The following is a 54071-nucleotide window of genomic DNA, read 5'->3' on the forward strand; positions in this document are numbered from 1 at the left end:
CGCAGCGGCGACCTGGCGTCAACCGTGATGGTGCCCAACTCTCTGGGGCCTGCCGAACTGCTGCTGCACTACGGCACCGAAGAACAGCGAAACCACTATCTGCCACGCTTGGCCCGGGGCGAAGAAATCCCCTGCTTTGCCCTCACCGGCCCAATGGCCGGGTCCGACGCGGGCGCCATGCCAGATACCGGCGTAATCTGCCGAGGGCAGTGGCAAGGTGAAACCGTGATCGGCCTGCGCCTGAACTGGGAGAAGCGCTACATCACCCTGGGGCCCGTCGCCACCCTGCTGGGGCTCGCATTCAAGGCCTACGACCCGGACCACCTGCTGGGTGACCGCGTAGAGCTGGGTATCAGCCTGGCATTGATCCCTACCGATACACCGGGCGTGGAAATCGGCAAACGCCACCTGCCCCTCGGTGCCGCATTCATGAATGGCCCCAATAGCGGCAAGGATGTCTTCGTACCGCTGGACTTTCTCATCGGCGGCAAGGATATGCTCGGCAAGGGCTGGATGATGCTGATGAACTGCTTGTCGGTCGGCCGTTCGATCTCCCTGCCGGCCGTCGGCACTGGCGCGGCCAAGTACACCAGCCTGGTGACAGGGCAATATGCCCGCATCCGCGAACAGTTCAACGTACCGCTGGCCGCGTTCGAGGGCATCCAGGAGTCTCTGGCGCGCATCGGTGGCAACGCCTGGCTGATGGACAGCGCCCGCTTGCTGACCACCAAAGCCGTGGATCTGGGTGAAAAACCCTCGGTGCTGTCGGCCATCCTCAAGTACCACCTCACCGAACGCGGCCGCGAATGCATCCGCCACGCCATGGACGTGCATGGCGGCAAGGGCATCATCATGGGGCCCAACAACTACCTGGGGCGAAACTGGCAGGGCGCACCGATTTTCATCACCGTCGAGGGCGCCAACATACTCTCGCGCAACTTGATGATCTTCGGCCAGGGCGCCATTCGTTGCCATCCGTTCGTACTCCAGGAAATGGCCCTTGCCGGGCGTGAGGACCACGACCAGGCACTCGACGAATTCGATGACCTGTTGCTGAAGCACATTCTGTTCGCGGTCGGCAATGCCGCCAGCACACTGGTGCTTGGCCTGGGGCTGGGGGCACTGGAAAAGGCCCCCGGCGACAGGTTGAGCCAAGGCTACTTCCGCGCTCTGAATCGCCAGGCTGCCGCCTTTGCCCTGCTGGCCGACCTGTCGATGATGTTGCTGGGCGGGGCGTTGAAGCGCCGTGAACGATTGAGTGCCCGCCTGGGCGACGTATTGAGCTACCTCTACCTGTCATCTGCCGCACTCAAGCGCTACCACGACCTGGGCTCGCCAGAGTACATGCAGCCGTTGCTGCGTTGGGCCATGGAGGAAAGCCTGGGCCAGGCGGAAAGTGCCTTGGATCGTTTGCTCGACAACTTCCCCAACCGCTTCGTCGGCTGCGCCTTGCGTGTGCTGGTATTCCCGTTTGGGCGCCGCCACACCGGGCCGAGCGACGAACTGGATGCCGAAGTGGCCGAGTTGTTGGGGCGCCGCAAGGGCGACCCAGCCCTGGAGCAGCTACTGGCCGGCTGCTTCCGGCCTGAGGCCGACGGTGATGCGGTGGCGGCGCTGCAACGTGCTTGCGATGCGCTGGACGAAGCTGCGCCCTTGCACAAGCGGTTATCCCAGGCGCTCAAGGACGGTGTCGTGCAGCCAGCGCCAGGGCAATGCCCTGTCGAAGCCGCCGTACAAGCGGGCGTGCTTCAAGAGCAAGAAGGCCAGCAACTGCAGGACGCCGAGCAGGCGCGCCGGGCGGTGATCGCAGTGGATGCCTTCGACAAGCAATACTTGCAGCCCATACCGGGGCAAGTACGCTAAGCAGCATTCGAACAGGGCCGCCACACGGCCCTGCCAGCCTTCCACCTGGCCATAACCCACGTATACTTCGCGCCCGTTCCAACCATTTCGAGGACCTCACCATGGCCACCCCCAACCTGGACTATCACCTGCAACTGCTTCACCATCTGCGCACCATTCTGGTTGCCTTGGGTGAAGCCGACCAGGTACCAGAGGAAAGCCACGCCCTGTTCCTCGAACGCTTCGACGAACTGCTCACCTTGCTCCCCCAGGACCCGCTGGAAAGCCAATACCTGGGGCAGGACCTGATCTGCCAGGTCATTCAGCGCTATCCGCAAATTGCCCATCTGGTACCCCGTGACTTGCTGTGGTTCTTCGGTGGTGACTGCCTGCACTTCATGCCTGACGAAGAGCTGGCGCTTTATCAGAGCCTGGAAGAGCGTCGCTACGAAGCCGAGCAGCGCGGTGAGCCCTTTGACTGGCATCAGCAAAAGCAGCTTTCAAGCCAGGCAGGTCAGCCCACGAATGACTGACACCTGCGGTGATTCACAGGCAAACGAATGATCCACGGCAGATGCTGATTTAACTTACATACCCACCGCCCCCTCCCTCCTAAGCTCCCCGTCCCGGCTGGTTTCACAAGACCAGCCGGTATCACAGATCCGGCCTGATGCATGTCTTGATGTCGGGCCTTCACTAGAAAACGGGGATAACAGTCATGAAAAAGCTTCTGACAACCGCAGCCCTGGCCATGAGCCTGAGCAGCACGGCATTCGCCAGCGACTTCATTGAGTTTAACGGCACTATCACCAGCGGTACATGCGCGATCGAAATCGTCGACCCGGCAACCGGGAGCAAAATGGATCGCATCTCAATGGGTAACGTCGCCAGCGGGCGCTTCACGGCAATTGGCAGCGAAGGCAACCTTCGCCCTTTCGCCATGCGCGTCACTCCCGGCACTGGGTGTGATACCTCCACCAACCAGGGCTATGTAACCTTCAACGGCGCTTTCGGCAGTGCAGGCACTGGCGGCGAGCTTCACGCGCTGGAAGCTAGTGGGGCAACCAACCTGGGCCTGGCCATCAAGGACAAGACCAACACGCTGATTGCCAATGGTAGCGAATCCAAGCCTTACGACCTGGATGACACCAATCCCACCGACATGCTGTTCTATGCGGCCTACCGCGCCACCGCCATCCCTGTCACGGCAGGCGCTGCAAACACGGTCGTCAGCTTCGTCTTCGACCTCAAGTAACACCGTTCCAGGCCGCGCCATGCGCGCCTGGATCCACCCGCTACATATGGGCCTTCACATGAAATCCATCCACCGCTCCCTCGGCTTGCGAAAAGCCATGCTCGGCATTTGTCTGGCCGCTTGCCTACCTGCCGCCGAGGCAGCCCTGACCATCAGCAATACACGCGTGGTTCATTCAAGCGATGCGCGCAACTCTTCGATTGTGGTCGCCAACCCCAGCACCAAGGTTTTCGCCGTACAAACCTGGGTCAATACCCATGAGGACGACACCAACACGCCCGTCCCCCTGATAGCCAACCCGCTACGAGATAGCACTCAAGGACCGTTGGGTGGAGCGCGTGACCCTGCCGAGCCATGACCGTGGTAGCTGGCGGTTCAAATATGAGAGCACCCCCTCGACACAGAACATGACCTGCCTGACAAGGGTCGAGACGCCCCAGGGCAGCATCGAGACGATCACTTACGACGATGCCGGTCACCAGCTCCTCTCCGGCGCCCCCGTGCTCCGCATCCCACGAGTCAAGACCCACACGGTCGACCCCGGGACCAACCAGCCGGCCTTGACCACCACCTACAGCTACCCCAACGACCGCAACTTCCTGGGCTTTGGCAGCGGGCTGAATTGGGAAAAGGACAAGGACAACCTGTACCGGGCAGGCAGCGACTACTTCTATGAAGTCCACCTCAGCGAGGCCAGCGAAGACAAAGAGTTGCGCAGGTCCAGCTACCGCTATAACCGTCATCACCTGCTGACTCTGCAAACCACCGCGCAGTACGGCGATGTCATCGAGGATGTGACGGAAGATGCGCGCAAGCAGGACTGGCACATCCAGGAAATCGAGACGGTTTACCACGAAACCCCGGACGTGAGTTTCGACGATCAGCTGAACAACTTCCAGCTGCCCCACACCGTGACCGAGCGCTGGCGGCTGGCAAGCGACAGCACCGTCCTGCGCGAAGAAATTACCATCACCGAGTACGATACCGAGCATGGCAACCTGATTTATGAAAAACAGCCCACCCTGTATGGCGGCGCACTGACCAGCGACAACTACCGCGCCAACGCCTTGGGGCTGGGCAAGGACTTTGGCGCGGCCGGCGCATTGTCGTTCGATGTCACCCATGCCCGCAGCGACCTGGGCACAGCACTTGGCCAGGTCAGCGGCAACAGTTACGCCGCCCGTTATGGCAAGGCATTCCCTACCCGTACACACCTGCGCTTTGCCGGTTATCGCTACTCCACCGAGGGCTTTCGCGACTTTGACGAAGCCGTGGCGCAACGGAACAACGACCACCACTGGCTAGGCAGCCGCCGCAGCCGCCTGGAAGCATCGGTCTACCAGCAACTGGGCCGCAGCAGCTCGCTCAGCTTCAACCTGAGCCAGGATGACTACTGGCAAACCCAGCGCCAGCGCCGTCAATACCAGTTTTACTTCAACACGCATTACAAAGGCATCAACTACAGCCTCTTCGCCTCGCAGTCACTCAACAAGACCCACGAGAACGACCGCATTCTCGGCCTCAGTCTGTCGTTCCCTCTGGACTTCGGCCTGGGCAGCAGCGTCACCCTGGACACCCAGCATCAGGCGGGGCGTTTCAGCCAGCGCGCCAGCCTCAGTGGCGGAGCATTGGACAACCGCCTCAATTATCAGGCGGCTCTGGCCAATGATGGCCAGCAGAACAAGAGTGCCGAGCTATCGGCCGGCTACCTGACCCCGCACGCCAACTTCGGTGCCGGCTATTTTGAAGGCAACGAGTACCGCAGCCTGTCGGTCAACGCCAGCGGCTCTGCCCTGGTGCACGGCGATGGCCTGGTGTTCAGCCCCAATTTCGGCGAGACCAACGCGCTGATCCATGTACCCGACACCCCCGGCGCGGGCATGGAAAACGCAACCGCAGCACGCACCAACGCCAAGGGTTATGCCCTGGCACCGCACCTGCAGCCCTATCGGATCAACCGCCTGACACTCACCACCGACCAGCTCGAACCGGATGTGGAAATCGACAACGGCACGGCCCAGGCCGTACCGAGACGAGGCGCAATCGTGCAGCGCACGTTTGCCGCACGTCGCGTTGCGCGCCTGGTGCTGACCCTGCTGAACACCGAGGGCAAACCATTGCCCTTCGGTACCCAGGTCAAGGATACCCAGGGCAAGACACTGGCGGTGGTGGGACAAGGCGGCCAAGCGCTGGTGGCTACCGAAGCAACCAGTCAGGTGCTGAGCGTGCGATGGGGCGAGCAACCGGCCGAGCAATGTCAGCTGTCGATCAAGCCTGCCAGCATGCGTCAGCAGCAGGGCTTCTACCTGCAAACCCTGACCTGCCCCGCCACTGAAGCCTGATGACTCTTGCCCAACAACGGAACCTATTCATGCGACCTCAACGATACCTGCCAAGCTTGTTTGCCTTGGGGCTTGCCCTTGGCACACAGCTCATCAGCCTACCGCAGGCCCACGCCATTTCAGGTTGCACCTGGCAAGGGGCGAGCGGCCCGGTCAGCCACAGCGTCAACCTGGGCGAATTCTGGGTGCCCAGGGATGCCGAGCCCGGCACCGTCATCGGCTCCGTCCAACGCCTGGTTTCCCAAGACCCCTTGAATCGGGAAATCCGCTGCGACAACGACGGCACCGGCGTACTGACGTTCCTCATGCCTGCCACCGTACCGGTGCATGGCAAACCGCTACCGCCCGTCAACGGCTGGGACGTCACCGGTAAAGTCCTGGAAACCGGCATTACGGGGGTCGGCCTGTACATCCGCCTCAACCACCCCTATACGGGTGCCAACAACGGCTTTCGACCCGTCGACGATGTGGCCATACCCTATGAAGGCCGCAATACGGTAAACATCTCGCCAACACCGCTGTTGATAAACGCCTTGAGCGCCAATTACTACCTGATCAAGACTGGCCCCATACCGGCAGGCCGTACCCACTTCAACACACGAGTTGCAACAGGCACCGTCACCGACCTCGGTCCGGCACTTCAGCTGAGCGTGGGAGCAGGCGTAAACCAGGCGCAATGCACGCTCAAAGCCGATGCGGTGAGCGACACCCCCGTTCGCTTGGGCAGCCACGATGCCGCCACCTTCTCCACGCCCGGTGATGCTTCGCCGCCGGTCAACTTCCACATCACGTTGAGCGACTGCGATGATGACCCGGCCGGCAGCGTGGCACGCGCGCACATTCGCCTCGAAGGCGCACTGGGTTCAAGTGTGATCGACCCCAGACTCGGGTTATTCAGCCTCAATGACAGCGCTCCGGCACAAGGCATTGCCATCCAGCTACTGCGCAGTGACAGCTCACCCATGACGCTTGAGCAAGACGAGCCGGTAACCTGGCTGACGCTCGGCGACACACGCCTGGATTTCAAGGCACGTTACTACCAGATTGACCCAAAGGTTTCGGCAGGGCCTGCCAGCGGGGCACTGAAATTCACCATCAGCTATCGCTGATGCCCTATGCCAAGGGCGCAGGACGCGCCCACTGGGGCTTGGGAAGCCAAACATGTAACGCAAAAAGGGACCCGAAGGTCCCTTTTTGCGTTACATGTTTGGAGCGGGAAACGAGACTCGAACTCGCGACCCCGACCTTGGCAAGGTCGTGCTCTACCAACTGAGCTATTCCCGCATTGTGAAGCTTTACCGCTATCGGCGTGAAGCGCCTTGAGACCTTCACCACCACTGCACCGCATAGACGCCACAGCATTGAACTGGAGCGGGAAACGAGACTCGAACTCGCGACCCCGACCTTGGCAAGGTCGTGCTCTACCAACTGAGCTATTCCCGCAAATGGCGTCCCCTAGGGGACTCGAACCCCTGTTACCGCCGTGAAAGGGCGGTGTCCTAGGCCACTAGACGAAGGGGACACACGACACTTTTCAGTGCACCAGGTTTGAACCTCACGATTCAGCCTGGATTTTCTTTTCCTGCCCCGCCATTAGGCGCTGCCGGAGAAACTGGAGCGGGAAACGAGACTCGAACTCGCGACCCCGACCTTGGCAAGGTCGTGCTCTACCAACTGAGCTATTCCCGCAAATGGCGTCCCCTAGGGGACTCGAACCCCTGTTACCGCCGTGAAAGGGCGGTGTCCTAGGCCACTAGACGAAGGGGACACACGACACTTTTCAGTGCACCAGGTTTGAACCTCACGATTCAGCCTGGATTTTCTTTTCCTGCCCCGCCATTAGGCGCTGCCGGAGAAACTGGAGCGGGAAACGAGACTCGAACTCGCGACCCCGACCTTGGCAAGGTCGTGCTCTACCAACTGAGCTATTCCCGCAAATTGGCGTCCCCTAGGGGACTCGAACCCCTGTTACCGCCGTGAAAGGGCGGTGTCCTAGGCCACTAGACGAAGGGGACACGCTGCTGGCATTACTGCCTGCTTTCACTCCCTGCCGCGTTTCGCTGTGTGCTTTACGCTGCAAGTGGCGCGCATTCTATGGATGGTTCGGACAGGCGTCAACCCCTTTGTAGAAATTTATTTAAATCAATGACTTCCGGGTGAGTTGGGGTGCAGATGCGGGAGGGGTTGCCGATATAGGGAGAGGCAATCCTGTGCCGGCCCTTTCGCGGCTAAAGCCGCTCCCACAGGGACCGTGCGCAGCTTGAAGGCAGTGCCGTACCTGTGGGAGCGGCTTTAGCCGCGAAAAGGCCGGTACAGGCATATAGCCGCTATTCGCCCCCCGGCAAACTCACTACACTCAAAGCTGTAATTCTTCTTCAATGAGGCATTAACGGTGACACCACTTCTGATCACCCTGCTCATCGTGGCGGGTATCGCGTTGCTGATCGTGATCGGCTACCTAAACAATGTGGTCGAGAACGGCAAGCTCGAGCGCGCCCGGATGAAGGTCGAGCTGGCCGACCGCCTGCGCCGCTGTGGCGAAATCACCGAGACCTTCCCCGGCCAGTTCATGACCCCGGCGCTGAAGCTGCTGCTGACCCGCCTGGAGCTCAACCTCAACCAGCGTCAACTGGCGATGGACAAGCACAATGCCGAAATCAAGGCGCGCATCGCCGAACTGGAGAGGCTGATTGCCCAGGGCGGGCAAATTCCGGTGAACAACCCGCCCAACCCGATCCAGACCGAGATCAAGGCCAAAGATGTCCGCTTCCTGCTGGAGGCGTTGCACAACCAGGTGACCCGCGCCGCCCAGGAGGGCTTCCTGCCCACGCCCGAGGCCAAGCAATGGATCAAGGAAATCCGCCATATCCTGGTGCTGCTGCATATCGAGTTCTTCAACAACCTCGGCCAGCAGGCCCTGCAGCAGAACCAGCCAGGCCAGGCGCGCCTGGCCTTCGAGCGCGGCGTGCAGTACCTGCGCAAGCAGCCGGAACCGAAGGTGTATGAAGAGCAGCTGACGTACCTGGAGAAGCTGCTGGCCCGGGCCAACGCCCAGGTGCTGGACCGCATGGCCCCGGCGGAGGACGAGCAGAATGAACTGACCCAGGGGCTCAAGACCGATGAGGAAGAGACCTGGAAGAAGAAGGTGATGTACGACTGATGCTTTAACCTGTACTGGCCTCTTCGCGGCTAAAGCCGCTCCCACAGGGACCGCATCGCCCTCAGGCTTGATGCCATCCTTGTGGGAGCGGCTTTAGCCGCGAAGAGGCCGATACAGGCAACGACCATCAGCAGTCGGTCAGTTCCAGAAAAATCGCCGCCAACCGCTCCAACCCCACCTGATCCGCCTCACTGAAGCGCCCAAGCTTCGGGCTGTCCAGGTCCAGCACACCAATCAACCTGCCCTCCTTCACCAGCGGGATCACCAGCTCGCTGTTGGACGCGCTGTCGCAGGCAATGTGCCCCGGGAACGCATGCACGTCCTCTACCCGCTGGGTCTGCCGGGTGGCCGCTGCCGCCCCGCACACGCCCTTGCTGAACGGGATGCGCACGCACGCCACCTGGCCCTGGAACGGGCCCAGCACCAGTTCTTCGTTGCGGTTGAGGTAGAACCCCGCCCAGTTCAGGTCGTCCACCTGGTTATAGAGGAACGCCGAAAACTGCGCGGCATTGGCGATGAAGTCACGCTCGTCGGCAAACAGCGCCTGCACTTGCGCCGCCAGCAAGTTGTAGCCGTCGAGGCCGGCGCCACTGGCATTGAGGTCGATCATTTACTTTTGCTCCAGCAATTGCAGCCCGACCCAGTAGCGGGCGAACTGATAGGCACAACGGCCATTACGGTTACCGCGGCCGGTGGCCCAGCGCACGGCGAGGATGTCGAGTTCTTCGCTGCGCTGCCAGGCCAGGCCGGCAGTTTGCGCGAGCTGGCCGATCCAGTGCTCGACCACGTTCAGGAAGTGTTCCTGGGTGAAGGGGTAGAACGACAGCCACAGGCCAAAACGGTCGGACAGGGCAATCTTGTCTTCCACCGCTTCGCTGGGGTGCAGCTCGCCGTCCACGCGCTTCCAGTTCTCGTTGTCGCTCTGCTTCTCCGGCACCAGGTGGCGGCGGTTGGAGGTAGCGTACAGCAGCACGTTGTCGGGGGCCTGCTCTAGCGAGCCGTCGAGCACGCTCTTGAGCACCCGGTAGTCGCCCTCCCCGGCTTCGAACGACAGGTCGTCGCAGAACAGGATGAAGCGCTGCGGCAGCTTCTGCAGCTGCTCGACTACACGCGGCAGGTCGGCCAGGTGGTCGCGTTCGATTTCGATCAGGCGCAGGCCGGCACCGGCGTGCTCGGCCAGCAAGGCACGTACCAGCGACGACTTGCCGGTGCCGCGCGAGCCCCACAGCAGTGCATGGTTGGCCGGCATGCCGTTGATGAACTGATGGGTGTTGCGGCCCAGCTGGTCACGCTGCAGGTCGACGCCGATCAGGTCGCTGAGGCGGATGTCCAGGCTGACTTCCAGCGGCAGCAGGTAGCCGCTGCGGCCATCGCGCTGCCAGCGCGCGGCCAGGGTGGCGGCCCAGTCGATGTTCGGGCGCTGGGCCGGCAGCAGGGGTTCGAGGCGGGCCAGTACCGATTCGGCGCGGTCCAGGAAAGCAATCAAGCGAGCGTCCATCAGGGCTCCTGCAAATTCAGATTCGGGGCTGCTGTGCCGGCCTCTTCGCGGCTAAAGCCGCTCCCACAGGTTTATCACCGCCCTTGAGACCTGTGATGTACCTGTGGGAGCGGCTTTAGCCGCGAAGAGGCCGGCACAGCCAGTAGAGCAATCAAGGCTGAATGTGTGACAGACCCACCAGCAGCCGGGGCTATTCGGCTATGCTTGCGCAGCGCAAGGGACGTGAAACCGGCTCGGGACACATGGATATCAAGTTCACCAATCGCCTGTCATACAAGCAAGCCCGGTTGACAGTCCTGGTCGGCTTCATCCTGGGAACATTGCTCAGTCTCATCCAGATCGGCATCGATTATGCCAGCGAAGACGCGTCCATCAACCGTGAAGTGCGCGCCTTGCTGCAAATCAGCCACAACCCGGCTTCGCGCATCGCCTACAACATCGACTCGGAACTGGCCCTGGAGCTGACCCGCGGCCTGCTGCAATCGCCGGCGATCATCCGTGCGCGGCTGATCGACAACAACGAAACAGTGCTGGCCGACGTCGAACGGCCGCGCCTGCAGGACCGCTACCGGCCGCTCAGCGACTTCCTGTTCGGCGACCAGCGCCAGTTCAAGGAACGCCTGTACCTGACCCACATGCCCGAGGAATACCTCGGCACCCTGTACCTGGAGGTGGACACCTACGCCTTCGGCAGCCGCTTTCTCGACCGCGCCGGCATCACCCTGCTCAACGGTTTCGCCCGCAGCCTGGTGCTGACCGGCATCCTCCTGGCGCTGTTCTACATGATGCTGACCAAGCCGCTGGTGACGGTGATCGGCGCGCTCAGCGGCAGCGACCCGCGCAAGCCCCGGCAAACCCGCGTGGCCTGCCCGCACGGCCACGAACACGACGAGATCGGCGTACTGGTGAAGGTCGCCAACCAGCAATTCGTCAGCATGGCCACCGAGATCGAGCAGCGGCGCACCGCAGAAAACCGCCTGACCCAGTACCTCAACGAGCTGGAAGATATCGTCTCGGCACGCACCAACGAGCTGAAGGCCAGCAACAGCAGCCTGAGCCTGTCCAACCAGGAGCTGGAAGAAGCCCGCCGCCGGGCGCTGGACATGGCCCAGGCGCGCGCCGCCTTCCTCGCCAACATGAGCCACGAAATCCGTACCCCGCTCAACGGCATGCTCGGCATGATCGCCCTTGCCCTCGACAGCCCGCTGCCCAGCGAGCAACGCCAGCAGCTGGCGATAGCCCATGACTCGGGCAAGGTGCTGGTGGAGTTGCTCAACGATATTCTCGACCTGTCCAAGTTCGATGCCGGCCAGCTGGAGCTGGAGCGCATTCCGTTCGACATGGGCTCGATGGTCGAGGACACCGCCAACCTGCTGTCGCAGAACACCGCGCAAAGCGTGGAGCTGACCTGCCTGATCGCCCGCGACTTCCCCAGCAGCGTGCTTGGCGACCCCACGCGGGTACGGCAGATCGTCAGCAACCTGCTGTCCAACGCCCTCAAGTTCACCCGCTTCGGCCGCGTGGATGTGCGCCTGGCGACCATCGTCGGCGGTGTGCGCCTGGAAGTGCGCGACACCGGCATCGGCATCCCCGAAGAAGCCCAGGCGCGGATCTTCCAGCCGTTCACCCAGGCCGGCGCCGGCATCACCCGCCAGTACGGCGGCACCGGCCTGGGCCTGGCGCTGACACGCAACCTGTGCAAGGCCATGCAGGGCCACCTGCATATCAAGTCCGACCCGGGCTTCGGCAGCCGCTTCACCGCCGAGCTGCCGCTGGCGGTGCACACCGAAGCCATCCCGCCGGCACCGTTGCACGGGCGCGTGGCGGCGCTGAGCGCGGCCGGCAGCGGGCTCGATGAACTGCTGCAGGACCTGTTGCCCGCCTGGGGCCTTGCCTATCAGCACCATGACAGCAGCGCGGGGCTGGACGCCACGGCCATCGACCTGCTGATCACCGACAGCCTGGACCAGCTGTTCGAACTACGCCCGGCACTGAAGACACCGATCCTGCTGGTGACCGCCTACGGCAACTTTCTGCCCAGCGAACAGTCGGTCACCCTCGCCCCCCTGCACCAGCTGGCCCGGCCGCTGGCGCGCAACGCCCTGTACCAGACCTTGCGCCGCACCTTGCAGGGCCACGAGCCCGAACACCCGCTGGACACCCCGGCCATCACCCTGGAACAAGGCCGCGCGCGCATCCTGCTGGTGGAGGACAACCCGGTGAACCAGCTGGTGGCCAAGGGCATGCTGGCCAAGCTCGGCTGCCAGGTACAACTGGCCACCCAGGGCGCCGAGGCCCTGGAGCTATTGGAACAGGACGAGTTCGACCTGGTACTGATGGACTGCAACATGCCGGTGATGGATGGCTACGAGGCCAGCCGGCGCATCCGCCAGAGCGGCCGCTGGCCCGACCTGCCGATCGTTGCCCTTACCGCCAACGCCATGCCCGAAGAGCGCGAGCGATGCCGGGCAGCGGGCATGAACGACTACCTGGCCAAGCCGTTCCGCCGTGAAGAGCTGCTGGCGCTGGTCGACCACTGGGTGCCGGTCAACGGTTGAGCAGGCGCTCGATGTCCGCTTCCAGGGCCTGCGGCTTGGTGGTGGGGGCGTAGCGCGTTACCTGGCCAGAGGCCGGGTCGACCAGAAACTTGGTAAAGTTCCACTTGATCTTCTGGCTGCCCAGAATGCCCGGGGCGCGCTGCTTGAGTTCGACGAACAGCGGGTGGCTGCCTGGGCCGTTGACCTCGACCTTGCGGAACAGCGGGAAGCTCACGCCGAAATTGCGCTCGCAGAACTGGGCAATTTCCCGTGCATCGCCCGGCTCCTGCTTGCCGAACTGGTTGCAGGGGAAGCCCAGCACCACCAGGCCGCGTGCGCGGTAGGCCTGCCACAGTTGCTCCAGGCCCTTGTACTGCGGGGTAAAGCCGCACTGGCTGGCGGTATTGACCACCAGCAACGCCTTGCCGGGGAAGTCGCCGAGTTTCTTGTGCTCGCCGCCCAGGGTCACGCAGGGGATGTCCAGTATCGATCCAGCCATGGTCGGGCTCCGGTCAGTCGCGCGGGCGCAGGTCGATGCACACCGAGTTGATGCAGTAGCGCAGGCCGGTCGGTGGCGGGCCATCGGGGAACACGTGGCCCAGGTGCGCATCGCAGCGGGCACAGGTGACTTCGGTGCGGATCATGCCATGGGAGGTGTCGCGGATCTCGATCATCGCGCTCTCCTCGATGGGGGCGTAGAAGCTCGGCCAGCCGCAGCCGGAATCGAACTTGGTCTGCGCATCGAACAGTGGCAACCCGCAGCAGATGCAGTGGTAGATGCCGTCGCGGCGCTCGCTGTTGTACTTGCCACTGAACGGCCGCTCGGTACCCTTGAGGCGGCAGACCTGGTACTGCTCGGGGTCGAGCATCGACCGCCATTCGTCCAGGGTTTTTTCGATCTTTTTCATGCAGAAACCTCGGCAGGCTGAATTTCACCCCGCACCGTCTTTTCCGGGGCGCGGGTGGCACGTATATTAGTTGGCTTCGTGTGCCAGGCGTTCAGTCTGGCACCCGCTTCCTGCCCTTTCAAACCTTTCGGCGGGGCGTAGCGCGTTTTCTCAATCGGGATCCCATCATGCAGTTCAGCAAATCGAACAAGCTCGCCAATGTCTGCTACGACATTCGCGGCCCAGTGCTCAAGCACGCCAAGCGCCTGGAAGAGGAAGGCCACCGCATCCTCAAGCTGAACATCGGCAACCCGGCGCCCTTTGGCTTCGAGGCGCCTGACGAAATCCTCCAGGATGTGATCCGCAACCTGCCCACCGCGCAGGGCTACAGCGACTCCAAGGGCCTGTTCAGCGCGCGCAAGGCGGTTATGCAGTACTGCCAGCAGAAGCAGATCGAAGGCGTCGGCATCGAGGACATCTACCTGGGTAACGGTGTGTCCGAGCTGATCGTGATGTCGATGCAGGCGCTGCTCAACAACGGCGACGAAGTGCTGATCCCGGCCCCCGACTACCCGCTATGGACCGCCGCCGTGAGCCTGGCCGGCGGCAAGCCGGTGCACTACCTGTGCGACGAGCAGGCCGACTGGTTCCCCGACCTTGAGGACATCAAGGCCAAGATCACCCCGAACACCAAGGCCCTGGTGATCATCAACCCGAACAACCCGACCGGCGCGGTGTACTCCAAAGAGCTGCTGCTGGGCATGCTGGAACTGGCCCGCCAGCACAACCTGGTGGTGTTCTCCGACGAGATCTACGACAAGATTCTGTACGACGAAGCCGTGCACATCAGCACCGCCTCGCTGGCCCCCGACCTGCTGTGCCTGACCTTCAACGGCCTGTCCAAGTCGTACCGGGTGGCGGGCTTCCGTTCTGGCTGGCTGATCATCTCCGGGCCCAAGCACCACGCGCAAAGCTACATCGAAGGCATCGACATGCTGGCCAACATGCGCCTGTGCGCCAACGTGCCGGCCCAGCATGCCATCCAGACCGCGCTGGGCGGCTACCAGAGCATCAACGACCTGGTGCTGCCGCCGGGCCGCCTGCTGGAGCAGCGCAACCGCACCTACGAACTGCTGAACGACATCCCGGGCGTGAGCTGCGTCAAGCCGATGGGTGCGCTGTATGCATTCCCGAAGATCGACCCGAAGGTTTGCCCGATTCACAACGACGAGAAGTTCGTGCTCGACCTGCTGCTGTCGGAGAAGCTGCTGATCGTTCAGGGCACGGCGTTCAACTGGCCGTGGCCGGACCATTTCCGCGTGGTCACCTTGCCGCGGGTGGATGACCTGGAGGCGGCGATTGGCCGGATCGGCAACTTCCTGCGGACTTATTCGCAGTAAGTACCGGCCTCATCGCCGGCAAGCCAGCTCCCACAGGATCTCCACAGGCTGAAGATTGTGGGGTCCCCTGTAGGAGCTGGCTTGCCGGCGATGGGCTGCAACGCAGCCCCAACATTCCCACAGGATGTTTCTTACATCCTGCAACGCTCTATCCCACAGCCCCCGCGCCATCCTCTGCCATACTCCGCCGTACACAGTTTGAAATAGTCGCCCGATTGAATCGGCACGGCAGGCCCCTTATATACCCCGCAGTAAGCGACAACTCATCCGTCAGGAGAACGTAACAACCATGATGCGCATTCTGTTGTTTGTAGCCACCAACCTCGCGGTGGTGCTGGTTGCAAGCATTACCCTGAGCCTGTTCGGTTTCAACGGGTTCATGGCCGCCAACGGGGTCGACCTGAACCTCAGCAGCCTGCTGGTGTTCTGCGCCGTGTTCGGCTTTGCCGGCTCCCTCGTCTCGCTGTTCATCTCCAAGTGGATGGCGAAGATGACCACCGGCACCCAGATCATCAGCCAGCCGCGCACCCGCCACGAACAGTGGCTGCTGCAAACGGTCGAAGAGCTGTCCCGTGAAGCGGGCATCAAGATGCCCGAGGTGGGTATCTTCCCGGCGTACGAGGCCAACGCCTTCGCCACCGGCTGGAACCGCAACGACGCGCTGGTCGCCGTATCCCAGGGCCTGCTGGAGCGTTTCTCGCCCGATGAAGTGCGGGCAGTGCTGGCCCACGAGATCGGCCACGTGGCCAACGGCGACATGGTCACCCTGGCGCTGGTGCAAGGCGTGGTGAACACCTTCGTGATGTTCTTCGCACGCATCATCGGCAACTTCGTCGACAAGGTGATCTTCAAGAACGAAGAAGGCCAGGGCATTGCCTACTACGTGGCGACCATCGTTGCCGAGCTGATCCTGGGCATTCTGGCCAGCATGATCGTGATGTGGTTCTCGCGCCGCCGCGAATACCGCGCCGACGAAGCCGGTGCACAGCTGGCCGGTACCGCGGCGATGATCGGCGCCCTGCAGCGCCTGCGCGTGGAGCAAGGCCTACCGGTGCACATGCCCGACACCATGAAGGCCTTCGGCATCAATGGTGGCCTGAAGCACGGCCTGGCCGGGCTGCTGATGAGCCACCCGCCGCTGGAAGACCGTATCGAGGCCCTGCGCCGTCGCGGTTGATCCAACCGGTAAAACAAAAGGGCGACTTCGGTCGCCCTTTTTTGTACACCTGTGCCGGCCTCTTCGCGGGTAAACCCGCTCCCACAGGTTCACCACACACCTTGAGGATTGTGCAGTACCTGTGGGAGCGGGTTCACCCGCGAAAGGGCCGCTGCAGGCTACACACCTGTCATCGGCTAACCCGGTACACCCGCTCCAACAAACTCGATACCCCGGCCTGCAAGAACTTCGGGCTTTCCTTAATCACCTCCACAGCCTCCAGCTCATCCACCTGCCACCCGGTAAACCCCTGCCGCAGCTCTTCATCCCCGACCGAAAACGGCGGCCCGCCCAACAAAGCCTGATCATAATCCAGAGTCACCACCACCCCCTGGCAACCCGCCGGCAGCAAGCCCGACAACAACTGCATGTAAGCCACACGCATTTGCGGCGGCAAGGCAATCAGCGCCGCCCGGTCATACAGCCCCGCGCAGTCGCCGATATCCTCTGCCTGCAACGCAAAGAAATCCCCACACCAGAGCTCAACGTCACCACTGCGCCAAACCTCGAAAGCCCCGCGCTGTTGCACCTCGGCTTCAAGCCCATGCTCGCGGAAGAATGCCTCCACCGCCCGCCGCGACAGCTCTACGCCCAACACGCGATACCCCTGCCCGGCCAGCCAGGCGAGGTCCAGGCTCTTGCCGCACAACGGCACCAGCACGCGGCTACCCGGCGCCAGGCCAAGCGTTGGCCAATACTTCTGCAGATAGGGGTTCACCTGCGCCTGGTGAAAGCCGATCTGGTTGTCGGCCCACCGCTGCTGCCAGAACGCTGGCTCCATGATCACTCCCGATTTTTAGATGGTTTGTCGGTAAAAGTTGGTTTGGATTTCGATCTGTAGTTGATCGAAGATGAGTGCATCTTAACCGTCAGGACCCCGCCATGCTGCCCAGCCTGTTCATTTCCCATGGTTCCCCCATGCTTGCCCTGCAACCCGGCGCCAGCGGGCCGGCGCTGGCCGGGCTGGCTAACGCCCTGCCCCGGCCGAAAGCGATCGTGGTGGTGTCGGCGCACTGGGAAAGCCGCGAACTGCTGGTTACCGGCAGCGCACGACCAGAGACCTGGCATGACTTCTACGGTTTCCCACCGGCGCTGTATGCGGTGCAGTACCCGGCGCCGGGTGACCCCACCCTTGCCGGCCAGGTCAGTGAATTGCTCAAGGCTGCCGGGCTGCCTGCCCGGCTGGACGCGCAGCGGCCGTTCGACCACGGCGCCTGGGTACCGCTGTCGCTGATGTACCCGGATGCGAATATTCCGGTGGTGCAGGTTTCACTGCCCAGCCACATGGGGCCGGCGCTGCAAGTCAAGGTAGGCCAGGCGCTGGCGGGTTTGCGCGACCAGGGCGTGCTGCTGATCGGCTCGGGCAGCATTACCCACAACCTGGGCGAACTGGACTGGCATGCCGGGCCGGATGTGATCGAGCCTTGGGCACTGGCGTTCAGGGATTGGGTGGTGGAAAAGCTGCGGGCCGATGATCAGGAAGCGTTGCTGGGTTATCGGCAGCAGGCGCCGTTTGCGGTGCGTAACCATCCCAGTGATGAGCATTTCCTGCCGCTGTTCTTTGCCCTGGGGGCTGGGGGCAAGTTCGGGGTGGTGCACCAAGGGTTTACCTTGGGGGCGTTGGGGATGGACATTTATCGGTTCGACTGAAGGGCCTCTTCGCGGGTGAACCCGCTCCCACAGGGTCTCGACAGATTTCAAGGCTTGTGCTGTACCTGTGGGAGCGGGTTTACCCGCGAAAGGGCCGGCACAGGCAAAAAAAATCCCCGACCTGAGCCGGGGATTTTTTCATTGCGCCAGGATCAATCCTCGCGGTAGCGACGCAGCTTCAGCTGCTTGCCGGCCACGCGGGTGTCCTTGAGCTTGGACAGCAGCTTCTCCAGGCCATCTTCCGGCAGCTCGACCAGGCTGAAGCTGTCGCGCACCTGGATGCGGCCGATGGCGTCACGAGCCAGGCCACCCTCGTTGAGGATGGCGCCCAGCAGGTTCTTGGCAGCGATGCCGTCACGGGCACCCAGGGCAGTACGGCAACGCACACGGCCTTCGGCCAGCGGCATCGGCGCACGGCGCTCGCGGTCACCACGCTCCGGCCGCTCGCCACGCTCACCACGTTCGGTACGCTCACCACGCGGGGCGAAGCTCGGCACCAGCGGCTGCTCACGCTCTACCGCAGCCAGGTCCAGCGCCTGGCCATTGGTGGCCTTGCGCAGCAGGGCAGCAGCCAGGGCACGCGCGCTGCAACCCAGGTCGGCGGTCAGGCGGTCGAACAGCTCGCCGTGGGTGGCTTCCGCTTCGGCAACCAGCGGCGCCAGGCTCGAGGTCAGCTTCTTGATGCGGGCGTCCAGCACGGCCTGGGCATTCGGCAGGCGGGCTTCGGCAACTTTCTGCCCGGTTACGCGCTCGATCACCTGCAGCATGCGGCGCTCACGCGGGGTGACCAGCAGCAGTGCACGGCCATCGCGACCGGCACGGCCGGTACGGCCGATACGGTGTACGTAGGACTCCGGGTCGTACGGCATGTCGACGTTGAACACGTGAGTGATACGCGGAACGTCCAGGCCACGGGCAGCGACGTCGGTAGCGACAACGATGTCCAGGCGGCCATCCTTGAGCGAGTCGATCACGCGCTCACGCTGGTTCTGGGCGATGTCGCCGTTCAGCGCGGCAGCCTTGTAGCCCTTGGCTTCCAGCGCGGAGGCCAGGTCCAGGGTGGCTTGCTTGGTACGCACGAAGGCGATCAGCGCGTCGAACTCTTCCACTTCCAGCAGACGCAGCACAGCCGGGATCTTCTGGTCGGCGTGGACCATCAGGTGGGCCTGCTCGATCGCGGTAACGGTCTGGGTCTTGCTCTGGATCTTGACGTGCTTGGGCTCGCGCAGGTGGCGTTCGGCGATCGAGCGGATCGACGACGGCAGGGTGGCGGAGAACAGCACGGTCTGGCGGCTGGCCGGGATGGCATCGAAGATCACTTCGAGGTCGTCCATGAAGCCCAGCTTGAGCATCTCGTCGGCTTCGTCCAGTACCAGGTACTGCACGGTCGACAGGACTTTTTCGTCACGACGCAGGTGGTCGCACAGACGGCCCGGGGTGGCCACGACGATTTGCGCGCCGTTGCGGATCGCACGCAGCTGTGGGCCCATCGGGGCACCACCGTAGACGGCGACCACGTTCACGCCCGGCATCTGCTTGGCGTAGGTTTCGAAAGCGGTAGCAACTTGCAGCGCCAACTCACGGGTTGGCGCCAGGATCAGGGCTTGCGGTTCGCGCTTGCTCACATCGATCTTGTTGAGGATCGGCAGGGCGAAGGCAGCGGTCTTGCCGGTGCCAGTCTGCGCCTGGCCGATCATGTCGTGACCGGCGAGGATGATCGGGATCGATTGTTGCTGAATGGCGGACGGCTCTTCGTAGCCGGTCGCCAGAACGGCAGCAACAATATTCGGATTGAGATCGAGAGCGGCGAAGCCGCCGGTTTCCTGGGTCATGGGTCTGCCTCTAGGTGCATCCGCAAAGACCCATGCTCCAAAGCTGCACAAGCCATGAAAGACCGACAGGTCACCCAGGCAGCTTTGGCGGCGGGGATTTGCGAAAACGATTGAAAAAGAAAACGTGGGAAAGTCCGCCTAGCGGACGTGCAGCCGAAGCTGGACTCGGAGGGTTTGCACCACCTGATTTTGCGGTCCGCTAAAAGACCGGCGCGTACTATACCCGAAATCGTGCGCAGACGTGAGGAATATTTTCAGGGTGCCTGGCCAGTGTCGGGCCATCAATCACCTGGAGCTGAATCGATAATTCTTTATTGCCTGTATCGGCCTCATCGCCGGCAAGCCAGCTCCCACAGGGACAGCGCATGGCTTGAGGCCAACGCGGTCGGTGTGGGAGCTGGCTTGCCGGCGATAGGGCCAGCAGCCTCGCCACAGATTCATCAGGTAGCCGGCCGAATCTCGCGGATCAGCCCCTCGAGGCTGTACCCCAGGCGCGGCGCCAGCGCCTCGGCCCGGGCTTTCAGCCCATCCAGGTCAAGCGTCTGCTCCAGGTCCGCCGGCACCAGCAGGATCACATTGCCCTCCTTCACCGGCAGCTCCCAGTAATGCCGGTGGTACAACCCGCGCAGCAACGCCGCGCCCAGCGGCTTGCCATCGTCGGTGGCCCACTGGTTGATCACCAGCCAACCAGCCGGGTTCAGCTGCTGCTGGCAGTTCTCCAGGAAGTTCCACGCCAGGTGGCCCACCCCCGGCCCATGGTCGGTGTACAGGTCGACGAACAGCAGGTCGGCCTTCTCCGCCGTGGGCAACAGCTCCAGGGCATCGCCGATGCGTACATACAGCCGCGGGTCGTCGTCCAGGCCCAGGTACTCCATGGCCAGGCGCGGTACGTCCGGGCGCAGTTCGATGGCCTCGATGTCGTCCAGCGGCAGGAACTTCATGCAGGCCTGGGTCAGCGTGCCGGCACCCAGGCCGAGAAACAGCGCGCTCTCCGGCTGCTCGTGGCACAGCGCCCCCACCAGCATGGCGCGGGTATAGTCGTACTCCAGCCAGCTGGGGTCGGCCGTGAACACGCAGCTCTGCTCGATCGCATCGCCGAATTCCAGAAAGCGGTAGTCGTCGACTTCATACACGCTGATGACGCCAAAGGCGTCCTCCACCCGTGCCAGTAGCCGCTCTTCCCGTTCCGCCGCCATGCTCACCACCCACCGCGCAAAAACGCGCATTGTCCGTCAACACCCTCGATGCAACAAGCGCAGCGCCAACTGTTACCATGGCCCATAGCCTACAACCGACAAGACCGAGCCCGAGATGAACCAACCGTGGAGCCCCGACAGCTGGCGCGCCCTGCCGATCCAGCAGCAACCGACCTACCCCGATGCCGCGCACCTGCTGAAGGTCGAACAGACCCTGGCCAGCTACCCGCCGCTGGTGTTCGCGGGCGAGGCGCGCGAGCTGCGCCGGCAGTTCGCCGAGGTCACCGAAGGCCGCGCCTTCCTGCTGCAGGGTGGCGACTGCGCCGAGAGCTTCGCCGAGTTCTCGGCGGCGAAAATCCGCGACACCTTCAAGGTGCTGCTGCAGATGGCCATTGTCATGACCTTCGCCGCCGGCTGCCCGGTGGTCAAGGTCGGGCGCATGGCCGGGCAGTTCGCCAAGCCGCGCTCATCGGGCGATGAAACCATCGGCGACATCACCCTGCCCGCCTACCGTGGCGACATCGTCAACGGCATCGGCTTCGACGCGAAAAGCCGCATCCCCGACCCGGAGCGCCTGCTGCAGGCCTACCACCAGGCCACTGCCAGCCTCAACCTGCTGCGCGCCTTCGCCCAGGGCGGGTTTGCCGACCTGCACCAGGTGCACAAGTGGAACCTGGACTTCATCGCCAACTCGGCGCTGGCCGACAAGTACCACCAGCTGGCCAACCGCATCGACGAAACCCTGGCATTCATGCGCGCCTGCGGCCTGGACAGCGCGCCGCAGCTGCGCGAAACCAGCTTCTTCACCGCCCACGAAGCACTGCTGCTGAACTATGAAGAAGCCTTCGTGCGCCAGGACAGCCTGACCGGCGACTACTACGACTGCTCGGCGCACATGCTGTGGATCGGCGACCGCACCCGCCAGCTGGACGGAGCCCATGTGGAGTTCCTGCGCGGCGTGCACAATCCGATCGGGGTCAAGGTTGGCCCGAGCATGAACCCCGAAGAGCTGATCCGCCTGATCGACACGCTGAACCCGGCCAACGACCCCGGCCGCCTGAACCTGATCGTGCGCATGGGCGCCGGCAAGGTCGGCGACCACCTGCCGGGGCTGATCCGCACGGTCGAGCGCGAAGGGCGCAAGGTGCTGTGGAGCTCCGACCCGATGCATGGCAATACCATCAAGGCCAGCAGCGGCTACAAGACCCGCGACTTTGCGCAGATCCTGGATGAGGTGAAACAGTTCTTCCAGGTGCACCAGGCCGAGGGCAGCCATGCCGGCGGCATCCACATCGAGATGACCGGGCAGAACGTCACCGAATGCATCGGCGGTGCCCGGCCGATCACCGAGGATGCGCTGTCCGACCGCTATCACACCCACTGCGACCCGCGGATGAATGCCGACCAGTCCCTGGAGCTGGCGTTCCTGATTGCCGAAACCCTCAAGCAGGTGCGGCGCTGAGCAACGCCTGGCGCAACTGGCTGCCCTCGATACGCGGGCAGTTCAGTTGCACCTTCTCCAGCCCCAGCCAGCTGGCCAGGCGCAGCAGGTTGCCGGCCAGGGCCTGGTAACCCTCTTCGTCCAGGCCGGCTGCCTCGACATGCACGGCGTGCACTGCCAGTTGCCCCTGGGCGCGCTCGGCGCGCAGGTCCACGCGCGCGCCGATGCGTTCGCGGTACAGGAACGGCAGCACGTAGTAGCCGTACACCCGCTTGTGCGCCGGGGTGTAGATTTCCAGGCGGTAGCGGAAGTCGAACAAGCGCTCGGTACGGTTGCGTTCCCAGACCAGTGAATCGAACGGCGACAACAGCGCGCTGGCCTGGATGCGCCGGGGGATACGCGGCGCGCCGGCGCAGTAGGCAAGCTGCTTCCAACCCTGCACCTCGACCGCTTGCAGGCGGCCATCAGCCACCAGTTCGGCCAGTGCCGCCTTGCCCTGCCCCGGGTCCAGGCGGAAGTAGTCGCGCAGGTCGCGCTCGGTGGCTACGCCCAGGGCGGTGGCGGCGTGCAGCATCAAGCCCTGATGCGCCTCGGTCTCGCTGGGCAGTGGCTGGTCGAGGATCGACCTCGGCAGGACCTTTTCCGGTACATCGTAGAGCCGCTCGAAGCCGCGCCGGCAAGCGACCGTCACCTTCCCAGCGGCGAACAGCCATTCCAGCGCGTGCTTTTCCTCGCTCCAGTCCCACCAGGGGCCAGCCCGCTCCTCGCGGGTGGACAGGCTGCCCGCGCCAAGGGCGCCCTGTTCGCGGACCGCTGCCAGTACCCGGGCGATCACATCCTGGCGTTCACGGCCAAACTGCGCGAGCTGGCGGTAGATGCCACGGCCATCGGCGGCATGGGCCATGCGCCAGCGCAGCAGTGGGTACAGGCTCAGCGGCAGCAACGAGGCTTCATGGCCCCAGTACTCGAACAACAGGCGCTGGCGGCCACTGCCCCAGGCGAGCTGGTCGAGGGTGGCAGGCGAGTAGTTGCCCAGCCGGGAGAACAGCGGCAGGTAGTGGGAGCGGACCAGGGCGTTGACCGAATCGATCTGCAACACGCCCAGGCGTTGCAGCATGCGCTTGAGTGCTGGCAGGGTCGGCGCCGATTCCGGCTGTTTGCCGAAACCTTGGGCAGAAAGGGCCAGGCGGCGGGCCTGGTTGATGGACAGCTTGAGGGGCAAGCCTGAACTCCTTGTAGTGTCTGTTCCGGCCTCTTCGCGGGCAAGCCCGCTCCCACATTGTGCAGTACCTGTGGGAGCGGGCTTGCCCGCGAAGAGGCCGGTAAACCCACCGACAAACTTAGCCTATTTCCGCAGCGGGTCATCCCAGAAATGCCGCTCGGCCTCCTGCTGGATATCCGCCCGGCTCAGCCCCAAGTCGTGCAGGGTCGCATCACTCAAGCTGGCCAGTTCCTGGCGCTGGCGGTACAGCTGCAGCCAACGCGCCGGGCGCTGCAGGGCGGCATGCCACAGGTGGTTCAGGGAAAAGACAGGTTGCTGGATGCTGCTGACATGACCTTTCATCGTGAAGCCCTCCGTGTTGATGGCTCCAGTCTCCTGCCAGGCATAAGATCAATCCAACGAATGTTTCTGATGCCATGCATCTCGGAGATTGATGCAATGTCCCAGTACCAGAGCCTCGATGCGGACGTACTGCGCACCTTCGTGGCCATCGCCGAGCAGGGCGGCTTCACCCGCGCCGGCGAGGTGGTCAACCGCACCCAGTCGGCGGTGAGCATGCAGATGAAACGCCTGGAAGAAGACATTCTGCAGCGCCAGCTGTTCGAGCGCGACGGCCGCCAGGTGCGGTTGACTGCCGAAGGCCAGGTGCTGCTCGGCTATGCGCGGCGCATCCTCAAGTTGCATGGGGAAGTGTTCAACACCCTGCGCATGCCGCACATGGTCGGGGTCGTACGCATCGGTACGCCGGACGACTATGCCATGCGTTTCCTGCCGACCATCCTGTCGAGCTTTGCCCAAGCCTACCCGCTGGTGCAGGTGGAGGTGCATTGCGACTCCTCCAAACAACTGATGCTGCGCCAGGACCTGGACCTGACCATCGTCACCCGTGAACCAGGTAACGAGATTGGCCAGCTGCTGCGCCAGGAACGCCTGGTCTGGGCCGCCGCGGAAGGCTTCTGCCCGCAGGAGCAACGCCCCATGCCTGTAGCCTTGTTCAACACCGACTGCTTCTGCCGGGCCTGGACCTGCAATGCCCTGGAGGCCCAGGGCATCGACTACCGCATCGCCTATACCAGCCCGAGCCTGGCAGCGATCTTCGCCATTGTCACCGCTGGGTTGGCGGTGACCGCACAGTTGCAGAGCCTGATTGGCGGGAATATCCGCATTCTGGGCGAGAGCGAAGGGTTGCCGCAGTTGCCGGTGGCCAATGTGATGCTGGTGCGCAGTACCCAGAACCCTTCGCCGATTACCGACTGCATGGCCGACTACATTGTCGAAGGGTTCAAGTAACTTGGGTCTGCTGCGCAGCCCATCGCCGGCAAGCCAGCTCCCACAGGGATCGTGCAAGCCTGTTCCTTCATGGCAGGCCTGCACAATTCCTGTGGGAGCTGGCTTGCCGGCGATGGGCCGCAAAGCGGCCCCAAAATCTCAAAGCTCGAACCCGAGCATCACCGCACACCCCACCAGAAACACACAGAACATCGCCCGCAACACCTTCTCCGGCAACGCATGGGCCAATTTCACCCCCCAGCTGATACTCAGCAGGCCGCCCACCGCCAATGGCACCCCCACCCCCCAGTCAACACTGTGGTGCACCCCATAGGTCACCAGGGTTACCAAGGTACTCGGCGCCGCCAGCGCCAGCGACAGCCCCTGCGCCACCACCTGGGTGGTACCGAACACACTGGTCAGGATCGGCGTGGCCACCACGGCCCCACCCACCCCGAACAAGCCGCCCATGGTGCCGGCAACGCTGCCCAGCACACCCAGCCACGGCCAGGCATAGCGCAACTCGGCGCTGGGCGGCGTCACCTTCATGAACATCCGCGCCACGTTCCACACCGCCAGGGCCACCAGGAAGCCGACAAAGCCCAGGCGCATGGATTGCGCATCCAGCCCCACCGCCCAGATCGACCCCAGCCAGGCGAACACGAAGCTGCACAGCGACAACGGCACCGCATGGCGCAACTCGATGCGGTTACGCTGGTGATAACGCCACAGCGCCAGCAGCACATTGGGCACTACCATCACCAGCGCCGTGCCTTGCGCCAGTTGCTGGTCCAGGCCGAACAGCACGCCCAGCGCCGGAATCGCGATCAGCCCGCCGCCAATGCCGAACAGGCCACCCATGGTCCCCAGGGCTGCGCCCAGCACGATATACAACAACCACTCGATCATCAGGGGCCTCATCCGCCTGTCCACATAATCCGAGCATGCTAACGATTGCGGGCTGGCGGGGAAACGCACAGCAGCGCACAATGGCTGTGCGTTTTTCGCAAAAACAAGGCAGCCATGAGCCCAGATACCCTGACCGACCAGCTAAGCCTGTTCCTCGATGTGCTGGAAACCGGCAGTTTTTCTGCCGCCGCCCGCCGCCACCCGCTGACCCCGTCCGCCGTGGCCCGGCGCATCGACAATCTGGAAAGCGCCGTGGGCAGCCGCCTGTTCACCCGCAGCACCCACGCCGTGCGCGCCACACCTGCAGGCAACGCCTTTGCCGAACGGGCCAGGCGCATCATCGAGGAGCTGCGCCTGGCCCGCGCCGAAGCGGTGTCGCTGAGCAATGCCCCCGAAGGCCTGATCCGCATCGACGCCCCCGCCGCATTCGGCCGCCGCCACCTGGCCCCGGCCATCGCCGATTTCCTGGTCGCCTACCCGGGCCTTGATGTGCAACTGCGCCTGATCGACAGCTTCGTCGACCTGCATGGCAGCCACCTGGGCGAGGTCGACCTGGTGCTGCGCGCCGGCCCCCTGGCCGACACCCGGCTGGTCGCCACGCCATTGGCCTACATGGTGCGCATCGCCTGCGCCAGCCCGGCCTACCTGGCCAGCCGCGGCATGCCCACCTGCCCCAGCGAGCTGCCCGGGCACGACGGCCTGGACTGGGACGGCCTGGCGCCGCCATTTGCCTGGCGTTTCAACGTGGCCGGGCAAACCCGCCTGTACCGCCCCTCACGCATGCGCATGGCCGCCAACAACGCCGAAACCCTGCTGTTCGGCGCCCTCGCCGGTTTAGGCATAGCCCACCTGCCCACTTGGCTGATCAGCGAATACCTGCTGCGTGGCGAGCTGATACCTTTGTTTTGCGACGGTGGCTTGCCCCAAGCGGAAACCAGCGGTATCTACGCGCTTCGCCTGGAACATGAAACGAACTCTCGCAGCCGTTTGCTGCTCGAATTTCTCAAGAGCCGCTTCAGCCCGATTCCACCCTGGGACCTGGCCTTGCGCAGTGAACTGCGCGAATAAAGCGCGCACTAACGATCCGCGTGCCAGACTTTCCCATTGATTACCTTCAAGGACCTGCATGAACGCCAACACCCAAGCCTCCTGTGACGAGCTGCTGCTGGACAACCAGGTCTGTTTCGCCCTGCACTCCACCTCGTTGCTGATGACCAAGGTCTACAAACCGCTGCTGCAGGCCCTGGGCCTGACCTACCCGCAGTACCTGGCCATGCTCGTGCTGTGGGAGCACGACGGCCTGACCGTAGGCGAGATCAGCCAGCACCTGCTCACCGACCCCGGCTCGCTGACGCCGCTGCTCAAGCGCCTGGAAAGCGAAGGCCTGCTGCAGCGCAACCGCAGCCGCGAGGACGAACGGGTGGTACTGGTGCAGCTGACCGACAAGGGCCGCGCCTTGCAGCAGCAGGCCAAGGAAGTGCCGCAATGCATCCTCAAGGCCAGCGGGCGCAGCCTGGAACAGTTGCAACAGCTGCAGGCCGACCTGCTGGCGCTGCGCGAGAACCTGCAGAAAACCCTCTGACAGCTATGCTGTGCAATGGCCGTTCGGATGAGCGGTGACGATTTATCTTGCGCACTAACTAATTGCGCGCTAATTTAAATCCCACACCAACCCGCGCCCTCCTCCAGACGGGGAGCGCACAGCACATTAGCGAGGCTCAAGATGCAAAAGGTCACTCCGCTTTACATCGCAGAAGCTACCTCCACCGGTGGGCGCGACGGCAAGTCCCGTTCCAGCGACGGCAAGCTGGTGGTCAGCCTGAGCACCCCCAAGGAACTGGGCGGCGCAGGCGGTGACGGCACCAACCCCGAGCAGATGTTCGCCGCCGGTTACTCGGCGTGCTTCATCGGTGCCCTGAAGTTCGTGGCCGGGCAGGAGAAAAAAGCCCTGCCGGCGGACTCCTCGATCACCGCGAAGGTGGGCATCGGCCAGATCCCAGGTGGTTTCGGCCTGGACATCGACCTGCACATCAACCTGCCGGGCCTGGCCCAGGCCGATGCCGAAGCGCTGGTGGAAAAGGCGCACAAGGTGTGCCCGTACTCCAACGCCACCCGCGGCAATGTGGATGTGCGCCTGCACGTGACCGTGTAAGGCTGTGGGAGCGGCCTTGCGTCGCGATGGGGCGCGAAGCGGCCCCGGAATCTCGGGTACACCTTGATATTGCCGGGGCCGCTTTGCGCCCCTTTCGCGACACAAGGCCGCTCCCACAAAAGCAAGAGCAAGAGCACGCATCGAGATCTGCAGGAATCGCAGGCACAAAAAACCCGGCCAAGGCCGGGTTTTTTGCGTTTCACAAGAAGGATTACTTCTTGGAACGGCCTTTGAAGCTGTTGTCGCGAGTGTCGATATCGATCCACTCGTCGATCTGGATGAAGTCGGCAACCGAGATCTCGGTACCGTTCTTCAGCTTGGCAGGCTTCATCACCTTGCCCGAGGTGTCGCCGCGTGCAGCGTTCTCGGTGTAGACAACCTGGCGGCTGATGGTGGTCGGCAGTTCAACCGATACCAGGCGGCCTTCGAAGAACACGGCTTCGCAGACGTCTTCCATGCCTTCTTCGATGTACGGCAGAACGGCTTCGATGTCCTCGGCGTTCAGTTCGTACATGGTGTAGTCGGTGGTGTCCATGAAGGTGTATTCGTCACCGTTGATGAACGACAGGGTCGCTTCTTTGCGATCCAGGATCACGTCGTCCAGCTTGTCGTCTGCACCGTAGACGGTTTCGGTCTTGTAGCCGGTCAGCAGGTTCTTCAGCTTGGTCTTCATGATCGCGCTGTTACGGCCCGACTTGGTGAACTCAGCTTTTTGAACCAGCCACGGGTCGTTGTCGATCCGCAGGACGGTACCGGGTTTCAGTTCTTTACCAGTTTTCATTACGAAGTATCCGAATCTGGATGGATTTATAAAAATCGAGGCCGCGTATCATAGCGAATTTCGGTAAAAGTGTACTAGCGCTGTGGCAAGGTCCGGCTGAGCGGCCTGTCGCGCTGCCCAAAGCCGGGCATGCTGCTGCAGTTCCGGCCAGTGCTGGCGGGCCGCCTGCCAGGCCTGGCCCATGTCGCGGTCCATGTTCCAGGCACGCCACAAGCCAAGCAGGGCGGCATCGGCATCGCCTGACAACCCGTGTCGATAATGCGCCAGAAACGCTTCGAGCTTTTCCCAATGGGCATTCTCGTCCTGCACGTAGATGTGCCACAGCATCGGCTGCCCGGCCCACTGCGCGCGCACGAACGAGTCTTCGCCGCGCACGGCATTGAAATCACAGCTCCACAGCAACCGGTCGTAGTCATCCTGGCTGACGAAAGGTAGCACCTGCACGGTCAGCGCCCCTCGCTTGCGCACGCTGCCCACTTGCAGGGCCGCCTCGCCAAGCCACTGGCCGAGCCCCGCGACAACGCGCCCTTGCGGCACCAGCAGGTGGCAAGGTTGCTCGCCTGAGGCCAGGGCATCAAGCCAGTTGCCCAGTTGCGGGTTTTCGTAGGCGAACAGGGAAATCAGCAACGCCCCCGCTTCAGGGTTTACGCCAAGCCCCTGCAAGAAGGCCTGACGTGCGCCTTGCTGGAACGCATCACGCCGCGCCAGCAGCGAGCCCTCGCGCAGCAGGCCACCGGTTTTTTCGGTAAAGCCGGGAAAGAAAAACACCTTGCGCAAGCCATTGGGCTGCGGCGAAGGCAAGCCATGGCAGCCCTCCACCCAGTCCTCGGCACTGAGGTATTCGAGGTTCAACCACAGCGGCGGCGTGGCGCGAGCACGCATTGCCTCTACATAAGCTGCTGGCAACTGGCAGGCGAAGGCACCAATTACCACATCAGCCGGCGCCACCGGCAACCAGGTCACCGGCCACTGGCGCACGTCCACACTGTGTTGCCACTGCTGTGGGGCGGTGGCATCGGCCCCAGGGCACATGGGCGTGAACGCATTGAGGTCATCCACCCACAGGCGCACTGCCAGGCCGTGCTCGGCCACCAGCTGCCGGGCCAGGCGCCAGGTCACGCCTATATCGCCGTAGTTGTCGACGACGCTGCAGAAGATGTCCCAGGTGGCTTTCATGTGCCCTGCCCTCGCCCAGCGGAAAAACCGCGCATTCTGCGCATAAATTGTCGCTGACAAAAGCACCTGCGCGGAAAAATGCCCAGGCGCATGCGACAATGCACCCCGAACACCCTGCCAGGAGGCTGCCATGCCGCGTCACCGTGAACTGAAGATCACCCTCAAGCCGTTGCCGTTGATCGTGTGCGTTGCCTTTGGCCTGTGGCTGGGCGCCGTGGCGATCGCCGCCAGCCTGTGGCTGGCCCTGCAACTGTGGCCACAGCAGGTACAGCCACTGGCCCAGGCCGTGGCCCCCGCCGCGTACCGGCCTGCCGCGCCGCCAGCGCCAGCCCCTGCGGCGGATGCCCAGGCGGAAATGTTCGAACGCTACAAGGACATCCTGCACAAGCAGGAGGTGCAACAGGCCGCCGAGGCCGCCCAGGGCAACCCGCGCAACCTCAACAGCCCCAAGTGCCAGTTCTGGCTGCAGCAGAACCGCACCGCGCCCACCGACAAAAGCCAGGCCAACGTGCTGGAGTTCTGTTACTGACCATGGACAAGCCCAGCCTGCTGGCGCAGATCGTCGCCACCCTCGAGCATGACCTGGATGTGCTGACCCGCGCGGCGCAAACCGCGTACGAAGCCGCCACTGCCGAAGAGAACATCGCCGAGAACAAGTACGACACCCTGGGCCTGGAAGCCTCGTACCTGGCCACCGGCCAAGCCCGCCGCAGCGCCGAGATCCGCAAGGCGCTGGTGACCTACCAGCAACTGCTGCTGCGCGATTACGACCGGGCACGCGGGGTGCAGGTGAGCAACCTGGTGACGCTGGAGGATGAAGATGGCGGGCAGCGCCGACTGTTCCTCGGGCCCGAGGCGGCGGGGTTGAAGATTGGCGAGGGGGATGGGCTGGTGACGGTGATTACCCCGCGCTCGCCGCTGGGGCAACAGTTGGTCGGCAGGAAGGTTGATGATGAGGTGAGCCTGGGGGCACAGGCATTGTTCATAGTCGATATTGTCTGAACCGGCCCTATCGCCGGCAAGCCAGCTCCCACGGGTGCAGCGTTGATCTCGGGGTTGTCGCTGTACCTGTGGGAGCTGGCTTGCCGGCGATAGGGCCGCTACAGGCAATACGCATCTAAAGGATTTGCAAGGCATCGAACCGCCGCGCCAACCCCTGCTCTTCGAACTGTTCCACCACAAAATCGATAAACGCCCGGGTCTTGCCCGGCAACAGCTTGTGCTCGGCGAAATACAGGCTGATATGCCCATCGTCCACGTACCAGTCCGGCAGCACCCGCTGCAGCCGCCCGCCTTCCAGGTACGGCACTGCAAACGGCAGGCTCACCAAGGCAATCCCCAAGCCCTGCTCGGCCACCGCGCAAGCCGCATCCGAATCGCTCATGGTCATCGTCTGGCGCAACTGCAATGGCTGCTGCACCTGCCAACGGCTGGTCAACGGCCATGAACGCACCCGCCCGGTCTGCGGCGAGCGAATCAGGATACCGTCATGCCGTTGCAATACCTGCGGGTCGTCAATCGGCGCATGCCGGCCCAGGTACGTCGGCGCCGCCACCAGCACCCGGTGCGCCGGGGTCAGCTTGCGCGCCACCACCCCCGGCGGCAGATCGAAGCCTCCGCCAATCGCCGCATCGAAGCCCTGGCCGATCAGGTCGACCTGGCGGTTGTCGAAATGCCAGTCCGGGGTAATGGCCGGGTAGCGACGCAGGAACTCGGCCAGCAATGGCAACACATACAAGCGCCCGAACACCGTACCCATGCTCACCCGCAACAACCCGGCCGGCTGGCCTTCGCTGCTGGCCAGGTTGGCCACGGCGTACTGGATGGTGCGGAAGCTGTCACTGACCTCCCCCAGAAATCGCTGCCCGGCCTCGGTCAGGGTCAGCTTGCGGGTACTACGCTGGAACAACCGCACCCCCAGGCGCGCTTCAAGTTGGGCAACATGCTTGCCCACGGCAGCCGGGGTAATGCTGAGGCGCCTGGCGGCCTCGGCAAAGCTGCCGACTTCGGCACTGCGGATGAAGCATTCCAACGCGTTGAACGACTCCATGGCCATGATTGGCAACCAAAGGTTTACTCTGCTGATAGTGATTGCCATCTTATCAGCAGGTAATCAAGCGCCGATACTGCGCTCATCCAAGGCATTCCGGCCTGGCTTCCAGCAGGAGATCAGCATGTCCAAACAACACACCCTCGAAGGCAAAGTAGCACTGGTACAGGGCGGTTCCCGCGGCATCGGTGCAGCCATCGTGCGACGCCTGGCCCGCGAAGGCGCGCAGGTGGCCTTCACCTATGTCAGCTCCGCCGGCCCGGCGCAAGCGCTGGCTGAGGAAATTACCGAAAACGGCGGCAAGGCCCTGGCCCTGCGGGCCGACAGCGCCGACGCGGCGGCCGTGCAACTGGCCGTGGATGACACTGTGAAGGCCTTCGGCAGGCTGGATATCCTGGTCAACAACGCCGGTGTGCTGGCGGTAGCACCGGTGACCGAATTCGACCTGGCCGACTTCGACCACATGCTGGCGGTGAACGTGCGCAGCGTATTCGTCGCCAGCCAGGCCGCTGCGCGCTACATGGGCCAAGGTGGGCGCATCATCAACATTGGCAGCACCAATGCCGAGCGCATGCCGTTTGCCGGCGGCGCCCCCTATGCCATGAGTAAATCGGCGCTGGTCGGCCTGACCCGCGGCATGGCCCGTGACCTGGGGCCGAAAGGCATTACCGTGAACAACGTGCAGCCAGGGCCGGTGGACACCGACATGAACCCGGCCAGCGGCGAGTTCGCTGACAGCCTGATCCCGCTGATGGCGATCGGGCGCTATGGCGAGGCGGATGAGATTGCCAGCTTCGTGGCTTACCTGGCGGGGCCTGAGGCGGGGTATGTCACTGGGGCCAGCCTGACGGTCGATGGCGGGTTTGCTGCCTGATTGAAGGGTTGCCTGCTCCGGCCTCTTCGCGGGTAAACCCGCTCCCACAGGGATATCACAGGCCCCGAGCCCAGTGGTGTACCTGTGGGAGCGGGTTTACCCGCGAAGAGGCCAGCACAGGCTCAGCCGATCCCCAACCTCCAGCCCCCTCCCCCTGCCCTGCTCTGCCGCACAATGCATTGATGTAGTGCCCGACACTTTCCGATAATCCCCCCTTTACTCCTGCCCGCCACGAGAACTGCATGAACGCCCCCACTCTCAGCCGCGCCCTGATCCTGCTGATGGCCACCGCCACCGGCCTGGCCGTGGCCAGCAACTACTATGCGCAACCACTGCTGCACAGCATCGCCCAGCAGTTCGGCCTGAGCACCGCCAGTGCCGGCAGCATCGTCATTGCCGCGCAACTGAGCTATGGCGCCGGCCTGTTGCTGCTGGCACCGCTGGGCGACCTGTTCGAGCAGCGCCGGCTGATCACCGTGATGACCGCCATTTCCACCCTGGGCCTGATCATCAGCGCCTGCGCACCGAGCCTGCCCTGGCTGATCCTTGGTACGGCGCTGACCGGGCTGTTCTCGGTGGTGGCGCAGATCCTCGTGCCCATGGCCGCGACCCTCAGCGAGCCACACCAGCGCGGGCGCGCGGTCGGCACGTTGATGAGCGGGTTGCTGCTGGGCATCCTGCTGGCACGTACCGCCGCCGGGTTCATGGCCGAACTGGGTGGCTGGCGCAGCATCTACGTGCTGGCTGCAGTGCTGATGGCCATCACCGCCGTGGCGCTGAACCGCAGCCTGCCGCAACACCACAGCCATGCCGGGCTGAAATACCCGGCGCTGATCGGCTCGGTGTTCCGCCTGTTCGTCGAAGAACCGGTGCTGCGCCTGCGCTCGCTGCTCGGCCTGCTGGCATTCAGCCTGTTCGCCCTGTTCTGGACGCCACTGGCGTTCCTGCTGGCGAAAGGCCCATACCACTATTCAGACGCGGTGATAGGCCTGTTCGGCCTGGCCGGTGCAGCGGGTGCGCTGTCGGCCAACTGGGCCGGGCGCCTGGCCGACCGTGGCAAGGGTTCGCTGGGCACCACCGTGGGCCTGGTGGTATTGCTGCTGTCGTGGGTGCCGCTGGGCTTTGCCGAGCAATCGTTGCTGGCCTTGCTGCTGGGCGTGCTGATGCTCGACCTGGCAGTACAACTGGTGCACGTGAGCAACCAGAACGCGGTGATTGCCCTGCGGCCCGAAGCGCGCACGCGGCTGAATGCCGGGTATATCACCTGCTACTTCATTGGCGGGGCCTTGGGCTCGTTGCTGGGCACGCAGTTGTTCCAGCGCCAGGGCTGGATGGGGATTGTGGTGGCCGGGTTGGTGATTGGCGGGCTGGCTTTGCTGGCGTGGGGGTTGGCGGAGCGCAAGCGCAGGAGCGCTTTGCAAGCGGCCTGAAAATTTTTGTTGGCTTCTTCGCGGGCACGCCCGCGAAGAGGCCATCAGCCATGGCGACAATGCACCGCACGACCCTCCGTCGCATGGCCGTTGACTTGCCTGCCCGGGCAGCGCTCAGTAGGCGCTGGTCAATGCCCTTTCCCTGACAGGACGACGTTATGACAAGACTCACGGTGCAATCCGGCGATTTCTTGCAAGGCGAAGGCGAGTATCGCAATGGATCGCTCACACTCAAGACCCCGCGCAGCCCCTCCCCGGGCGAGCGGATTTCCCTGGCACGCATCAGCGAGCTGCGGCTGGCCAGCCTGGAATCCAGCCGTAGCCTGGGCAGTGCCCTGGGCTGGGGCGTGGCCGGGGCCCTGGTGGCCGGGCCGGTGGGGTTGCTGGCCGGGCTGTGGCTGGGTGGAAAAGAAGAGGAGGCCACCTTCCTGGCCACCTTCAAGGACGGGCGCAAGCTCATGGCCATTACCGATGGCAAGACCTGGTCGAAGATCGATGACAACTGGCGGCAGCACAGGCGGCCGGCCCGCAAAGGCTGACTGGATATCGCAGGGCCCGGATCGTTTTATGTTGAAGGCGGCTGTAAGATGCCGCCTTTTTCATGGCCTGTGCCGGCCTCTTCGCGGGTGAACCCGCTCCCACAGGGATATCACTGCACCTGAGGATAGTGATTTTCCTGTGGGAGCGGGTTCACCCGCGAAGAGGCCGGCTCAGGTGTCGCGCATCCAGGAGCCCCACCGCATGCCCCCGCGTCACCCCCGCCTGCCCCTGAGCCTGCTCAGCCTGGGCCTGGCCCTGCATTGCCCCCATGTGCTTGCCGAAGACAGCGTGCTACTGGCCCGGCTGCAGGTGTCCGACACCTACACCAACGACGGCTACCAGGCACGCCAGGCAGCAGTAGGCGGCTTCCAGCCCGCGCCCCTGCTCGACACCCCGGCCTCGATCAGCGTGTTCAGCCAGCAACTGCTGGAAGACCGCCAGGTGCGCCAGCTCAGCGAGGTGCTGCAAAGCGACGCCTCGGTGGGCGAAAGCTACGCCCCCATCGGCTACTACGAAAACTTCAACGTGCGCGGCTTCGAGCTGAATGCCGCCAGCAGCTACCGCATCAATGGCCAGACCATCGCCGGCGAGCAGAACGTGGCCCTGGAGAACAAGCAGCAGGTGGAGCTGCTCAAGGGTTTGTCCGGGCTGCAGAGCGGCGTGTCGGAACCGGGTGGCCTGGTCAACTACGTGACCAAGCGCGCCGAAGACGTGCGCAGCGTCACGGTGTCGACCAACGAACAAGGCGAGCGCTACCTGGCCACCGACCTGGGCGGCTGGTTCGGCAGCGAGCGGCAGTTCGGCCTGCGGGCCAACCTGGCTCATGAAGACATCCGCTCCTACGTCGACCACGCCGACGGCAAGCGCGACTTCGCCTCGCTGGCCTTCGACTGGCAGATCAACCAGGATGCCACCCTGCAGCTGGATGCCGAATACCAGCACCGCGAACAGCGCTCGGTGCCGGGTTACCAGCTGCTCGGTGGCAGCGAAGTACCCCATGGCATCGACCCCGACGACCGCCTGGCCTACCAGCACTGGGCCAAGCCGGTGCAGAACGATTCGCTGAACCTGGGTGGGCGCTTCGAGTACCGTTTCAACGAAGCCTGGACCGGGACCTTGAGCGCCTCGCGCAGCAAGGTGGTGATCGATGACTACAGCTCGTTTGCCTGGGGCTCGAGCGAAGGCGCGTTCTTCGGCAGCAACGGCGACTACGACATCTACGACTTCCGCAGCCCCGACGACACCCGCCGTACCGACGAGGCGCAGGCCATGCTCAACGGGCGTTTCGATGCGCTGGGCGTGGGGCATGAGCTGACCGTGGGCACCAGTGCGCAGCGGCGCACACTGGATCAGCGCCCCAGCTATATGGAATGGGTAGGTACAGGCAACATCTACACCGGTGCACCGGCCTTTGACCCATCCGACAAGCCCATCAGGTCTAGCGAACGTCGCCTGGACAGCCGCCAGTACGGGTTGTTCGTGAGCGACCGCATCAGCTTCAACGAGCACTGGCAGACCGTACTGGGTGCCCGTGAAGTACGCCTGGACGAGAAAACCTGGAATGAGGAAGGCGTTGCCGGTCGCCATACCCGGCAGTACGAGTTGCTGCCCAACGCCGCGCTCATCTACAAGCCGCAGCCGGATACCACGGTATATGCCAGTTATTCCAAAGGCCTGTCGGCAGGCGGCACCGCACCGTGGTTCGCCGAGAACAGATTCGAAATCCTGGCACCGACGACCTCACACCAACTGGAACTGGGCCTCAAACACGACTGGCAAGGCCTGAGCTTCAGCGCCGCACTGTTCCAGATACGCCAGGCATACCAGTACGCCCGCCCGGACGGCGCCGGCCACTTCACCTACGTGCAGCAAGGCCAGCAGAAAAACACCGGCCTGGAACTGGGCGCCAGCGGCTGGGTGACCTCGAACCTGCAGGTGCAGGCCAGCGCTGCGGCGATTCGGGCGCGGGTGCAGAACAGCGATACCGATGCCTATGAAGGCCACCAGGCGATCAACGTGCCCAGGTTCCGGGCGGCGCTGCAGGCGGAATACACCCTGCCGGTACCGGGCTTGGCACTGCTGGGCGGGGCGCGCTACAGCGCCAGCAAGTATGCGAGCCAGGCGGGGAATGTGAAAGTTGGTGGGTATACGGTGTTCGATGTGGGTAGCCGCTACCGCACGCGTATCGGGGGGTATGACACGGTGCTGCGGCTGACTGTGGATAACGTGTTCGACAAGCGTTATTGGCGCGATGTGGGGGATTACCTGGGGGATAACTACCTGTTCCAGGGGGCGCCGCGGACGGCTCGGCTGTCGACTTCGGTCACCTTCTAGAATTTTGGGGGTGCTTTGCACCCCTTTCGCCGGCAAGCCAGCTCCCACCTCGACCGCATTGACCTCAAGCCATGCGCAACCCCTGTGGGAGCTGGCTTGCCGGCGATTGGGCCGCAAAGCGGCCCCAAATGGCGTGAAAACAAAAAGCCCCCGGCTTCTCAGCTCGGGGGCTCTTCGTAGAATGTGGCGGTGAAGAAGGGATTTGAACCCTTGATACGATTTCTCGTATACACACTTTCCAGGCGTGCTCCTTCGACCACTCGGACACTTCACCGTTTCTCTTCAAGCCTTGCAGCCTGTCGAGGTGCGCTAATTTAGTGAAAGACTTTCCCTTTGGCAAGCATTTTTTTCAATTTTTTCATGCATTTGCACTTGAGCCCCGGCGAACGCTGACCGACCAGTCAGCCTTACTGCTTTACCTCGCCCCTGGCGCTGGGTAACGTCGTCGCCACGCCAACAAAAGGACTCTGCCATGAGCGAGCTGATTACCTACCACGCCGAAGACGGCATCGTTACCCTGACCCTGAACAACGGCAAGGTCAACGCCATCTCGCCAGACGTCATCGCCGCCTTCAACGCCGCGCTAGACCGCGCCACTGAAGAACGCGCGGTGGTGATCATCACCGGGCAGCCCGGCATCCTGTCTGGCGGCTACGACCTCAAAGTGATGACCAGCGGCCCCAAGGAAGCAGTCAGCCTGGTCACCGCCGGCTCCACCCTCGCCCGCCGCCTGCTTTCGCACCCGTTCCCGGTGGTAGTCGCCTGCCCGGGCAATGCCGTGGCCAAGGGTGCCTTCCTGCTGCTGTCGGGCGACTATCGCATTGGCGTCGAAGGGCCGTACAAGGTGTGCCTGAACGAAGTGCAGATCGGCATGACCATGCACCATGCCGGTATAGAACTGGCCCGCGACCGCCTGCGCCGCTCGGCCTTCCACCGCTCGGTGATCAATGCCGAGGTGTTTGACCCGCAGGGCGCGGTGGACGCAGGCTTCCTCGACAAGGTAGTGCCGGCCGAGCAGTTGCAGGAAGCGGCACTGGCGGCGGCGCGAGAGCTGAAGAAGCTGAACATGCTGGCGCACAAGAACACCAAGCTGAAGGTGCGCAAAGGGCTGCTGGAAGCGTTGGACAAGGCGATCGAGCTGGATCAGCACTATACAGGTTGACCGTAGCGGCCTCTTCGCGGGTGAACCCGCTCCCACAGGGATATCGCAGGCCTCAAGAGCAATGAGGTACCTGTGGGAGCGGGTTCACCCGCGAAAGGGCCAGTACAGGCTTGCTCCAGGGTTTGCCCCAACCAGTGCACATCCGTACACTGCCCGGCGACTGTCTGGTGTGAGTCGTACCATGCTTTATTCATTGCGCATGTTCCTGCTGGCGCTGCATTTCCTTGTGGTTGGCACCCTGGGCCTGGTCATTGGCCTATGCCGCCCCTTCAACCCCGACAACAGCCGCCTGTTCGCCCGCCTCTACAGCCTGCCGGCCACCTGGCTGATGCGCATCAGGGTCAAGGCCGAAGTCGGCCCGCTGTGGGACCAGCCGCCAGGCTGCGTGATCGTCGCCAACCACCAGTCCAACTTCGACCTGTTCGTGCTAGGCCAGGTGGTGCCGCAGCGCACCGTCGCCATCGGCAAGAAAAGCCTGGGCTGGATCCCGCTGTTCGGCCAGCTGTTCTGGCTGGGTGGCAACGTGCTGGTCGACCGCAAGAACGCCTACCAGGCACGCAAGGCCATGCAGAAGACCACCCGGGTGCTGCAGGACGATACCTCGATCTGGATTTTCCCCGAAGGCACGCGCAATCCCGGCGAGCACCTGCTGGCCTTCAAGAAAGGCGCGTTTCACATGGCCATCGAGGCCGGTGTGCCGATCGTGCCGGTATGCGTCAGCCGCTATGCCGGGCGCCTGAGCCTGAACAGCTGGCGCCAGCGCACGGTGATCGTGCGCTCGCTGCCACCGATCGCCACGGCGGGCATGACCCTGCAGGACCTGCCGGCGCTGATCGAACAGTGCCGGGGGCAGATGCAACAATGCATCGACCGCATGGAAGGGGAACTGGCCAAGAGCTAGGTTGCTCTTGAGCCCACTACAGCCCAAGCTGTAACCCGTGTCCAACCGGAATAAGCGAACAACCATGGGTCGAGTCGTGGCATCGGCGGTGTACAGCGCCGGCAGAAAGGTCACCAACATCAGCATCGATGAAGGCAGCGAGTGGGCGCGCAAGCCGGGGCACTTTGTATGGATCGGCCTGGAAGAGCCCAACGCAGAGGAGCTGGCCAACCTGCAGTGCCAGTTCAACCTGCACGAACTGGCCATCGAAGACGCCCTGGAAAAGCACAGCCGGCCCAAGCTGGAAACCTTTGGCGACGCCCTGTTCATCGTCACCTACTCGCCGGTGCGCCACGAAGGCAAGCTGGAGTTCATCGAAACCCACATCTTCGCCGGCAACGGCTACATCATCACCTGCCGCAACGGCCACTCCAAATCCTATGCCCTGGTGCGCCAGCGCTGCGAGGCGCGGCCGTTGCTGCTGGAGCACGGCGAAGACTTCGTGCTGTACGCCCTGCTCGACTTTGTCACCGAGAACTACCAGCCGGTGAGCGAGGCCATTCATGGCGAGATCGAAGAGCTGGAGCAGAGCGTGCTTGGCGGTTCGCTGCAAGAGGACGATATCCGCCGCTTGCATAGCCTGCGCCGCGACATCCTGCGCCTGCGCCGCTACGTGGCACCGATGGTGGAAGTGAGCGAGGAACTGCAGCGCCTGAGCTTCCCGTTCATCGACAAGAACATGCGCCCGTACTTCCGTGATGTGCAGATCCACGTGACGCGGCAAATGGAAGACCTGGCCGGCATCCGCGACATCGCCAGCCAGACCATCGAGATCGGCATGCTGCTGGAGTCGTCACGGCAGAGCATCGTGCAGCGCAAGTTTGCGGCCTGGGCGGCGATCCTGGCGTTCCCCACGGCAATTGCCGGGGTTTACGGGATGAACTTCCAGAACATGCCGGAGCTGGGGTGGCACTATGGGTACTTCGGGGTGCTGGGGGTGATCGGGCTGGGCTGTACCGCGTTGTATGCCAGCTTCAAGAAGTCTGGCTGGCTTTGAGATTGTCGGGGCCGCTTTGCGGCCCAATCGCCGGCAAGCCAGCTCCCACAAGGACCGCACAAGTCTCAGGCCTGTGATGACCCTGTGGGAGCTGGCTTGCCGGCTATTGGGCTGCACAGCAGCCCCCAGCCATCACGCTGCGGTATCTTTGCTCACCGGCTGCTGGATAAACCGCAACATCCACTCCCCCACCAGGTCGCCCTGGTGCTCGGTGGCCAGGCTGGCCACGGCCTTGTGGTACACCTCGTCACCCAGATACTGCTGGCGCGCATCGAGCAGTGCGCGGGAGTAGTCGTGCACGAACTCCGGGTGCCCCTGGAAGCACAGCACCTGGTCACGAATGTGGTACGCAGCGTTCGGGCAGAAATCGCTGGAGGCGATCACCGTGGCGCCTTCCGGCAGCTCGGTCACCTGGTCCTGGTGGCTGATCAGCAAGGTCAGCTCCGACACCTCCGGGTCCATCCACGGCGCATGGGCCGCCAGCGAATAGCGGTGGATACCCACGCCCCAGCCCTGCTCGGCACGCTCGGCCTTGCCACCCAGGGTCAACGCCAGCAACTGGTGGCCGAAACACACACCCAGCAGCTTCTCGCCACGCTCGTACAACTTCAGCAGGTAGACCTTGAGGGTCTGGATCCACGGGTCGGTACCAAACGAGTCGGCCTTGCTGCCCGTCACCAGGTAGGCATCGAACACTTCGTTGTCGGCGGGGTAATCGCCATTCATCACGTTGTACACACGAAATTCGGCGGCGATCGGCTGACGCGAGAAGAGCTGCTCGAACATCCTGCCGTAGCCCTGGTACTGCGCGGTCAACTCCGGTCGCAGGACATCGGTTTCAAGGATGCAGATGCGTAACGACATAGGGGTAGTCCTGAACGACATGGGTGGGAATCTGCTGTAGAGACTGACGCGAAAGGCACGTACAAGCAAGTAGGCCGCACTGACGAACGGTCACATTTCGTCGGTGCCCTGCTGGCACTTGCGCCACCGTCTAGCCAGAGCATGCCAGCCGGCTGGCACTTGGCCTCATAGCCAGACGAAATCAACGAAGTACAGTATTAGAACAAAGGGTTCTCAAACATGGATGACGCACACCCTACTGTTGGTTGTATATCCACTTTCAAGAGGCAGGCAGTTCAGGCGTCACGCAACGCCACTGCGATCGACCCGAAGCTCGACAGGGAAGCCAACGGGTATTCAGGAATAACAACAAGAAGGCGGTCCGCCATGTTCAGACAATCGAAAATTCGCCAAGCTGGGCTCATTCTCTTCGCCACGACTTTGCTGCTGATCCTGCCGAACCTCACACGTTTGTTCGGCTGACTGCCGCTGTGGCGCCAACAGGCAACGCACAGGTAACCTGCTGACCTTGATGGTCGGAGATTACCCATGCGCCACTGCCTTGCACTGTTAGTGTTGCTTCTGAGCCTGCCGCTGTCGGCGGCGCAACTGCACCTTGAACTGGGCGCCACGACGCACGAGTGGAGCAGTGCAGACCTGCTCGACCACCCGCAGGCCCGGGACATCAGCATCGACCAGGACGTTTCCTACAAGCAGCCCATGCATTATCGGGCGGTGCCGCTGGCCGCGCTGCTGGATGGCGTGAACGCCAGCGACCACCTGCAGGCGGTGGCGCTGGACGGTTTTGCCGCCGAAATGCCGGCGGCGCCACTGTTGCAACACGGGCCGGCACAGGCTTGGCTGGCGGTGGAGGAGCCGGGCCGGCCGTGGCCACCACTGGGCCAGGGCAAGCCGAGTGCGGGGCCGTTCTACCTGGTGTGGACTGCACCGCAGGCCAGCGGCATCCGCCCGGAGCAGTGGCCGTTCCAGATTTCCACGATTCGCAAGCTGGCTTCTGTCGAGGCGCGTTTTCCGGCGCTGCTGCCCGACCCGAAGCTGCCGGCCGACAGCCCGGTGCGCCGGGGCTTTGCCTTGTTCCAGCAGAACTGCCTGGCGTGTCATAGGCTGAATGGCGCGGGGGATGCGCAGGTGGGGCCGGACCTGAATGTGCCGCATAACCCGACCGAGTATTTTCGGCCTGAATATCTACGCCAGCTGATTCGTGACCCGCAGAGCCTGCGGCAGTGGCCGCAGGCGAAGATGCCGGGGTTTGCAGAAAGTGTCTTGAGTGAAACGGAGCTGGATGCGTTGCTGGCTTATCTGGGGCATATGGCCAAGCGCAAGCCTTGAGAACCTGGGGCCGCTGCGCGCCCCATCGCCGGCAAGCCAGCTCCCACAGGGATTCAGGTGAGCCCAGGCCTTGTGCAGTACCTGTGGGAGCTGGCTTGCCGGCGATGGGCCGCACGTCGGCCCGCTTTTCTAGGCTATGGGCCGCTCCTGCTTGACCCCCCACCCTTCCACCTCACCGCCATAAGGTGTCACCAGCTGCTCGAAGGCCTCTTCGAAGTCGCCAATCCCGCCATGGGTGGCATACATGACCTTGCTCAGCTCCAGATGCCAGGCACCGTCGCCCAGCTCTTTGACCTGGGCATTCAGCGATTCACCGCGAAACTGCCCGGCCGCGCGGCGGGCCCCTGCTTCGTCGGGGAATATGGCGTAGAACTCGATGGGGTGGATCTGGGTGAAGTCGAAACCGCCTGCCTTCATCTGGCGCAGGACGTTGCTGCTGATATCGTCGTTCTGGCTGCTCATGAAACGTCCTCCTGAATAATGCGATGGATAGACTTTCCGTGCACTACGCACCTGCCGGCAGCGGCCGGGCAGTTCGAGCTGATGCAAGACGCGAAGGGATGCGGTGCCGACCCGCAGAATAGGCCGGCACCTTCTTGCAGCGTAGTGCCTGCCAGGGCACCACGCAAACGTGTGGTTCAGGGCGTTTCGTGGATGCTGGTGATGGTCACGCCACTCTGTTCCTTGAGCCAGCGTGCGGTGGGTGAAACAGTGCGGTCCTGGAAGTCGTTGAGGTCCAGCTCGTCCATCACCGGGAACAGGTGCGAACGGATGGCCCGCGCGGCGTCCTCCTCGCTGGGGCACTGGTCGCCGTGCAGCGTCAGGGTGGTGAGCACGCCCTTCTGGTCGGCAAAGATGACTTCCCACTCTTTCATTGAACGAACCCTCTAAGTCAACGAACACCGGGTGTGTGATGCCTGAAACAAGTGACCTTGAGGTGGGGAGAATGTTCAGTCAGATGACTTGGTAGCGGTGCGGCTTTTTGTGGGAGCGGCCTTGTGTCGCGAAAGGGCCGCAAAGCGGCCCCGGCGATTTATGCATGGATACTGGATCTGGGGCTGCTGCGCAGCCCTTTCGCGACACAAGGCCGCTCCCACACGGCCCAGGTCCGCCTGGCGATCCAGCTATTACTTCGGCGAGCCGTGCACTACACCGGCAGTGTTATCCAGCAAGCTCTTGGTCGCGGTCTGGATATACGCTTCCAGCTTCTTCAGCATTTCCGGCTGGTCCGGGCTTTCGATCAGCTCGGCCTTGAACTCGCTGCCCAGCTGGTAGCGGTACATGCGCGGGGTCATGTCCTTGGACTCGATCAGGATGCGGTCGCCCTGCACCAGGCCGACGATCTGCTCGCTGCCCGATGGCTTGATCATGCCCACGCCCTGGTCGCCCTCAGGCAGGTTGAGCAGGTCGCGACCCCAGCACTGGTGACGGGCCTGGCCACCCAGGCGGCCCATGATGGTCGGCACGATGTCGACCTGGGTACCCACGGTGTGGTTGACCGCACCGAACTTCTCCTGGATGCCCGGGGCAATCAGCAGCAGCGGCACGTTGAAGCGGCCCAGGTCCAGCTCGGTGACCTGCTGGTGGTTGCCAAAGCCATGGTCGCCAACGATGACGAACAGGGTTTCCTTGAAGTACGGCTCCTTGCGCGCCTTCTCGAAGAACTGCCCCAGCGCCCAGTCCGAATAGCGCATGGCGGTCAGGTGCTCGTCCAGGCGGCCCTGGCCGGTTACCGGCTCTACCGGCAGGTCCTTGGGCAGCGCGTACGGGGTGTGGTTGGACAAGGTCTGCAGCAGCGCGTAGATCGGCTTCTTGCCATCGTGCTTGGCCAGCTCTTCGGCGCCGCGGTCGAACATGTCCTGGTCGGACACGCCCCAGGTCGGGTCGGAGAACACCGGGTTGACGAAGTCGTTACGGCCAATGAAGGTGGTCATGCCCTGGTTGCCGAAGAACCCGGACTGGTTGTCCCAGGCAAAGTCACCGTTGTAGACGTACACGTCGTCGTAATCGCGGGCGCTGAGCAAGGCTGGCAGGCCGGACAGCTTGTGGCCGCCTTCCGGGGTCTGCATCAGGTATTCGAAGCCTGGCAGGTTGGGGAAGCAGGCCATGGTGGCGAACATGCCCTGGTGGGTATGGGTGCCGTTGGAGAAGAAACGGTCGAACAGCAGGCCCTCTTTGGCCAGCTTGTCGAAGTACGGGGTGATGTTGTTGGGGCTGCCCAGCGCGCCCACCGAGTGGCCGGCGAAGCTTTCCATCAGGATCACCACCACGTTCTTGATCGGCAGGGTGCGCTCGGCCGGCGGCACGAAGTCGCGGCGGATGGCAGCCTCGTCGGCATCGACCAGGGTGTCGTTGGCGGTCAGCAGCTGCTCGCGCACGCTCTGCGTGGCCACGTCCTGCTCCAGCACCGGTTTCCAGATGTTGGCGCGGTCTTCGCCGAAGCGGCTCTTGGCAGCATCGATCAGGGTCAGGGTGCCGTTCAGGCCCAGCTGGTTGACGAAGTTGGAATCGGTGGTGAAGGCATCACCCCAGCGCATCGGCGGGCCCTGGCGCAGGGTGCCACGGGCGGCGACCACGGCCACCAGCAGGATCACCATGAACACCGCCAGGCGGTTGTACCACGGCGCCGCGCGGCGCTGCAGGGTGACCTCGCCGTCGCCATTGCCACGGGTCATGCGGTCGATGCCCTTGAACAGCAGGCTCAGCAGCCAGGTGCCGAACAGCCAGGCCAGCAGGTAGCGCACCACCGGGAAGCCGTACCAGAGCATGCTCAGCACGGTTTTCGGGTCTTCCTTGATGTACTGGAACACCAGGCCGTTGAGGCGCTGGTGGAACTCGCGATAGAAGTCCATCTCCATCAGGCCGAGGAACATCACCACGCTCGAGGTGATGGTCAGCCAGAAACGGAACAGGCCACGCCGGGCCATGGCCCAGGGGCTGAGGATGGCCAGCAGCAGCGGAATGCTGATGTACACCACCACCCGCAGGTCAAAGCGCAAGCCGTTGAGGAAGCCTTCGGCGACGGTCGCATTGGGGGTGTCGCCGATCATGTCGCTGTTGTAGACCAGCAGCGCCAGGCGCACGAGGCTGAGCATCAGCATGATCACCAGGCCGCTGAGCAGCGTGTAGGCCAGGTGGGATTTCAGGGTGGGCGAGAACGACGCTCGCGCGCCCCGTTGCTTCAAGGCGTCCGGGTTAGCCATGAATGGGAAGGTCCTAGGATTGCGGGTTTGCGGAGATGGCGCAGGTGTATACCAACGCAGCATTGTGCGGGTGCGGATTCTGTTTAAACCAATGTGAAAATTTTGTCACGGGGGTGTTGCGGGTTTTGTCTGTTACGGCCCTATCGCCGGCAAGCCAGCTCCCACAGGATCACCACAGGCCCTGGCATTGTGGGGTACCTGTGGGAGCTGGCTTGCCGGCGATAGGGCCTGTACAGGCACTCAGATCCGCACATTCCCCCGCGGCCCGGCGATCGCCCAGATCACCAGCCCCACCACCGGCAGCAAGGCGATCAGCAGGATCCACAACACCTTGATGCCCACTTCGCTGCCACTCTTGATCACATTGAGGATGGCCCAGATATCCAGCGCCAGGATGATCAGCCCGACCAGGCTGTTGAACGTCGACCCCATGCCTAAACTCCTGTCCAGAGGCTTTGCCACAGCATAGCCAGCTATCACATCGATAGAAGGGAATCCTTGGCCGTTTGCGCGGGTCACTGCTTAAACTGCCGTATCCATTGATTTCGAGGTTGCCATGCCCCCCGCTCATACCCACCCCGTTACCCTGCCCTCGCCCGTCAGCGCCTGGCGCCAACAGATGCACGACAACCCATGGATAGGTGCCGGCCTGGCCCTGAGCCTGCTGGTGGTTCTGGTACTGCTGGGGGCAAGCCTGTGGAACGCAGTGAACGGCGACCACGCCGAAAACCTGCATCTGGCCGCACTGGGCGGGTTGTCCGGCTTTGGCGCCACGGCGCTGGGCGCGGTGCTGGCGGTGGTGCTGCGCGATGTCAGGGCGCGCACCCAGGATGTGATGCTGGGTTTTGCCGCCGGCATGATGCTGGCGGCCAGTTCGTTTTCGCTGATACTGCCGGGCCTGGATGCCGCCCGCGAAATTACCGGCAACGGCCCGGCCGCGGCCTTTACCGTGGTGCTGGGCATGGGCCTGGGCGTGCTGCTGATGCTGGGCCTGGACCGCTTCACCCCGCATGAACACGAAAGCACCGGCCCGTGCGGCCCGGAGGCCGAGCGCATCAGCCGGGTTTGGTTGTTCGTGCTGGCGATTACCCTGCACAACCTGCCTGAGGGCATGGCCATTGGCGTGAGCTTTGCCAATGGCGACATGAACATCGGCCTGCCGCTGACCAGCGCCATCGCCATCCAGGACATCCCCGAGGGGCTGGCCGTGGCACTGGCCTTGCGCGCTACCGGGTTGTCGAACCTGAAGGCTGCGCTGGTGGCGATCGGGTCGGGGCTGATGGAGCCGCTGGGAGCGGTGATCGGCCTGGGGATTTCGACCGGCTTTGCCCTGGCCTACCCGGTGAGCATGGGGCTGGCGGCGGGGGCGATGATCTTTGTGGTTAGCCACGAGGTGATTCCCGAAACCCACCGCAATGGGCACCAGACAGCGGCGACCCTGGGGTTGATGGGTGGGTTTGCGGTGATGATGTTCCTGGATACCGCGCTGGGCTGAAGTTCTGGGCTGGCTGTACCGGCCCTATCGCCGGCAAGCCAGCTCCCACAGGTACAGCACAGGTTTCGAACTCTGTGGTGATCCTGTGGGAGCTGGCTTGCCGGCGATAGGGCCATCAGCCTTTAGATGTGTACAGCCACTTTCAATGCCTCCAGGGCCGGCTCGACCTTGATCCCCACCTCTGCCCCCAGCTCCAGCACCCGCGCCAGGTCTTTCTGCCCCACCATCACCATCTGCAGCTCGTCATCCAGCAACTGGCTGAAGTTGAGCAGCACATAACCACCGGCCTCTTTGTTCAGCGCGCCCATCTGCACCTGGATGCGGTTGAGTGCGGTCAGCGGCTCGGTGCGGGCCAGTTGCTTGGGCTTGAGGGTGAACGGCACGCTCTGGTCGAACGAATCGCTGATCTGCTGGAACAGGTCCTGGTAGCTGTCGGCCTGGAACACCACGGTGTCCGGCAGGCTGCCCAGCACCACCCATTCGCCCAGCGGGATGGGGAAGCTGTCGTCGTAGTTGATGTCGGGGTTGGCGGCCAGGAAGGCGGCGGGGTCGGCGTAGGCCTGGGCGGCCTCGTCGGCGATGCGCTCGATGTCTTCCTCGCGCATGCAGCCAGCGCCAATGAGGCTGATGAATTCGAGCAACTGAGTTTTCATGAAAGGGGGCCTGCGACGGGTGAAAAGTCGCCAAGGATAGCCGCAAATGCCCCCTTGCGGTTAGCCGGCCAGCACTTGCAGGCGCGCTGCGGCGTCCACGGCCCCCATGGTTTGCGCTGCCATCAACGCGGTGGTACCACGGGCATCCTGACGGGCCGGGTCGGCCCCCTGGGCCAGCAGGTAGTCGAGGATTTCGCTGCGGTTGAACATGGCCGCCAGCATCAGCGCGGTGCGGCCATCCTGCGCGGCGGCGTCCACCGGTACGCCGTGCTCCAGCAACAGGCGGATCATGGCCAGGTCGCCCTTGAATGCGGCACCGGCGATGGGTAGCTGGCCGTTATCGTTGGCAATCAGCGCGTCGGCGCCATGCGCCAGCAGCACGCGCACTGCGTCGTGGTGGCCGTGGTAGCTGGCCAGCATCAGCAGGGTGTCACCCTTGTGGTTGCGCAGGTTGGCCGGCAGGCCGCTGGCAAGCAGGCGCCCGAGCATCTCGGCATCGCCTTGGCGAGCACGTTCGAACACCTGCTCGGCGAAGGCGGCGGTTTCGTCGTCGGTCATGGTGGCAGGCGTGGGTTGGCTGGACATTTGGAACCTCCTGGCAGAAATCGTTGCCCAAGTCTTTGTCAGGCAAGGCTGCCGGGTCAAAGGTTCAGATTCTATCGGGCCGATAGCTGGCCACGGGTCGTGCAATATGCACTGTGCAAAATGCACGACCGTGCAGCTTGCACGACAGCGCTTCGAAAAAAAATGCGTAAACAACTGAATTTAAAGGGATTTTTCAGAAAAAACTTCCTGGCACGGTCACTGCAACGATCAACTCATGTCTGCCACGCAACAGCCAGGAGTTGATATGGACCTCATCCAGGAAAAGTTCGTTTCGGTATTTTCGGCCTACCAGGTGAATACCCAGGCCCGACCCGACGGCGGTGTGCTGCTGACCCTGCGCGCTGCTGATGGCAAGGTCACCCGCCGGGTACTGACCTATACGCAATTGCACAGTGCCGAACAGCTTTCGTGGGCGATCAGTGCGATTCGCCGGGATCTGGCCGAACAGGCCAGTGAACTGCCGGTGATTTCGATGCTGCAGAGCCAGCAGCGGTTTGCCTTGCCGACTTATCGCTGAGTTTTGTGTTGGTTTATCTGGCTTCTTCGCGGGCTTGCCCGCGAAGAGGCCGGCAAAGCCATCACAACTCATCAATGCCCAGAAACGCCCGCGCAGTCACATCCCCGGTAAACCTCGGCTGCATCCCCTGCTCGCTGCCATACAACCGCAACGCCAGGCAAAACGGCGCATTGCCCAGCTCGACCCAGCGCCGGGTCCCCGCTGGCACCACCAGCTGGTCACCCTTCTCGCACAGCACCGAATACACCCAATCCCCCAACCGCAGGCCAACCTGCGCCCGCCCGCTGACCACGGCAAACACCTCGTCGGCGTCATGCACATGCTCATCGCGCACATCCACCTGCGCCGGGGCCTCGCCGTCACGGTTGAGCACCACGAAGGCTTTGCTGCCATGCGCCGTCATCAACTGGTCCAGGTGATCGCGGCAGGCCTCCAGCACCTCGTCCTGGGCCGTGCCCGGGCGCACCCGCAGGCCATGCTCGGCCTGGGTAAAGCGCACGCCCTGCTCGGCCAGGGTGGCGGCGATGTCGTCGTGGTGGGTCAGCACCTTGTTCGGCAGTTCCGGGCTGGAGGGGTGGAAAACGCTGAGAATGCTCATCAGGGGCGGGTCCTGGTCGGTTGCGAACAAAGGGCAATGATAACGGCTGCAGCCAAGGCTGCGGCACTGGCCATACCAAAGGTGAAGGTGGGGCCCAGCAGTTTCCAGCTGTAACCCGAATACAACGCCCCCAGCGCACCGCCAGTGCCCGACAGCGCCGCATACAGCGCCTGGCCCTGGCCCTGCTGGCGGGCGCCGAAGCTTGCCTGGACGAAAGCGATGCTGGCGGCATGGAAGCAGCCGAAGGTGGCAGCATGCAGCACCTGGGCGAACACCAGCACCGCCGGCTCACCGGCCAGGTTGCCCAGCAACAGCCAGCGCAGCGCCGCCAGCACGAAGCTGGCCAACAGCACCTGCTGCACCGAAAAGCGCGCGAAGATGCGGCTCATGGCCATGAACACCAGTACTTCGGCCACCACCCCCAGCGCCCACAGCAAGCCAATGGCACCCCGGGCATAGCCCAGGTGTTCCAGGTGCAGGGTGAGGAAGGTGTAGTACGGCCCGTGGCTGAGTTGCATCAGTGCCACGCAGGCGTAGAACGCGATCACCCCGGGCGCCCGCAGCTGCTGCAGGAAGCCGCCCGCGCCGCTGCGCTCGCCCTGCTCCACCGGCTGGGCATTGGGTACCCACAGGCTGGCGGCGACGATGCCGGCCATGATCGTGACCAGCGCCACCGGGTAGATATCCAGGCTCAGCCACTCGAACAGCCGGCCCAGGCCGACCACGGTGAGGATGAAGCCGATCGAGCCCCACAGGCGCACCTGGCTGTAGCGCGCGGTTTGCCCGTGCAGGTGGGCCAGGGTGATGACCTCGAACTGCGGCAGCACCGCATGCCAGAAGAACGCGTGCAGGGCCATGACCAGCGCCAGCCAGGCGTAGCTTTTGCCTAGGAAGATCAGGGCGAAGGTGGCCAGGGTCGACAATGCGCCCAGGCGCACGATCAGCAGGCGCTGGCCGGTGCGGTCACCCAGCCAGCCCCACAGGTTGGGGGCGATGCAGCGCATGAGCATGGGGATGGCCACCAGCTCGCCGATGCGTGCCGGAGAGAAGCCCAGGTGGTCGAAGTACAGCGCCAGGAACGGGGCGGTGGAACCGAGCAGGGCGAAGTAGAACAGATAGAAGTTGGACAGACGCCAGTAGGGGATTGGTTGCATGGGATGGCCTATGGGGTTGCCGGTACTGGCCCTATCGCCGGCAAGCCAGCTCCCACAGGTACCCCACAATGTTCAGGCTTGTGGTAGTCCTGTGGGAGCTGGCTTGCCGGCGATAGGGCCAGTGCAAGCGAATCAGAGCTGGCCCAGCACCGGGGTATTCACCTTCACATCGGCATTCTGCGCGCGGTGGCGCAGCAGGTGGTCCATCAGCACGATGGCCATCATCGCCTCGGCGATCGGCGTGGCGCGGATGCCCACGCACGGGTCGTGGCGGCCTTTGGTGATGACGTCCACCGGGTTGCCGTCGATGTCGATGGAGCGGCCCGGGGTGGTGATGCTGGAGGTCGGCTTCAGCGCCAGGTGGGCAACGATCGGCTGGCCCGAGGAAATACCGCCGAGGATGCCGCCAGCATTGTTGCTGAGGAAGCCTTCCGGGGTCAGTTCGTCACGGTGCTCGGTGCCGCGCTGGGCCACGCTGGCGAAGCCGGCGCCGATTTCCACGCCCTTGACCGCGTTGATGCTCATCAGCGCGTGGGCCAGTTCGGCGTCGAGGCGGTCGAAGATAGGCTCGCCCAGGCCCGGCATGACGCCTTCGGCGACCACGGTGATCTTGGCACCCACCGAGTCCTGGTCACGGCGCAGCTGGTCCATGTAGGCCTCCAGCTCCGGCACTTTGCTCGGGTCAGGGCTGAAGAAAGCATTCTGCTCCACCGACTCCCAGGTCTTGAACGGGATTTCGATCGGGCCCAGCTGGCTCATGTAGCCGCGCACGGTAATGCCCTGGGTGGCCAGGTATTTCTTGGCGATGGCACCGGCGGCCACGCGCATGGCGGTTTCGCGGGCCGAGCTGCGGCCACCGCCGCGGTAGTCGCGGATGCCGTACTTGTGGTGGTAGGTGTAGTCGGCGTGGGCCGGGCGGAACAGGTCCTTGATCGCCGAGTAGTCCTTGGACTTCTGGTCGGTGTTGCGGATCAGCAGGCCGATCGAGCAGCCGGTGGTGCGGCCTTCGAACACGCCGGAGAGGATCTCCACCTCGTCGGCTTCCTGGCGCTGAGTGGTGTGCCGGCTGGTGCCGGGCTTGCGCCGGTCGAGGTCGTGCTGCAGGTCGGCGAGGGAAATTTCCAGGCCCGGTGGGCATCCATCGACAATGGCGACCAACGCCGGGCCATGGCTCTCGCCAGCGGTGGTGACAGTGAACAGCTTGCCGTAGGTATTGCCGGACATGGACGCTCCGCGAGATCTGCCTGAAGTGAACGAAAGCGGCAGTATACAGATGGATTGATCGCCTGTGCTGGCCTCTTCGCGGGTAAACCCGCTCCCACAGGGCAGTCACAAGATGCGAAAATTGTGCTGTACCTGTGGGAGCGGGTTTACCCGCGAAGAGGCCAGTACAGGCAACCTCCCCTTCGAACCTTCCCGCAAACACTGGGTCAAACCCTCATCTCCCCATGTAGTACCGCATGATGTCGCGCCTCGTCGCCCTCTTCTTCCTGCTGTGCACCGGCCTGGCCCAGGCCGCCGCCCCCACCGTGCTGCAACGCCCGATCGACCTCGACACCGGCCAGGGCGTGCTGCACGGCAGCCTGCTGCTGCCGCAACAGCCCACCCCGCCACCGGTGGTGCTGATCATCGCCGGCTCCGGCCCCACCGACCGTGACGGCAACAACCCGGCGTCAGGCCGGGTCGACAACCTCAAGCGCCTGGCCCTGCTGCTGGCCAACGAGCACATCGCCAGCGTGCGCTACGACAAGCGCGGGGTGGCCGCCAGCCAGCCGGCCACGCCCGACGAGCGTGACCTGAGCGTGGAGCGCTACGTGGCCGACGTGGTCGCCTGGAGCCACAAGCTCAAGGCCGACCCGCGCTTTGGCCCGTTGATCCTGATCGGCCACAGCGAAGGCGCGCTGATCGCCAGCCTGGCCGCCGAGCAGGCCGGCGCCAGCGCGGTGATTACCCTGGCCGGCAGCGGCCGGCCGCTGGCCGAGGTGCTGCGCGAACAGCTGGCCCAGCGCCTGCCGCCGGCACAACTGGCCGGTGGCAGCGCCCTGCTCGACCGCCTGCAGGCCGGGCAGACCAGCCTGGAGGTGCCGGCGCCGCTGCGCCAGGTGTTCCGCCCCAGCGTGCAGCCCTACCTGATTTCGCTGTTCCAGCAGAACCCGGCGGCGGCCTTTGCCCGCCTGCCCATGCCCGCGCTGATCGTGCAGGGGCGCAACGACGTGCAGGTGGGCGTGGTCGACGCCGAACGGTTGAAGGCTGCCAAGCCGGATGCCCAACTGGTGCTGATCGATGGCATGAACCACATGCTGCGCATCAGCCCCAAGGCGATGAGCCAGCAGCGCGACAGCTACCTCAACCCTGAGTTGCCGCTGGCAAGGGAGCTTGGCGAGCAGATTGTGACGTTTATCCAGCATTTGCCTTCTGCCTGACCCTCAGGTCTTGGCCGGTACGGCCGATATTTCAGTATTAGCGGAACTTTGGGGCCGCTGGCGCGCCCCATCGCCGGCAAGCCAGCTCCCACAGGAACACAATAGGCCTGAATGCCCTGCGGTCCCTGTGGGAGCTGGCTTGCCGGCGATGGGCTGCGCAGCAGCCCCTGCCGCATGCCCGTACCCAAGGACAAGCCCTGATGACAACCGCCCCCGCCGCCGTAGAGCCGGCCGAAGAGCCCGAGGAAAGCACCGCCCTCCCCTGGGCCGAGCTGGCCGCCGAACATTTCCAGCTGTTGCGCCTGGCCGCCCTGCCCACCGACCGCAACACCGGCGCACGGCCGCTGCGCTTTGTGCAGTTCGGCTATGCCGAACGCCACGACAAGGCCCACAGCCTGTTGCGCATGGAAATCCAGCTGCCCGGGCAGAAGGTGCACAAGGAACAGAACCGCCTGGACATTCGCGTCGACCACACCGCGCGCCTAGTGCGCATCGGCAATGAACATGGCCTGCAACTGGAGCCGCTGAACCGTGGCATTGGCCGCTTCTTGCTGGCCCAGGCCGCGCAGTGGCTGCAGCGCAAGTGGTCGCACTACCAGATCGAGGGCATGGCGCTGCCGAGCAAGGATGCGCTGAACGAAGATTCACGCCTGCGTCGTGACCACTGCCTGCGCGGGATGGGTATCGAGGTGGAGTACGAGGACAGCCAGCATCTGAAGGGCCGTACCGTGGAAATGACGGTGGGCCAGCTCAAGGGCGCGTGGAACAGCGAGCGCTTGCAGCGAGTGGGGATACTGGATGCTGCCGGCCTGCTGCAGCAGGCTGACCAGCAGTTGCAGGAGAAGGAAGGGCAACTGCGTGAGCGGGATGAACGGGTTGCCAAGTACCAGCGTGAAGATAGTGGGTTGCGCTTTACCATTACCTGCCTGGTGGCGTTTGCGGTGTTCCAGGCCGGGTTGCTGATCTGGATTGCCACGCGCTGACACCGCGTTGCCTGCTTCGCGGGCTTGCCCGCTCCCACAGGAATTGCGCAAAGCCTGAGGACAGCGCTGTACCTGTGGGAGCGGGCAAGCCCGCGAAGGGGCCCTGAAGTCAGACCCGGGCCTTGAACAGTTCCTGATGCTGGCGGCACTGCTC

The 54071-nt window shown here is 63.7% G+C and carries 53 protein-coding genes, 8 tRNA genes and 1 pseudogene (1 of these 62 only partly in view); 31 read left to right on the plus strand and 31 right to left on the minus strand.

Annotation, left to right across the window (positions count from 1 at the left end):
- The 6 genes from RYH74_RS10910 to RYH74_RS10935 form a co-directional block, all read left to right on the plus strand.
- Positions 1-1863: the 3' portion of an acyl-CoA dehydrogenase gene (locus tag RYH74_RS10910; RefSeq protein ID WP_317409392.1), read on the plus strand. Its footprint begins 585 nt before the window's first position; 1863 of the gene's 2448 nt are visible here — the last part of the coding sequence; its start codon lies beyond the left edge, outside the window; the stop codon is at positions 1861-1863.
- 101 nt (positions 1864-1964) lie between these two features.
- A complete protein-coding gene (locus RYH74_RS10915; protein WP_075044124.1) occupies positions 1965-2375 on the plus strand; it encodes a PA2817 family protein in 411 nt (136 codons plus the stop codon).
- A gap of 185 nt (positions 2376-2560) precedes the next feature.
- Complete coding sequence (locus RYH74_RS10920; protein WP_075044123.1) at positions 2561-3097, plus strand: fimbrial protein; 537 nt, start codon at positions 2561-2563, stop codon at positions 3095-3097.
- Positions 3098-3116: 19 nt separating this feature from the next.
- Entirely contained in the window at positions 3117-3455 is a 339-nt protein-coding gene (locus RYH74_RS10925; protein WP_410902911.1) for a fimbria/pilus periplasmic chaperone, read from the plus strand.
- Between the two features lie 49 nt (positions 3456-3504).
- Positions 3505-5439, plus strand: a complete 1935-nt coding sequence (locus tag RYH74_RS10930; RefSeq protein WP_317409394.1) for a fimbria/pilus outer membrane usher protein — start codon at positions 3505-3507, stop codon at positions 5437-5439.
- A gap of 29 nt (positions 5440-5468) precedes the next feature.
- Complete coding sequence (locus RYH74_RS10935) at positions 5469-6548, plus strand: fimbrial protein (RefSeq protein WP_075044111.1); 1080 nt, start codon at positions 5469-5471, stop codon at positions 6546-6548.
- A 99-nt stretch (positions 6549-6647) separates the two neighbouring features.
- Here RYH74_RS10935 and RYH74_RS10940 read toward each other — a convergent pair.
- From RYH74_RS10940 to RYH74_RS10970, 7 genes are all read right to left on the minus strand, one after another.
- Positions 6648-6723: transfer RNA gene (locus tag RYH74_RS10940), tRNA-Gly, on the minus strand.
- A gap of 83 nt (positions 6724-6806) precedes the next feature.
- Positions 6807-6882: transfer RNA gene (locus tag RYH74_RS10945), tRNA-Gly, on the minus strand.
- A 3-nt stretch (positions 6883-6885) separates the two neighbouring features.
- Positions 6886-6961 (minus strand) — tRNA-Glu (locus RYH74_RS10950).
- Positions 6962-7052: 91 nt separating this feature from the next.
- A tRNA-Gly gene (locus RYH74_RS10955) sits at positions 7053-7128 on the minus strand.
- Positions 7129-7131: 3 nt separating this feature from the next.
- A tRNA-Glu gene (locus tag RYH74_RS10960) sits at positions 7132-7207 on the minus strand.
- A 91-nt stretch (positions 7208-7298) separates the two neighbouring features.
- Positions 7299-7374, minus strand: a tRNA-Gly gene (locus RYH74_RS10965).
- 4 nt (positions 7375-7378) lie between these two features.
- Positions 7379-7454, minus strand: a tRNA-Glu gene (locus RYH74_RS10970).
- Between the two features lie 377 nt (positions 7455-7831).
- On the opposite strand from RYH74_RS10970, the gene RYH74_RS10975 reads away from it, so the two are divergent.
- Positions 7832-8599: a hypothetical protein gene (locus RYH74_RS10975; RefSeq protein WP_085664907.1), complete on the plus strand. Its 768-nt coding sequence runs from the start codon at positions 7832-7834 to the stop codon at positions 8597-8599.
- A gap of 127 nt (positions 8600-8726) precedes the next feature.
- On the opposite strand, the gene RYH74_RS10980 is transcribed toward RYH74_RS10975, so the two are convergent.
- Positions 8727-9209 carry a GAF domain-containing protein gene (locus RYH74_RS10980; protein WP_003260813.1) on the minus strand — a complete coding sequence of 161 codons (483 nt, stop codon included), beginning with the start codon at positions 9207-9209 and terminating at the stop codon, positions 8727-8729.
- Positions 9210-10097, minus strand: coding sequence for an ATP-binding protein (locus RYH74_RS10985; protein ID WP_238067424.1), 888 nt, complete (start codon positions 10095-10097; stop codon positions 9210-9212). It abuts the gene before it with no gap.
- A 200-nt stretch (positions 10098-10297) separates the two neighbouring features.
- Between RYH74_RS10985 and RYH74_RS10990 the strand changes: the two genes are divergently transcribed.
- Positions 10298-12655 carry a response regulator gene (locus tag RYH74_RS10990; protein WP_274120091.1) on the plus strand — a complete coding sequence of 786 codons (2358 nt, stop codon included), beginning with the start codon at positions 10298-10300 and terminating at the stop codon, positions 12653-12655.
- Here the strand turns inward: RYH74_RS10990 and RYH74_RS10995 are convergent.
- Both RYH74_RS10995 and msrB read right to left on the minus strand, forming a co-directional pair.
- A complete protein-coding gene (locus RYH74_RS10995; protein ID WP_025338188.1) occupies positions 12645-13133 on the minus strand; it encodes a glutathione peroxidase in 489 nt (162 codons plus the stop codon). The two genes, RYH74_RS10990 and RYH74_RS10995, sit on opposite strands and share 11 nt — an antisense overlap.
- A 13-nt stretch (positions 13134-13146) precedes the next feature.
- On the minus strand, positions 13147-13542 hold the full coding sequence (msrB, locus tag RYH74_RS11000; RefSeq protein WP_075044107.1) for a peptide-methionine (R)-S-oxide reductase MsrB: 396 nt from the start codon (positions 13540-13542) through the stop codon (positions 13147-13149).
- A 167-nt stretch (positions 13543-13709) separates the two neighbouring features.
- Between msrB and RYH74_RS11005 the strand changes: the two genes are divergently transcribed.
- Positions 13710-14921: a pyridoxal phosphate-dependent aminotransferase gene (locus RYH74_RS11005; RefSeq protein WP_023661072.1), complete on the plus strand. Its 1212-nt coding sequence runs from the start codon at positions 13710-13712 to the stop codon at positions 14919-14921.
- 289 nt (positions 14922-15210) lie between these two features.
- Positions 15211-16098, plus strand: coding sequence for a protease HtpX (gene htpX / locus RYH74_RS11010; protein ID WP_003259721.1), 888 nt, complete (start codon positions 15211-15213; stop codon positions 16096-16098).
- Positions 16099-16267: 169 nt separating this feature from the next.
- Here the strand turns inward: htpX and RYH74_RS11015 are convergent, their stop codons facing one another.
- Positions 16268-16918 (minus strand): thiopurine S-methyltransferase, encoded by a 651-nt coding sequence (locus RYH74_RS11015; RefSeq protein WP_317409395.1) that lies wholly within the window; start codon positions 16916-16918, stop codon positions 16268-16270.
- Between the two features lie 101 nt (positions 16919-17019).
- Here RYH74_RS11015 and RYH74_RS11020 point away from each other — a divergent pair, with 101 nt between their 5' ends.
- Entirely contained in the window at positions 17020-17787 is a 768-nt protein-coding gene (locus RYH74_RS11020; protein ID WP_317409396.1) for a class III extradiol ring-cleavage dioxygenase, read from the plus strand.
- Positions 17788-17939: 152 nt separating this feature from the next.
- Here RYH74_RS11020 and RYH74_RS11025 read toward each other — a convergent pair.
- Both RYH74_RS11025 and RYH74_RS11030 read right to left on the minus strand, forming a co-directional pair.
- Positions 17940-19653 (minus strand): annotated as a pseudogene (locus RYH74_RS11025) (DEAD/DEAH box helicase).
- Between the two features lie 406 nt (positions 19654-20059).
- Complete coding sequence (locus tag RYH74_RS11030) at positions 20060-20815, minus strand: spermidine synthase (RefSeq protein ID WP_317409397.1); 756 nt, start codon at positions 20813-20815, stop codon at positions 20060-20062.
- 115 nt (positions 20816-20930) lie between these two features.
- Between RYH74_RS11030 and RYH74_RS11035 the strand changes: the two genes are divergently transcribed.
- Positions 20931-22277, plus strand: a complete 1347-nt coding sequence (locus tag RYH74_RS11035) for a class II 3-deoxy-7-phosphoheptulonate synthase (RefSeq protein WP_003247094.1) — start codon at positions 20931-20933, stop codon at positions 22275-22277.
- On the opposite strand, the gene RYH74_RS11040 is transcribed toward RYH74_RS11035, so the two are convergent.
- Complete coding sequence (locus RYH74_RS11040; RefSeq protein ID WP_317409398.1) at positions 22258-23478, minus strand: winged helix-turn-helix domain-containing protein; 1221 nt, start codon at positions 23476-23478, stop codon at positions 22258-22260. The genes RYH74_RS11035 and RYH74_RS11040 overlap by 20 nt on opposite strands.
- Before the next feature lie 123 nt (positions 23479-23601).
- The gene (locus RYH74_RS11045) at positions 23602-23820 is read right to left on the minus strand and encodes a DUF1127 domain-containing protein (protein ID WP_085664898.1); all 219 of its coding nucleotides are present in this window, start codon (positions 23818-23820) and stop codon (positions 23602-23604) included.
- A gap of 96 nt (positions 23821-23916) precedes the next feature.
- On the opposite strand from RYH74_RS11045, the gene RYH74_RS11050 reads away from it, so the two are divergent.
- On the plus strand, positions 23917-24768 hold the full coding sequence (locus tag RYH74_RS11050) for a LysR substrate-binding domain-containing protein (protein ID WP_061552405.1): 852 nt from the start codon (positions 23917-23919) through the stop codon (positions 24766-24768).
- A gap of 138 nt (positions 24769-24906) precedes the next feature.
- On the opposite strand, the gene RYH74_RS11055 is transcribed toward RYH74_RS11050, so the two are convergent.
- Positions 24907-25656 carry a sulfite exporter TauE/SafE family protein gene (locus tag RYH74_RS11055; RefSeq protein ID WP_317409399.1) on the minus strand — a complete coding sequence of 250 codons (750 nt, stop codon included), beginning with the start codon at positions 25654-25656 and terminating at the stop codon, positions 24907-24909.
- 114 nt (positions 25657-25770) lie between these two features.
- On the opposite strand from RYH74_RS11055, the gene RYH74_RS11060 reads away from it, so the two are divergent.
- From RYH74_RS11060 to RYH74_RS11070, 3 genes are all read left to right on the plus strand, one after another.
- Positions 25771-26724 (plus strand): LysR family transcriptional regulator, encoded by a 954-nt coding sequence (locus RYH74_RS11060; RefSeq protein ID WP_025338179.1) that lies wholly within the window; start codon positions 25771-25773, stop codon positions 26722-26724.
- Positions 26725-26782: 58 nt separating this feature from the next.
- Positions 26783-27238 carry a MarR family winged helix-turn-helix transcriptional regulator gene (locus RYH74_RS11065; protein WP_025338178.1) on the plus strand — a complete coding sequence of 152 codons (456 nt, stop codon included), beginning with the start codon at positions 26783-26785 and terminating at the stop codon, positions 27236-27238.
- 141 nt (positions 27239-27379) lie between these two features.
- Positions 27380-27808 (plus strand): organic hydroperoxide resistance protein, encoded by a 429-nt coding sequence (locus RYH74_RS11070; protein WP_046615485.1) that lies wholly within the window; start codon positions 27380-27382, stop codon positions 27806-27808.
- A gap of 211 nt (positions 27809-28019) precedes the next feature.
- On the opposite strand, the gene efp is transcribed toward RYH74_RS11070, so the two are convergent.
- Positions 28020-28589: an elongation factor P gene (gene efp / locus RYH74_RS11075; RefSeq protein WP_013971530.1), complete on the minus strand. Its 570-nt coding sequence runs from the start codon at positions 28587-28589 to the stop codon at positions 28020-28022.
- Between the two features lie 48 nt (positions 28590-28637).
- Positions 28638-29765, minus strand: a complete 1128-nt coding sequence (gene earP, locus RYH74_RS11080) for an elongation factor P maturation arginine rhamnosyltransferase EarP (RefSeq protein WP_317409400.1) — start codon at positions 29763-29765, stop codon at positions 28638-28640.
- Between the two features lie 130 nt (positions 29766-29895).
- Between earP and RYH74_RS11085 the strand changes: the two genes are divergently transcribed.
- Positions 29896-30294: a hypothetical protein gene (locus RYH74_RS11085; RefSeq protein ID WP_025338175.1), complete on the plus strand. Its 399-nt coding sequence runs from the start codon at positions 29896-29898 to the stop codon at positions 30292-30294.
- 2 nt (positions 30295-30296) lie between these two features.
- Complete coding sequence (locus tag RYH74_RS11090) at positions 30297-30767, plus strand: transcription elongation factor GreAB (protein WP_317409401.1); 471 nt, start codon at positions 30297-30299, stop codon at positions 30765-30767.
- A gap of 115 nt (positions 30768-30882) precedes the next feature.
- Here RYH74_RS11090 and RYH74_RS11095 read toward each other — a convergent pair whose 3' ends face one another.
- Positions 30883-31821, minus strand: a complete 939-nt coding sequence (locus RYH74_RS11095; protein ID WP_317409402.1) for a LysR family transcriptional regulator — start codon at positions 31819-31821, stop codon at positions 30883-30885.
- A 118-nt stretch (positions 31822-31939) separates the two neighbouring features.
- On the opposite strand from RYH74_RS11095, the gene RYH74_RS11100 reads away from it, so the two are divergent.
- The 4 genes from RYH74_RS11100 (at position 31940) to RYH74_RS11115 (ending at position 36993) form a co-directional block, all read left to right on the plus strand.
- The gene (locus tag RYH74_RS11100) at positions 31940-32689 is read left to right on the plus strand and encodes a 3-oxoacyl-ACP reductase family protein (protein ID WP_075044100.1); all 750 of its coding nucleotides are present in this window, start codon (positions 31940-31942) and stop codon (positions 32687-32689) included.
- Between the two features lie 242 nt (positions 32690-32931).
- Positions 32932-34119 (plus strand): MFS transporter, encoded by a 1188-nt coding sequence (locus tag RYH74_RS11105; protein ID WP_317409403.1) that lies wholly within the window; start codon positions 32932-32934, stop codon positions 34117-34119.
- Positions 34120-34277: 158 nt separating this feature from the next.
- On the plus strand, positions 34278-34658 hold the full coding sequence (locus RYH74_RS11110) for a hypothetical protein (RefSeq protein ID WP_025338170.1): 381 nt from the start codon (positions 34278-34280) through the stop codon (positions 34656-34658).
- A gap of 202 nt (positions 34659-34860) precedes the next feature.
- On the plus strand, positions 34861-36993 hold the full coding sequence (locus RYH74_RS11115; RefSeq protein ID WP_317409404.1) for a TonB-dependent siderophore receptor: 2133 nt from the start codon (positions 34861-34863) through the stop codon (positions 36991-36993).
- A gap of 184 nt (positions 36994-37177) precedes the next feature.
- Here RYH74_RS11115 and RYH74_RS11120 read toward each other — a convergent pair.
- Positions 37178-37267, minus strand: a tRNA-Ser gene (locus RYH74_RS11120).
- 198 nt (positions 37268-37465) lie between these two features.
- On the opposite strand from RYH74_RS11120, the gene RYH74_RS11125 reads away from it, so the two are divergent.
- From RYH74_RS11125 to RYH74_RS11135, 3 genes are all read left to right on the plus strand, one after another.
- Positions 37466-38155: a crotonase/enoyl-CoA hydratase family protein gene (locus RYH74_RS11125; protein WP_286101242.1), complete on the plus strand. Its 690-nt coding sequence runs from the start codon at positions 37466-37468 to the stop codon at positions 38153-38155.
- A 181-nt stretch (positions 38156-38336) separates the two neighbouring features.
- Positions 38337-39056: a lysophospholipid acyltransferase family protein gene (locus tag RYH74_RS11130; RefSeq protein ID WP_075044095.1), complete on the plus strand. Its 720-nt coding sequence runs from the start codon at positions 38337-38339 to the stop codon at positions 39054-39056.
- A 64-nt stretch (positions 39057-39120) separates the two neighbouring features.
- The gene (locus RYH74_RS11135; RefSeq protein ID WP_015269363.1) at positions 39121-40092 is read left to right on the plus strand and encodes a magnesium and cobalt transport protein CorA; all 972 of its coding nucleotides are present in this window, start codon (positions 39121-39123) and stop codon (positions 40090-40092) included.
- A gap of 132 nt (positions 40093-40224) precedes the next feature.
- Here RYH74_RS11135 and RYH74_RS11140 read toward each other — a convergent pair whose 3' ends face one another.
- The gene (locus tag RYH74_RS11140) at positions 40225-40956 is read right to left on the minus strand and encodes an amidotransferase (RefSeq protein WP_075044094.1); all 732 of its coding nucleotides are present in this window, start codon (positions 40954-40956) and stop codon (positions 40225-40227) included.
- Between the two features lie 219 nt (positions 40957-41175).
- Between RYH74_RS11140 and RYH74_RS11145 the strand changes: the two genes are divergently transcribed.
- On the plus strand, positions 41176-41418 hold the full coding sequence (locus tag RYH74_RS11145; RefSeq protein WP_182328634.1) for a hypothetical protein: 243 nt from the start codon (positions 41176-41178) through the stop codon (positions 41416-41418).
- A gap of 66 nt (positions 41419-41484) precedes the next feature.
- Positions 41485-42285, plus strand: coding sequence for a cytochrome c (locus RYH74_RS11150; RefSeq protein WP_317409405.1), 801 nt, complete (start codon positions 41485-41487; stop codon positions 42283-42285).
- Positions 42286-42414: 129 nt separating this feature from the next.
- Here RYH74_RS11150 and RYH74_RS11155 read toward each other — a convergent pair whose 3' ends face one another.
- The 4 genes from RYH74_RS11155 to RYH74_RS11170 form a co-directional block, all read right to left on the minus strand.
- A complete protein-coding gene (locus RYH74_RS11155) occupies positions 42415-42747 on the minus strand; it encodes a ribonuclease E inhibitor RraB (protein ID WP_003260395.1) in 333 nt (110 codons plus the stop codon).
- 176 nt (positions 42748-42923) lie between these two features.
- Positions 42924-43160 carry a hypothetical protein gene (locus tag RYH74_RS11160; protein ID WP_025338164.1) on the minus strand — a complete coding sequence of 79 codons (237 nt, stop codon included), beginning with the start codon at positions 43158-43160 and terminating at the stop codon, positions 42924-42926.
- Between the two features lie 252 nt (positions 43161-43412).
- Positions 43413-45488, minus strand: a complete 2076-nt coding sequence (locus RYH74_RS11165; RefSeq protein WP_286101240.1) for an LTA synthase family protein — start codon at positions 45486-45488, stop codon at positions 43413-43415.
- A 240-nt stretch (positions 45489-45728) separates the two neighbouring features.
- Positions 45729-45920: a PLDc N-terminal domain-containing protein gene (locus RYH74_RS11170; RefSeq protein ID WP_012271091.1), complete on the minus strand. Its 192-nt coding sequence runs from the start codon at positions 45918-45920 to the stop codon at positions 45729-45731.
- A gap of 124 nt (positions 45921-46044) precedes the next feature.
- Between RYH74_RS11170 and RYH74_RS11175 the strand changes: the two genes are divergently transcribed.
- Positions 46045-46983, plus strand: coding sequence for a ZIP family metal transporter (locus RYH74_RS11175; protein WP_317409406.1), 939 nt, complete (start codon positions 46045-46047; stop codon positions 46981-46983).
- A gap of 122 nt (positions 46984-47105) precedes the next feature.
- Here the strand turns inward: RYH74_RS11175 and RYH74_RS11180 are convergent, their stop codons facing one another.
- Both RYH74_RS11180 and RYH74_RS11185 read right to left on the minus strand, forming a co-directional pair.
- Positions 47106-47636 carry a hypothetical protein gene (locus tag RYH74_RS11180; protein ID WP_075044091.1) on the minus strand — a complete coding sequence of 177 codons (531 nt, stop codon included), beginning with the start codon at positions 47634-47636 and terminating at the stop codon, positions 47106-47108.
- 60 nt (positions 47637-47696) lie between these two features.
- On the minus strand, positions 47697-48221 hold the full coding sequence (locus RYH74_RS11185; protein ID WP_286101239.1) for an ankyrin repeat domain-containing protein: 525 nt from the start codon (positions 48219-48221) through the stop codon (positions 47697-47699).
- Between the two features lie 265 nt (positions 48222-48486).
- On the opposite strand from RYH74_RS11185, the gene RYH74_RS11190 reads away from it, so the two are divergent.
- Positions 48487-48759 carry a DUF3509 domain-containing protein gene (locus tag RYH74_RS11190; protein WP_025338158.1) on the plus strand — a complete coding sequence of 91 codons (273 nt, stop codon included), beginning with the start codon at positions 48487-48489 and terminating at the stop codon, positions 48757-48759.
- Positions 48760-48820: 61 nt separating this feature from the next.
- Here the strand turns inward: RYH74_RS11190 and RYH74_RS11195 are convergent, their stop codons facing one another.
- The 3 genes from RYH74_RS11195 to aroC all read right to left on the minus strand — a co-directional run bounded on the left by RYH74_RS11195 (position 48821) and on the right by aroC (position 51735).
- Complete coding sequence (locus RYH74_RS11195; protein ID WP_317409407.1) at positions 48821-49357, minus strand: oxidase; 537 nt, start codon at positions 49355-49357, stop codon at positions 48821-48823.
- Entirely contained in the window at positions 49357-50511 is a 1155-nt protein-coding gene (locus RYH74_RS11200) for an MFS transporter (protein WP_317409408.1), read from the minus strand. Before RYH74_RS11200 ends, RYH74_RS11195 begins: the two co-directional genes overlap by 1 nt.
- Before the next feature lie 132 nt (positions 50512-50643).
- A complete protein-coding gene (gene aroC, locus RYH74_RS11205; RefSeq protein ID WP_196176892.1) occupies positions 50644-51735 on the minus strand; it encodes a chorismate synthase in 1092 nt (363 codons plus the stop codon).
- 236 nt (positions 51736-51971) lie between these two features.
- Between aroC and RYH74_RS11210 the strand changes: the two genes are divergently transcribed.
- Together RYH74_RS11210 and RYH74_RS11215 are read left to right on the plus strand one after the other, a co-directional pair.
- Positions 51972-52934, plus strand: a complete 963-nt coding sequence (locus tag RYH74_RS11210; protein ID WP_084785076.1) for an alpha/beta hydrolase — start codon at positions 51972-51974, stop codon at positions 52932-52934.
- Positions 52935-53134: 200 nt separating this feature from the next.
- The gene (locus RYH74_RS11215; RefSeq protein ID WP_085665305.1) at positions 53135-53917 is read left to right on the plus strand and encodes a hypothetical protein; all 783 of its coding nucleotides are present in this window, start codon (positions 53135-53137) and stop codon (positions 53915-53917) included.
- Positions 53918-54071: the final 154 nt, after the last annotated feature.

The organism is Pseudomonas sp. LSJ-87 (assembly GCF_032971465.1).
Taxonomy (GTDB): Bacteria; Pseudomonadota; Gammaproteobacteria; order Pseudomonadales; family Pseudomonadaceae; genus Aquipseudomonas; species Aquipseudomonas putida_Z.

Excerpts from the sequence above, each read along its gene's own strand:
- RYH74_RS11055 (WP_317409399.1), bottom strand. The coding sequence starts at position 25,656 with ATGATCGAGTGGTTGTTGTATATCGTGCTGGGCGCAGCCCTGGGGACC.
- RYH74_RS11150 (WP_317409405.1), top strand. The coding sequence starts at position 41,485 with ATGCGCCACTGCCTTGCACTGTTAGTGTTGCTTCTGAGCCTGCCGCTG.
- RYH74_RS11180 (WP_075044091.1), bottom strand. The coding sequence starts at position 47,636 with ATGAAAACTCAGTTGCTCGAATTCATCAGCCTCATTGGCGCTGGCTGC.
- RYH74_RS11005 (WP_023661072.1), top strand. The coding sequence starts at position 13,710 with ATGCAGTTCAGCAAATCGAACAAGCTCGCCAATGTCTGCTACGACATT.
- RYH74_RS11110 (WP_025338170.1), top strand. The coding sequence starts at position 34,278 with ATGACAAGACTCACGGTGCAATCCGGCGATTTCTTGCAAGGCGAAGGC.
- RYH74_RS11200 (WP_317409408.1), bottom strand. The coding sequence starts at position 50,511 with ATGCAACCAATCCCCTACTGGCGTCTGTCCAACTTCTATCTGTTCTAC.
- RYH74_RS11015 (WP_317409395.1), bottom strand. The coding sequence starts at position 16,918 with ATGGAGCCAGCGTTCTGGCAGCAGCGGTGGGCCGACAACCAGATCGGC.
- RYH74_RS11060 (WP_025338179.1), top strand. The coding sequence starts at position 25,771 with ATGAGCCCAGATACCCTGACCGACCAGCTAAGCCTGTTCCTCGATGTG.
- RYH74_RS11030 (WP_317409397.1), bottom strand. The coding sequence starts at position 20,815 with ATGGCGGCGGAACGGGAAGAGCGGCTACTGGCACGGGTGGAGGACGCC.
- RYH74_RS11070 (WP_046615485.1), top strand. The coding sequence starts at position 27,380 with ATGCAAAAGGTCACTCCGCTTTACATCGCAGAAGCTACCTCCACCGGT.
- RYH74_RS10980 (WP_003260813.1), bottom strand. The coding sequence starts at position 9,209 with ATGATCGACCTCAATGCCAGTGGCGCCGGCCTCGACGGCTACAACTTG.
- RYH74_RS11035 (WP_003247094.1), top strand. The coding sequence starts at position 20,931 with ATGAACCAACCGTGGAGCCCCGACAGCTGGCGCGCCCTGCCGATCCAG.
- efp (WP_013971530.1), bottom strand. The coding sequence starts at position 28,589 with ATGAAAACTGGTAAAGAACTGAAACCCGGTACCGTCCTGCGGATCGAC.
- RYH74_RS11020 (WP_317409396.1), top strand. The coding sequence starts at position 17,020 with ATGCTGCCCAGCCTGTTCATTTCCCATGGTTCCCCCATGCTTGCCCTG.
- RYH74_RS10990 (WP_274120091.1), top strand. The coding sequence starts at position 10,298 with ATGCTTGCGCAGCGCAAGGGACGTGAAACCGGCTCGGGACACATGGAT.
- htpX (WP_003259721.1), top strand. The coding sequence starts at position 15,211 with ATGATGCGCATTCTGTTGTTTGTAGCCACCAACCTCGCGGTGGTGCTG.
- RYH74_RS11190 (WP_025338158.1), top strand. The coding sequence starts at position 48,487 with ATGGACCTCATCCAGGAAAAGTTCGTTTCGGTATTTTCGGCCTACCAG.
- RYH74_RS11065 (WP_025338178.1), top strand. The coding sequence starts at position 26,783 with ATGAACGCCAACACCCAAGCCTCCTGTGACGAGCTGCTGCTGGACAAC.
- RYH74_RS10930 (WP_317409394.1), top strand. The coding sequence starts at position 3,505 with ATGACCTGCCTGACAAGGGTCGAGACGCCCCAGGGCAGCATCGAGACG.
- RYH74_RS11085 (WP_025338175.1), top strand. The coding sequence starts at position 29,896 with ATGCCGCGTCACCGTGAACTGAAGATCACCCTCAAGCCGTTGCCGTTG.
- RYH74_RS11090 (WP_317409401.1), top strand. The coding sequence starts at position 30,297 with ATGGACAAGCCCAGCCTGCTGGCGCAGATCGTCGCCACCCTCGAGCAT.
- RYH74_RS11145 (WP_182328634.1), top strand. The coding sequence starts at position 41,176 with ATGGATGACGCACACCCTACTGTTGGTTGTATATCCACTTTCAAGAGG.
- RYH74_RS11095 (WP_317409402.1), bottom strand. The coding sequence starts at position 31,821 with ATGGCCATGGAGTCGTTCAACGCGTTGGAATGCTTCATCCGCAGTGCC.
- earP (WP_317409400.1), bottom strand. The coding sequence starts at position 29,765 with ATGAAAGCCACCTGGGACATCTTCTGCAGCGTCGTCGACAACTACGGC.
- msrB (WP_075044107.1), bottom strand. The coding sequence starts at position 13,542 with ATGAAAAAGATCGAAAAAACCCTGGACGAATGGCGGTCGATGCTCGAC.
- RYH74_RS11195 (WP_317409407.1), bottom strand. The coding sequence starts at position 49,357 with ATGAGCATTCTCAGCGTTTTCCACCCCTCCAGCCCGGAACTGCCGAAC.
- RYH74_RS11155 (WP_003260395.1), bottom strand. The coding sequence starts at position 42,747 with ATGAGCAGCCAGAACGACGATATCAGCAGCAACGTCCTGCGCCAGATG.
- RYH74_RS10995 (WP_025338188.1), bottom strand. The coding sequence starts at position 13,133 with ATGGCTGGATCGATACTGGACATCCCCTGCGTGACCCTGGGCGGCGAG.
- RYH74_RS10985 (WP_238067424.1), bottom strand. The coding sequence starts at position 10,097 with ATGGACGCTCGCTTGATTGCTTTCCTGGACCGCGCCGAATCGGTACTG.
- RYH74_RS11170 (WP_012271091.1), bottom strand. The coding sequence starts at position 45,920 with ATGGGGTCGACGTTCAACAGCCTGGTCGGGCTGATCATCCTGGCGCTG.
- RYH74_RS11140 (WP_075044094.1), bottom strand. The coding sequence starts at position 40,956 with ATGTCGTTACGCATCTGCATCCTTGAAACCGATGTCCTGCGACCGGAG.
- RYH74_RS11045 (WP_085664898.1), bottom strand. The coding sequence starts at position 23,820 with ATGAAAGGTCATGTCAGCAGCATCCAGCAACCTGTCTTTTCCCTGAAC.
- RYH74_RS11115 (WP_317409404.1), top strand. The coding sequence starts at position 34,861 with ATGCCCCCGCGTCACCCCCGCCTGCCCCTGAGCCTGCTCAGCCTGGGC.
- RYH74_RS11215 (WP_085665305.1), top strand. The coding sequence starts at position 53,135 with ATGACAACCGCCCCCGCCGCCGTAGAGCCGGCCGAAGAGCCCGAGGAA.
- RYH74_RS10915 (WP_075044124.1), top strand. The coding sequence starts at position 1,965 with ATGGCCACCCCCAACCTGGACTATCACCTGCAACTGCTTCACCATCTG.
- RYH74_RS11105 (WP_317409403.1), top strand. The coding sequence starts at position 32,932 with ATGAACGCCCCCACTCTCAGCCGCGCCCTGATCCTGCTGATGGCCACC.
- RYH74_RS11135 (WP_015269363.1), top strand. The coding sequence starts at position 39,121 with ATGGGTCGAGTCGTGGCATCGGCGGTGTACAGCGCCGGCAGAAAGGTC.
- RYH74_RS11050 (WP_061552405.1), top strand. The coding sequence starts at position 23,917 with ATGTCCCAGTACCAGAGCCTCGATGCGGACGTACTGCGCACCTTCGTG.
- RYH74_RS10920 (WP_075044123.1), top strand. The coding sequence starts at position 2,561 with ATGAAAAAGCTTCTGACAACCGCAGCCCTGGCCATGAGCCTGAGCAGC.
- RYH74_RS11175 (WP_317409406.1), top strand. The coding sequence starts at position 46,045 with ATGCCCCCCGCTCATACCCACCCCGTTACCCTGCCCTCGCCCGTCAGC.
- aroC (WP_196176892.1), bottom strand. The coding sequence starts at position 51,735 with ATGTCCGGCAATACCTACGGCAAGCTGTTCACTGTCACCACCGCTGGC.
- RYH74_RS11160 (WP_025338164.1), bottom strand. The coding sequence starts at position 43,160 with ATGAAAGAGTGGGAAGTCATCTTTGCCGACCAGAAGGGCGTGCTCACC.
- RYH74_RS11185 (WP_286101239.1), bottom strand. The coding sequence starts at position 48,221 with ATGTCCAGCCAACCCACGCCTGCCACCATGACCGACGACGAAACCGCC.
- RYH74_RS11130 (WP_075044095.1), top strand. The coding sequence starts at position 38,337 with ATGCTTTATTCATTGCGCATGTTCCTGCTGGCGCTGCATTTCCTTGTG.
- RYH74_RS11165 (WP_286101240.1), bottom strand. The coding sequence starts at position 45,488 with ATGGCTAACCCGGACGCCTTGAAGCAACGGGGCGCGCGAGCGTCGTTC.
- RYH74_RS11125 (WP_286101242.1), top strand. The coding sequence starts at position 37,466 with ATGAGCGAGCTGATTACCTACCACGCCGAAGACGGCATCGTTACCCTG.
- RYH74_RS10925 (WP_410902911.1), top strand. The coding sequence starts at position 3,117 with ATGCGCGCCTGGATCCACCCGCTACATATGGGCCTTCACATGAAATCC.
- RYH74_RS11210 (WP_084785076.1), top strand. The coding sequence starts at position 51,972 with ATGATGTCGCGCCTCGTCGCCCTCTTCTTCCTGCTGTGCACCGGCCTG.
- RYH74_RS10935 (WP_075044111.1), top strand. The coding sequence starts at position 5,469 with ATGCGACCTCAACGATACCTGCCAAGCTTGTTTGCCTTGGGGCTTGCC.
- RYH74_RS11100 (WP_075044100.1), top strand. The coding sequence starts at position 31,940 with ATGTCCAAACAACACACCCTCGAAGGCAAAGTAGCACTGGTACAGGGC.